43 protein-coding genes (1 of these 43 cut by a window edge) are annotated in these 51647 nt (G+C 45.1%); 21 read left to right on the top strand and 22 right to left on the bottom strand.

What is annotated here, in order from left to right:
- Window positions 1-120: 120 nt before the first annotated feature.
- From hemG to R7Z49_RS16620, 3 genes are read right to left on the bottom strand one after another with little or no spacing between them, the layout of a single operon-like run.
- On the bottom strand, window positions 121-648 hold the full coding sequence (hemG, locus tag R7Z49_RS16630; protein WP_005378894.1) for a menaquinone-dependent protoporphyrinogen IX dehydrogenase: 528 nt from the start codon (window positions 646-648) through the stop codon (window positions 121-123).
- Window positions 649-657: 9 nt separating this feature from the next.
- Complete coding sequence (locus tag R7Z49_RS16625; protein WP_005378893.1) at window positions 658-2115, bottom strand: TrkH family potassium uptake protein; 1458 nt, start codon at window positions 2113-2115, stop codon at window positions 658-660.
- 46 nt (window positions 2116-2161) lie between these two features.
- Window positions 2162-2785, bottom strand: a complete 624-nt coding sequence (locus tag R7Z49_RS16620) for a YigZ family protein (RefSeq protein WP_025768945.1) — start codon at window positions 2783-2785, stop codon at window positions 2162-2164.
- Between the two features lie 261 nt (window positions 2786-3046).
- Here R7Z49_RS16620 and fadB point away from each other — a divergent pair, with 261 nt between their 5' ends.
- The 3 genes from fadB to R7Z49_RS16605 all read left to right on the top strand — a co-directional run bounded on the left by fadB (window position 3047) and on the right by R7Z49_RS16605 (window position 7641).
- Window positions 3047-5218, top strand: coding sequence for a fatty acid oxidation complex subunit alpha FadB (fadB, locus tag R7Z49_RS16615; RefSeq protein WP_054579435.1), 2172 nt, complete (start codon window positions 3047-3049; stop codon window positions 5216-5218).
- A 14-nt stretch (window positions 5219-5232) separates the two neighbouring features.
- Window positions 5233-6408, top strand: coding sequence for an acetyl-CoA C-acyltransferase FadA (gene fadA, locus R7Z49_RS16610; protein WP_006743176.1), 1176 nt, complete (start codon window positions 5233-5235; stop codon window positions 6406-6408).
- A 252-nt stretch (window positions 6409-6660) separates the two neighbouring features.
- Window positions 6661-7641: an MDR family oxidoreductase gene (locus tag R7Z49_RS16605; RefSeq protein ID WP_005378882.1), complete on the top strand. Its 981-nt coding sequence runs from the start codon at window positions 6661-6663 to the stop codon at window positions 7639-7641.
- 52 nt (window positions 7642-7693) lie between these two features.
- Here the strand turns inward: R7Z49_RS16605 and R7Z49_RS16600 are convergent, their stop codons facing one another.
- Both R7Z49_RS16600 and R7Z49_RS16595 read right to left on the bottom strand, forming a co-directional pair.
- Window positions 7694-8638, bottom strand: coding sequence for a LysR family transcriptional regulator (locus R7Z49_RS16600; RefSeq protein ID WP_318111837.1), 945 nt, complete (start codon window positions 8636-8638; stop codon window positions 7694-7696).
- 167 nt (window positions 8639-8805) lie between these two features.
- Window positions 8806-8988: a hypothetical protein gene (locus R7Z49_RS16595; RefSeq protein WP_005378880.1), complete on the bottom strand. Its 183-nt coding sequence runs from the start codon at window positions 8986-8988 to the stop codon at window positions 8806-8808.
- Between the two features lie 133 nt (window positions 8989-9121).
- Here R7Z49_RS16595 and tusA point away from each other — a divergent pair, with 133 nt between their 5' ends.
- A complete protein-coding gene (gene tusA / locus R7Z49_RS16590) occupies window positions 9122-9370 on the top strand; it encodes a sulfurtransferase TusA (protein WP_005378879.1) in 249 nt (82 codons plus the stop codon).
- Window positions 9371-9414: 44 nt separating this feature from the next.
- Here tusA and R7Z49_RS16585 read toward each other — a convergent pair whose 3' ends face one another.
- Together R7Z49_RS16585 and R7Z49_RS16580 are read right to left on the bottom strand one after the other, a co-directional pair.
- On the bottom strand, window positions 9415-9675 hold the full coding sequence (locus R7Z49_RS16585; protein ID WP_005378878.1) for a hypothetical protein: 261 nt from the start codon (window positions 9673-9675) through the stop codon (window positions 9415-9417).
- A gap of 160 nt (window positions 9676-9835) precedes the next feature.
- A complete protein-coding gene (locus R7Z49_RS16580; protein ID WP_005378877.1) occupies window positions 9836-10390 on the bottom strand; it encodes a TMEM165/GDT1 family protein in 555 nt (184 codons plus the stop codon).
- 484 nt (window positions 10391-10874) lie between these two features.
- Here R7Z49_RS16580 and glyQ point away from each other — a divergent pair, with 484 nt between their 5' ends.
- The 4 genes from glyQ (at window position 10875) to R7Z49_RS16560 (ending at window position 17657) form a co-directional block, all read left to right on the top strand.
- Window positions 10875-11792 (top strand): glycine--tRNA ligase subunit alpha, encoded by a 918-nt coding sequence (gene glyQ, locus R7Z49_RS16575; protein ID WP_318111836.1) that lies wholly within the window; start codon window positions 10875-10877, stop codon window positions 11790-11792.
- 13 nt (window positions 11793-11805) lie between these two features.
- Window positions 11806-13872 (top strand): glycine--tRNA ligase subunit beta, encoded by a 2067-nt coding sequence (glyS, locus tag R7Z49_RS16570; RefSeq protein ID WP_085570055.1) that lies wholly within the window; start codon window positions 11806-11808, stop codon window positions 13870-13872.
- A 217-nt stretch (window positions 13873-14089) separates the two neighbouring features.
- Window positions 14090-16174, top strand: a complete 2085-nt coding sequence (locus tag R7Z49_RS16565; protein WP_318111835.1) for an alpha-amylase — start codon at window positions 14090-14092, stop codon at window positions 16172-16174.
- Window positions 16175-16403: 229 nt separating this feature from the next.
- A complete protein-coding gene (locus R7Z49_RS16560) occupies window positions 16404-17657 on the top strand; it encodes a valine--pyruvate transaminase (protein ID WP_025768941.1) in 1254 nt (417 codons plus the stop codon).
- 127 nt (window positions 17658-17784) lie between these two features.
- Here R7Z49_RS16560 and R7Z49_RS16555 read toward each other — a convergent pair whose 3' ends face one another.
- The 6 genes from R7Z49_RS16555 to dnaA all read right to left on the bottom strand — a co-directional run bounded on the left by R7Z49_RS16555 (window position 17785) and on the right by dnaA (window position 25606).
- On the bottom strand, window positions 17785-18222 hold the full coding sequence (locus R7Z49_RS16555; RefSeq protein ID WP_005378857.1) for an Hsp20 family protein: 438 nt from the start codon (window positions 18220-18222) through the stop codon (window positions 17785-17787).
- 533 nt (window positions 18223-18755) lie between these two features.
- Entirely contained in the window at window positions 18756-19172 is a 417-nt protein-coding gene (locus tag R7Z49_RS16550; protein ID WP_025768940.1) for a GreA/GreB family elongation factor, read from the bottom strand.
- Between the two features lie 343 nt (window positions 19173-19515).
- Complete coding sequence (gene gyrB / locus R7Z49_RS16545) at window positions 19516-21933, bottom strand: DNA topoisomerase (ATP-hydrolyzing) subunit B (RefSeq protein ID WP_042523897.1); 2418 nt, start codon at window positions 21931-21933, stop codon at window positions 19516-19518.
- A gap of 13 nt (window positions 21934-21946) precedes the next feature.
- A complete protein-coding gene (gene recF, locus R7Z49_RS16540) occupies window positions 21947-23026 on the bottom strand; it encodes a DNA replication/repair protein RecF (RefSeq protein ID WP_005378839.1) in 1080 nt (359 codons plus the stop codon).
- 9 nt (window positions 23027-23035) lie between these two features.
- A complete protein-coding gene (gene dnaN / locus R7Z49_RS16535) occupies window positions 23036-24136 on the bottom strand; it encodes a DNA polymerase III subunit beta (RefSeq protein WP_005394106.1) in 1101 nt (366 codons plus the stop codon).
- 63 nt (window positions 24137-24199) lie between these two features.
- Window positions 24200-25606 carry a chromosomal replication initiator protein DnaA gene (gene dnaA, locus R7Z49_RS16530; RefSeq protein WP_005378835.1) on the bottom strand — a complete coding sequence of 469 codons (1407 nt, stop codon included), beginning with the start codon at window positions 25604-25606 and terminating at the stop codon, window positions 24200-24202.
- 412 nt (window positions 25607-26018) lie between these two features.
- Between dnaA and R7Z49_RS16525 the strand changes: the two genes are divergently transcribed.
- The 9 genes from R7Z49_RS16525 to R7Z49_RS16485 all read left to right on the top strand — a co-directional run bounded on the left by R7Z49_RS16525 (window position 26019) and on the right by R7Z49_RS16485 (window position 33720).
- On the top strand, window positions 26019-26765 hold the full coding sequence (locus tag R7Z49_RS16525) for an amino acid ABC transporter substrate-binding protein (RefSeq protein ID WP_005378831.1): 747 nt from the start codon (window positions 26019-26021) through the stop codon (window positions 26763-26765).
- A 114-nt stretch (window positions 26766-26879) separates the two neighbouring features.
- A complete protein-coding gene (locus R7Z49_RS16520; RefSeq protein WP_005378829.1) occupies window positions 26880-27551 on the top strand; it encodes an amino acid ABC transporter permease in 672 nt (223 codons plus the stop codon).
- Entirely contained in the window at window positions 27548-28285 is a 738-nt protein-coding gene (locus R7Z49_RS16515) for an amino acid ABC transporter ATP-binding protein (protein ID WP_054730019.1), read from the top strand. Before R7Z49_RS16520 ends, R7Z49_RS16515 begins: the two co-directional genes overlap by 4 nt.
- Before the next feature lie 242 nt (window positions 28286-28527).
- Window positions 28528-28662 carry a 50S ribosomal protein L34 gene (rpmH, locus tag R7Z49_RS16510; protein WP_005378825.1) on the top strand — a complete coding sequence of 45 codons (135 nt, stop codon included), beginning with the start codon at window positions 28528-28530 and terminating at the stop codon, window positions 28660-28662.
- 46 nt (window positions 28663-28708) lie between these two features.
- Window positions 28709-29032 carry a ribonuclease P protein component gene (gene rnpA, locus R7Z49_RS16505; protein WP_005394102.1) on the top strand — a complete coding sequence of 108 codons (324 nt, stop codon included), beginning with the start codon at window positions 28709-28711 and terminating at the stop codon, window positions 29030-29032.
- The gene (gene yidD / locus R7Z49_RS16500; protein WP_005378822.1) at window positions 28999-29256 is read left to right on the top strand and encodes a membrane protein insertion efficiency factor YidD; all 258 of its coding nucleotides are present in this window, start codon (window positions 28999-29001) and stop codon (window positions 29254-29256) included. The genes rnpA and yidD overlap by 34 nt, the downstream gene beginning before the upstream one ends.
- Window positions 29257-29258: 2 nt before the next feature.
- Window positions 29259-30881, top strand: a complete 1623-nt coding sequence (gene yidC / locus R7Z49_RS16495) for a membrane protein insertase YidC (RefSeq protein ID WP_005383834.1) — start codon at window positions 29259-29261, stop codon at window positions 30879-30881.
- Between the two features lie 130 nt (window positions 30882-31011).
- A complete protein-coding gene (gene mnmE / locus R7Z49_RS16490) occupies window positions 31012-32373 on the top strand; it encodes a tRNA uridine-5-carboxymethylaminomethyl(34) synthesis GTPase MnmE (RefSeq protein WP_005383836.1) in 1362 nt (453 codons plus the stop codon).
- A gap of 171 nt (window positions 32374-32544) precedes the next feature.
- Window positions 32545-33720 carry a site-specific integrase gene (locus tag R7Z49_RS16485; RefSeq protein WP_053308123.1) on the top strand — a complete coding sequence of 392 codons (1176 nt, stop codon included), beginning with the start codon at window positions 32545-32547 and terminating at the stop codon, window positions 33718-33720.
- Between the two features lie 22 nt (window positions 33721-33742).
- Here R7Z49_RS16485 and R7Z49_RS16480 read toward each other — a convergent pair whose 3' ends face one another.
- Genes R7Z49_RS16480 through R7Z49_RS16470 form a run of 3 tightly spaced genes read right to left on the bottom strand, consistent with a single transcriptional unit; the run spans window position 33743 to window position 36016 of the window.
- Window positions 33743-34078, bottom strand: coding sequence for a helix-turn-helix domain-containing protein (locus tag R7Z49_RS16480; RefSeq protein ID WP_053308122.1), 336 nt, complete (start codon window positions 34076-34078; stop codon window positions 33743-33745).
- Between the two features lie 60 nt (window positions 34079-34138).
- Window positions 34139-35812: a DUF927 domain-containing protein gene (locus R7Z49_RS16475; RefSeq protein ID WP_053308121.1), complete on the bottom strand. Its 1674-nt coding sequence runs from the start codon at window positions 35810-35812 to the stop codon at window positions 34139-34141.
- 12 nt (window positions 35813-35824) lie between these two features.
- Window positions 35825-36016, bottom strand: coding sequence for a helix-turn-helix transcriptional regulator (locus tag R7Z49_RS16470; protein ID WP_023584707.1), 192 nt, complete (start codon window positions 36014-36016; stop codon window positions 35825-35827).
- A 375-nt stretch (window positions 36017-36391) separates the two neighbouring features.
- Here R7Z49_RS16470 and R7Z49_RS16465 point away from each other — a divergent pair, with 375 nt between their 5' ends.
- Window positions 36392-38419, top strand: coding sequence for a DNA phosphorothioation-associated putative methyltransferase (locus R7Z49_RS16465; RefSeq protein WP_318111833.1), 2028 nt, complete (start codon window positions 36392-36394; stop codon window positions 38417-38419).
- On the opposite strand, the gene R7Z49_RS16460 is transcribed toward R7Z49_RS16465, so the two are convergent.
- From R7Z49_RS16460 to R7Z49_RS16435, 6 genes are read right to left on the bottom strand one after another with little or no spacing between them, the layout of a single operon-like run.
- A complete protein-coding gene (locus tag R7Z49_RS16460) occupies window positions 38406-39461 on the bottom strand; it encodes a cysteine desulfurase family protein (protein WP_318111832.1) in 1056 nt (351 codons plus the stop codon). The genes R7Z49_RS16465 and R7Z49_RS16460 overlap by 14 nt on opposite strands.
- A complete protein-coding gene (locus tag R7Z49_RS16455) occupies window positions 39454-39906 on the bottom strand; it encodes a hypothetical protein (RefSeq protein ID WP_053308118.1) in 453 nt (150 codons plus the stop codon). The genes R7Z49_RS16460 and R7Z49_RS16455 overlap by 8 nt, the downstream gene beginning before the upstream one ends.
- Complete coding sequence (locus R7Z49_RS16450; protein WP_053308117.1) at window positions 39899-41959, bottom strand: AAA family ATPase; 2061 nt, start codon at window positions 41957-41959, stop codon at window positions 39899-39901. The genes R7Z49_RS16455 and R7Z49_RS16450 overlap by 8 nt, the downstream gene beginning before the upstream one ends.
- Window positions 41934-42170: a CxC ATPase DNA modification system associated small protein gene (locus tag R7Z49_RS16445; RefSeq protein ID WP_053308116.1), complete on the bottom strand. Its 237-nt coding sequence runs from the start codon at window positions 42168-42170 to the stop codon at window positions 41934-41936. Before R7Z49_RS16445 ends, R7Z49_RS16450 begins: the two co-directional genes overlap by 26 nt.
- Window positions 42170-44323 (bottom strand): DEAD/DEAH box helicase family protein, encoded by a 2154-nt coding sequence (locus R7Z49_RS16440; RefSeq protein WP_053308115.1) that lies wholly within the window; start codon window positions 44321-44323, stop codon window positions 42170-42172. The genes R7Z49_RS16445 and R7Z49_RS16440 overlap by 1 nt, the downstream gene beginning before the upstream one ends.
- 2 nt (window positions 44324-44325) lie before the next feature.
- Window positions 44326-46659, bottom strand: coding sequence for a DUF262 domain-containing protein (locus tag R7Z49_RS16435; protein ID WP_053308114.1), 2334 nt, complete (start codon window positions 46657-46659; stop codon window positions 44326-44328).
- A 207-nt stretch (window positions 46660-46866) separates the two neighbouring features.
- Between R7Z49_RS16435 and R7Z49_RS16430 the strand changes: the two genes are divergently transcribed.
- The 3 genes in view from R7Z49_RS16430 to R7Z49_RS16420 are tightly spaced (at most 18 nt apart) and all read left to right on the top strand, a layout consistent with a single transcriptional unit that may run on beyond the window.
- Complete coding sequence (locus R7Z49_RS16430) at window positions 46867-47823, top strand: DUF4007 family protein (RefSeq protein WP_080996227.1); 957 nt, start codon at window positions 46867-46869, stop codon at window positions 47821-47823.
- Between the two features lie 2 nt (window positions 47824-47825).
- Window positions 47826-51176: a hypothetical protein gene (locus R7Z49_RS16425; RefSeq protein ID WP_053308113.1), complete on the top strand. Its 3351-nt coding sequence runs from the start codon at window positions 47826-47828 to the stop codon at window positions 51174-51176.
- 18 nt (window positions 51177-51194) lie between these two features.
- Window positions 51195-51647, top strand: partial view of a phosphoadenosine phosphosulfate reductase family protein gene (locus R7Z49_RS16420; protein WP_031850114.1) — the 5' portion only. The gene runs 447 nt beyond the window's last position; 453 of the gene's 900 nt are visible here — the first part of the coding sequence; the start codon lies at window positions 51195-51197; its stop codon lies off the right edge, out of view.

Here is a 51647-nt window from a genome sequence, read left to right as displayed (position 1 = left end):
TCAGCGAGGTGGCATTATAGAGATTGCGATCACATTGGCAAGCCCTTTTTCTCGTTTTTTTTGATTTTTTTATCGTTCGGATAAATTTGCATCAAAAGCGGTCAAAAGAGCACGTTATTTCTACAGTTCTCTAAATTTATCTGCGAAAAGAGCCACTTTTTCCCAATTGGTGTACTCCACCTCTTTGGTCGTATCGGTTTCGCCACCCGTCATCGACATAATGAACCTAATCATAGTTCTGTCGAACCAGCTATAACGTGGGTAATAAAGTGCACCAGCAAAAACACCGATTAGCGTTGGTTTCCAAGGCGACTTAATTAGGAACTTGCGAATGTAGGCACTACCTTCAGGTGTATCCTTTCCTTGGTCCTCTTTACGAGCGGTTAGGTTTACGCAGAAAAATGCCACTTTATTTTGCTCCAATTGATTGAGGTTTCGCTCAATAAACTGGTATAGCTTTTTATTAAGATGGCCATAGCGAATAGAGGCGCCTATCAATACTCTGTCGTATTGGCTGAAGTCAATCGTCTCGACATTATGTAAATCCACCAGCTCACAATCGAAGTCTGGAAGTTGTTCATCTATATAGTGGAGAATTTTTTTAGTCTGCCCTTCGCGGGAAGAGTATAGAAATAATGCTTTTGCCACGATTTCCCCTTAGCTACGCCAAAACGTCGGCGTAAGTAGAATAAGTAAGGTAAAGATTTCCAAACGACCAAACAGCATAGAAACTATTAATACCCATTTTGCTTTGTCGTTAACATCACCAAAGTGAAGCGCCACTTCTCCCAAGCCAGGACCGAGGTTGTTCAGAGTCGCAGCCACCGCCGAGAACGCACTGAGCTCATCCATTCCTGTTGCAATCAACCCCAACATACAAACCACAAATACCAATGCGTATGCGGAGAAGAAACCCCAAACCGCATCGACAACACGTTGCGGTAGGGCACTGCCACCTACTTTGATGGTGTAAACCGCGCGTGGATGGACTAAACGTTTTAGTTCACGCGCACCTTGTAAGGTAAGAAGCAGGATACGGATCACTTTCATGCCGCCGCCTGTTGAACCAGCACAACCACCTATAAAGGAAGAGAACAATAACAGCACAGGTAAGAAGAGCGGCCAATCCGCAAAACCTGTTGTCGTAAAGCCCGCTGTTGTGGATATTGATACGGTTTGGAACAGAGCCTGATCGAAAGCATCGTATGTCGATGTGTAAGAGTGATGTTTCAGTAATAATAGAAAGCAAATGATAAATAGCAGCACTTGAATGAACAAGAAGGCGCGAAACTCAGGATCTTTCCAGTAATACTTGGGATGTACGCCACCTGATGCAAATGCAGCAAAGTGCAGTGTGTAATTACATGCAGATATAAGCAGAAAAACCACCGTAATCAGGTTAATCGCGTAACTATCAAAGTATCCGATGCTGGCATCGTGGGTAGAGAAGCCACCAATGGCAATGGTGGAAAAGCTGTGACTGATGGCATCAAATGGCGTCATACCAGCTAACCAAAAAGCCGAAGCACAGGCGATAGTCAGGCTCAAATAGATGTACCAAAGCGCCTTAGCAGTTTCTGCTATGCGCGGCGTCACTTTAGTGTCCTTGACTGGACCAGGGATCTCGGCGCGGTAAAGCTGCATACCACCAATGCCAAGTACTGGCAAAATCGCCACCGCTAATACGATGATTCCCATACCGCCGAACCACTGCAGTAACTGTCGATAGAATAGAATCGCTTTAGGTAACTCATCCAAACCAACAATAACGGTCGCCCCGGTCGTCGTGAGAGCAGAAAACGATTCAAAAAACGCATCTGTCACTGAGACGTTCGGGTTGTCAGCAATGAGAAAGGGGATCGAGCCTGCACTGCCAAGTACTGTCCAGAATAAGACGACAATAAGAAAGCCATCTCGAGCTTTAAGCTCGTGCTTATACCTGCGGTTTGGGTACCAACAAACGGCCCCACAAAACAGCAGAACAAAAAATGTCGTGACAAAAGGCACACCAGCACCATCTCGATAGATCAGCGCAACGAGTGCTGGCGCAAGCATAGTGACACTAAAGAGTGCGAGCAGTAGCCCGACGATTCGAATAATTGAACGAAATTGCATGGATAAATTGACTAGCGAAGCTGTCCCTGTTGCTTCCTGTTTTTCATTATTGTCCGTCTAGCGGAGTGACAATTGCCTTTGCCCCGCTTTTATTAATGATTGCTTGGGTAAACGCGCTCACTTCTCGAAGCTCAATTTCCACCACTAATACGACCTGATCGCTGTATTCAGCCTCGACTTCTATCGCACCAAATTGCGGCATGATTGATTGTGCGATCGGCATAAACCCATAGTCTAACGTTAGTCTGAGCTTTGTGGTTATTTTTTTCTCAATAGTTTGAAGCAGCTTGAGCGCTTGTTGTACCCCACCCCCATACGCTTTAACCAAGCCGCCTGTACCTAACTTGATTCCACCAGAGTATCGCGTGACCACAGCCGTGATCTCCCCCACACCAGATCCAGACAGCTGAGCAAGGATCGGTTTACCTGCCGTCCCTGAAGGTTCTCCATCATCACTAAAGCCCCACTGCATCGAATCTTCTGGTCGACTAGCAACAAAGCCCCAACAGTTATGTCTAGCATCAGCGTGTTTAGCTTTGATTTGATCAACAAATGCTTTTGCAGCTTCGATACTTGGCGTGTGTGCCAAATAAGTAATGAAGACGCTCTTTTTAATTTCTTCTTCAAATTGAGCGGGCTCTGCTGGAATCAGATAAGGCTTGTCATTCATAGGATTATGGATTCAGGTTTATTTGCCTGAAGTCTATCACGAGTGTGATTTACCCGTCGCATAAGATCTGCCACAGCGCACAATGTTAAACACTTGTTTAAAAAATGTATTGAAATTAGACAATCCACGATCCAAACTAACTTTACTGGTCAAACCAGAACAAAAATAAAACGACTTCCTCGATACCTATTTGCCGAGGTACACGGCGTCGTTGAAATAGGTATACAGACAATCCACGATTGTATGTCATGGAGATAGACAATGATTTACCAAGCCGAAACCCTACAGGTAAAGGAAATACAAGATGGTATTGCAGAGCTAAGCTTCTGCTCTCCAAAATCCGTCAACAAACTCGACCTAGCGACATTGGAATCGCTAGATAAAGCTCTTGATGCGCTCATTGCCCATCAAGGCCTCAAGGGGTTGTTGCTCACTTCAGATAAAGACGCATTCATTGTAGGCGCAGACATTACCGAGTTTTTAGGTCTGTTTGCTAAAACGGATGCCGAGCTCGACCAATGGCTGCAATTTGCTAATAGCATCTTTAACAAATTAGAAGACTTACCCGTTCCGACCATCTCAGTGATCAAAGGCCACGCTCTTGGTGGCGGTTGTGAATGTGTGCTAGCAACAGACATGCGTATTGGTGACAAAACCACCAGCATCGGCCTACCAGAAACGAAACTGGGAATCATGCCTGGCTTTGGTGGTTGTGTACGCTTACCTCGCGTTATTGGCGCAGACAGCGCAATGGAAATCATCACCCAAGGTAAAGCATGCCGTGCGGATGAAGCATTGAAAATTGGCTTACTCGATGCAGTTGTAGAGACTGATGCTTTATACGAATCAGCACTACAAACTCTTAACTCTGCAATTAACGAGAAACTTGACTGGCAAGCACGCCGAGCACAGAAAACATCTCCGCTAACGCTGAGTAAGCTTGAATCAATGATGAGTTTCACCATGGCGAAGGGTCTGGTGGCACAAAAAGCAGGCCCTCACTACCCTGCCCCAATGACAGCCGTTATCACGATTGAAGAAGGTGCTCGCTTTGCACGTAATGAAGCGTTAGACATTGAACGTAAGCACTTCGTGAAATTGGCTAAATCGGAAGAAGCAAAATCACTCGTTGGCCTATTCCTTAATGATCAATACATCAAAGGCATTGCGAAAAAAGCAGCGAAGTCAGCAAGTAAAGACACGCAACGTGCAGCCGTGTTAGGTGCAGGTATCATGGGTGGCGGCATTGCTTACCAATCAGCGCTAAAAGGTGTGCCTGTCTTAATGAAAGACATCGCGCAAGCGTCGCTCGACCTAGGCATGACTGAAGCATCTAAGCTGCTGAATAAACGCTTATCTCGCGGTCGCATTGATGGCTTTAAGATGGCGGGTATTTTAGCGTCAATCACACCGAGCCTACATTACGCAGGTATTGAAAACTCTGATGTGATTGTTGAAGCTGTCGTTGAAAACCCGAAAGTAAAAGCAGCAGTTTTAAGTGAAGTTGAATCCCATGTCGGTGACGACACCGTTATCACCTCAAACACCTCGACGATTCCTATCAACCTATTGGCAAAATCACTAAAACGCCCAGAAAACTTCTGTGGTATGCACTTCTTCAACCCAGTGCATCGTATGCCTCTTGTTGAGATCATCCGTGGTGAGCATACCTCTGATGAAACCATCAATCGTGTTGTGGCGTATGCTGCGAAAATGGGCAAATCACCAATTGTCGTTAATGACTGCCCAGGGTTCTTCGTTAACCGCGTATTGTTCCCATACTTTGGCGGCTTCAGCATGCTACTTCGTGATGGTGCTGACTTTACGAAAATCGACAAAGTCATGGAGCGTAAATTTGGCTGGCCGATGGGACCGGCGTACTTGCTTGACGTAGTCGGCATTGATACCGCGCACCACGCACAAGCTGTGATGGCTGACGGTTTCCCTGAGCGTATGGGTAAACAAGGTCGTGATGCGATTGATGCACTGTTCGAAGCAGACAAATATGGTCAGAAAAATGGTAATGGCTTCTACAGCTACACCATAGATAAAAAAGGTAAGCCGAAGAAAACCTTCTCCGAAGCGATCTTACCGGTACTTGCTGACGTTTGTGCCGATAAGCAGGACTTTGACGATCAGACCATCATTCAACGTATGATGATTCCAATGATCAACGAAGTGGTGCTGTGCCTACAAGAAGGCATCATCGCGACTCCGCAGGAAGCAGATATGGCATTGGTTTATGGTCTTGGTTTCCCTCCATTCCGCGGTGGCGTATTCCGCTATCTAGACAGCGTGGGTATTGCTGAATACGTTGAAATGGCAAAACAACACGCCGAGCTAGGTGCGATGTACCAAGTACCGCAAATGCTGATTGATATGGCGGCGAAAGGTGAAAGCTTTTACGGTGCACAACAGCAAGGTTCTATCTAAGGAGGGATTCTAAAATGACTAATCAAACAAGAAATGTTGTCGTAGTCGATTGTCTACGTACTCCAATGGGTCGCTCTAAAGGTGGTGCTTTCCGTCATACACGAGCAGAAGATCTATCTGCGCGCCTAATGAAAGGCATTCTTGCGCGTAACCCACAAGTGAACCCAAGCGAGATTGAAGACATCTACTGGGGCTGTGTACAGCAAACACTAGAGCAAGGCTTTAACGTTGCACGTAATGCCGCGCTACTCGCGGGCCTGCCGATTGAAATTGGCGCCGTGACGGTGAACCGCTTGTGTGGTTCATCAATGCAAGCGCTTCACGACGGTACACGTGCCATCATGACTGGCGATGCTGAAATCTGCCTAATTGGTGGTGTTGAGCACATGGGGCATGTGCCAATGAACCACGGTGTAGACTTTCACCCAGGTATGTCAAAGAACGTAGCAAAAGCTGCGGGCATGATGGGCTTAACGGCTGAAATGCTGGGTAAATTACATGGCATTAGCCGTGAGCAACAAGACGAGTTTGCCGCTCGCTCACACGCTCGTGCGCACGCAGCAACCGTAGAGGGTCGTTTTAAAAACGAAATTCTACCAATTGAAGGCCACGCAGCAGACGGCACACTGTTCACTCTGGATTACGACGAAGTGATTCGCCCTGAAACATCCGTTGAAGGTCTATCTCAACTTCGCCCAGTGTTCGACCCAGCAAACGGTACAGTAACAGCCGGTACATCATCGGCTCTGTCCGATGGTGCATCAGCGATGTTGATCATGAGTGAAGAGAAAGCCAATGAGCTTGGTTTGAAGATTCGTGCACGTATTAAAGGCATGGCCATTGCGGGCTGCGATCCTTCTATTATGGGTTACGGTCCTGTACCTGCGACGAAAAAAGCGCTCAAGCGTGCTGGTCTTTCAATTGAAGACATGGATGTGGTTGAGCTAAACGAAGCATTTGCCGCGCAGTCTCTGCCGTGTGCTAAAGACTTAGGCCTGCTTGATGTTATGGATGAGAAAGTCAACCTTAACGGTGGTGCGATAGCATTGGGTCATCCACTAGGCTGTTCTGGTTCACGTATCTCAACAACGTTGATCAACCTAATGGAAGCGAAAGACGCGAAATATGGTCTGGCCACCATGTGTATCGGTTTGGGTCAGGGCATTGCGACAGTATTTGAACGACCATAACAGTTCAAGACGTTGTTGTAGTGATCGAGCCAACAATCATAAGCAAATGAACTAATAATAAAATTTTTAGTATTACACTTAAGGGCGACAATTGATGTCGCCCTTTTTGTTTTACATCAAACATGCATGAAGAGCATACATTAAATGCTCAAGTTTCATTTTATTCATAGACAAAGAAGACATACACTTAGACCAGTTGATATCTTGCTGCATGTGACCCAGAGTCATGCTACCGCACAATCGGAGAACCTTATGTTTAATGCTCTAGTTCTAAATCAAGAAGACAAACGTACTATCGCTAACATCGAGCAAATCGATGAAACACAACTGCCTGAAGGCGACGTTCTGATTGACGTTGATTACTCATCGTTAAACTACAAAGACGGTCTTGCGATCACAGGTAAAGGTAAAATCATCCGTAACTTCCCGATGGTGCCAGGTATTGACCTAGCAGGTACGGTAGTAAGCTCAGAAGACGACCGCTACCAAGCTGGTGACAAAGTTGTCCTTACTGGCTGGGGCGTGGGTGAAAACCACTGGGGTGGTATGTCTCAGCGTGCTCGTCTAAAAGCGGATTGGCTAGTACCACTACCAAAAGGTCTAGACAGCAAGAAAGCAATGATGGTTGGTACTGCTGGCTTCACTGGTATGCTGTGTGTTCAAGCACTGCTTGATGCAGGCATCAAACCTGAAAATGGCGAAATCCTAGTAACTGGCGCAAGTGGCGGTGTAGGCTCAGTCGCAGTAACGCTTCTAGCACAGCTTGGCTACAAAGTTGCTGCAGTGACAGGTCGTGTAGAAAAAAATGGCCCGCTACTTGAAAAACTAGGTGCTAGCCGCATCATCGACCGTACTGAATTTGAAGAACCAGCACGTCCACTTGAAAAGCAAGTATGGGCAGGTGCGGTTGATACTGTAGGCAGCAAAGTACTGGCTAAAGTATTGGCGCAAATGGATTACAACAGTGCAGTTGCAGCTTGTGGTCTTGCAGGTGGTTTTGATCTACCAACCACAGTGATGCCGTTCATCCTACGTAATGTTCGCCTACAAGGTGTGGACTCAGTAATGTGCCCAACAGAGAAACGTATCGCAGCATGGGAAAAGCTGGTCGAGCTACTACCAGACAGCTACTTCGAGCAAGCGTGTACTGAAGTTGCTCTTGCTGAAGCACCGAAATATGCAGAAGACATCACCAACGGTCAAGTAACGGGTCGTGTGGTTATCAAGCTATAAACACTGACTCAGTGTAAACAGACGAAGAGCCGGCATTGCTGGCTCTTTTTTGTTAGCAGTTCAGTCCCATATCTTCGATACGTTTAGCTATCAGACGGCTACACTCTTCACGCACAATCGTTCTTAACCATTCTTGAGCGGGAGAATGCTCGCAACGCGCATGCCAAATCATCGAGTATTCAAACGGCGTGAATTGGAATGGTAACGGTTTCACCACCAAGTCATAACGCTCGGCAACCAGATACGCCAAGTCCGCTGGCACTGTGATGATAATTGGCAAGGTATCCATGATCGCCAATGCGGCTTCTAAATGATAAGCCCGCAGAACCATTTTACGCTTAGGTTTCTCCATCAAAGCTTGTTCGATCAGTGCCTTAACACCATCACTGATGGCGATCATGGCATGTGGATGACTCAGATAATCATCCAAGCTCATTTCTTTATCCGCTAATGGATGCTGTTTTGAAAGCATACACAGCCCCCCCACTCGCCCCAACACTTCACTGCGTAGAGGCTCCACCGGGCCTGTCGGGCGACAAATCGCTAAGTCTGCACCTTCATAAGTGAGCTGATCTGATAAACGGTCGTGTTGCAGTGGTAAGAAGTTGAAAGACACGTTTGGTGCTTCTTGGTAAATTCTCGGCAAAGCGAACGGTAAGATCGTTTGCATGGCATAATCGGTGGTCACGATGTTGAAAGTCTGTACGCATTGCAATGGGTCAAACTCAACCGGAGATAACAACTGACGTAAAGACTCTAATGGTTCGCCCAATGAGCGATCGATCTCTAACGCTTTCTGAGTTGGGATCAAATGCTGTCCCTGACGAGTAAACAGCGGGTCTCCCAACAAGTCACGTAGACGACCAAGCACACGACTCATTGCCGATTGACTCAAGTTCAGACGTGTTGCCGCCTTACTGACACTGTTTTCTTCTATCAGTACTCGCAACGCAACCAGTAAATTTAAATCTCGGCGATAGATATCTTCCAGTTCCACGAATTAGCCACTTATTTTGTATGTGTTTGGGTAAATTGTACTCTTTAGGCAAAAAAAATCCCGCCTTTCAGCGGGGAAGCCCAAGAAAAATGGGGATAGTGTCGGAATGAAGTGTCGGTAAAAATAGGTGAGCGTTATTAAAAGCATTCTGATCCAAGCAAGAAGCGCTAATTTTCTTGCTCAGATGCGCCAGACCATCTGCGCATCTCGATCCAAATCCCAATAATAGTGGCAACCATGCCTACTAGAGGCGTCAAAGAGGTGTCAGCTGGCGTCCTGAGTACCAATGCACAAAACGAGATAAAACACAGCACTGAGTAAATCGTAAGTCTGTCTAACGCTGTTAACATTGCCTCTCCCCTGCCAGTTGTTACCAAATTGTTAATTTAAGGTAAAACAAAAAATTCGGTTTGCCAAGTGGTTATTGAATATTTTTTCAACGAAAGTAAAATTCAACGTTCAGTTAGTTACGAGAATCACACTATGAGCTTTAATCCTGAACTGGCAAACAAGACATTAGAGGCGGAAGGACTGCGCTGCCCAGAGCCAGTGATGATGGTCAGGAAGACAATTCGCAACATGCAAGATGGTGAGATTTTGCTGGTCAAAGCAGACGATCCATCCACAACTCGAGACATTCCGAGTTTCTGCCGCTTTATGGACCACCAATTAGTTGCGGCACAAACGGAGCAAGTTCCGTATCAGTACCTGATCAAGAAAGGATTGGAATAATCTGGTCGAACTAAAAACGGCAGCCAATATTGGCTGCCGTTTGTTTATTCGTCGTATTCGAGTGTGCGAACTTCTGATTGGAGCTTGTTAAGTTGTTTCTTCATTGCCCGCATCTCTTCATGCATAGGAATGATGTGAGCGACACGAATCCACGCTTCTACTGTCAATCCAGTAAGAACGAACGATCCTGCTACAATCGGTAACCACATATCAGTTAGCACCATCGCTAGTAAACACAGCGCTAAACCAAAAGTGAATAAATAACTCTGACTCTTCGGGGACATCCCCATGTAACGTGTAAGCATAAACTTGCCCTCTCGCTATCATTCACACCATTAAACTACCATGACAAGTATGACACTTATATGTCATCCGTCACGCAACGGAACGATTTAGAGTCAGAGTTTGAACTCGCGCAGCACGCTACTAATGATTGATAACTCACATCATTTCACGTGCAAAAAATCAGAACAGTGCAGCCCCTATTGCCAGAGCAATAAACAAAAATGCGGTGATTTTACGGATCAGCCCTAAAGGCATCTTGTCGGCCGACAATTTACCAATCAGGACCACAGGTACATTCGCCAGCAGCATACCGATTGTGGTACCGATAATCACCAAACTTAACGCATCCGCGTATTGCGCCCCTAAGATGGAAGTGGCGATCTGAGTTTTATCGCCTATCTCCGCAACGAAGAACGCGATAAAGCTGGCAATAAATGGGCCTCGATTAGAAATCTGTTCGTCATCATCCAGTTTGTCCGGGATCAGAACCCAAGCCGCCATCGCGACAAAACTGACCACCAGCACCCACTTTAAAATCTCAGGTGATAGATAGTCTGCGACAACCACACCTAACCATGCAGCCAAAGCGTGGTTGGCAATAGTTGCCAAAAAGATTGCTGCAATAATTGGGATTGGTTTTCGGTAACGACTTGCGAGTAATAGAGATAGCAATTGGGTCTTATCGCCAATTTCTGCTAACGCTACAGTAGTAATTGAAATAGCTAAAACGCTCACGACATGCTCATTGGGGCAGGGATTATTATTTTTAACCGAAGACAAACCTCACGCCCCTACCCCGGTTCGTGATGATTTGTCTAAGGTCTTGCTAAACTTGAAAGGCTTCAAGTCTCGAACGCCATGGTGATTTTGCACCAATTATGTTGACGGACGAACCAGATGAAACAGAAACTTCATCAGGTAAGCTACTCCCCAAAGACAGGCGCAATTCTAGCCACCTTTGTTGCGCTTCTCAAGAGCCAAAGCAGGCAAAAACTCCCTTTTAGGAAAAATACAGCAGATAACGCGGTAAAAATTCATTAAAGGAGAAAATCGCCCACGAATTAATCAAGATTAGCTCTACTCCCATGCTCAATATCTGGTTATACTAGATTGTTAATTTATTCAACCGTAATTACTCTTTATCGCCGTTGTTAGAGTTGAAAAACTCGGCATAGATGACGAATTAACGAGTAACAAGAGAATCGCGCGAACCTGACTTATGCAAAAATACGATATCAAAACCTTCCAGGGAATGATCCTCGCGCTGCAGGATTATTGGGCTCAAAATGGTTGTACCATTGTTCAACCGCTAGATATGGAAGTGGGTGCGGGTACCTCTCACCCAATGACCTGTCTACGAGCGCTTGGCCCAGAGCCAATGTCGACAGCTTACGTACAACCTTCACGTCGTCCTACTGATGGCCGTTACGGTGAAAACCCTAACCGTCTTCAGCACTACTACCAATTCCAAGTAGCGCTAAAACCATCGCCTGACAATATTCAAGAGTTGTACCTTGGCTCCCTTGAAGTTCTTGGTCTTGACCCTCTTGTACACGACATCCGTTTCGTAGAAGACAACTGGGAAAACCCAACACTAGGCGCATGGGGTCTGGGCTGGGAAGTTTGGCTAAACGGCATGGAAGTGACTCAGTTTACTTACTTCCAGCAAGTTGGTGGTCTTGAGTGTAAGCCAGTAACTGGTGAGATCACTTACGGTATCGAACGTCTAGCAATGTACATCCAAGAAGTAGACTCTGTTTACGACCTAGTTTGGAACATCGCGCCAGACGGCAGCAAAGTGACTTACGGTGACATCTTCCACCAAAACGAAGTAGAGCAATCAACTTACAACTTCGAGCACGCAGACGTTGATTTCCTATTTGGTTTCTTCGAACAGTGTGAGAAAGAGTGTAAAGAGCTGCTTGAGCTTGAAAAGCCACTGCCACTACCTGCTTACGAGCGCATTCTAAAAGCTGGTCACGCATTCAACCTACTAGACGCGCGTAAAGCGATCTCAGTAACTGAACGCCAACGTTACATCCTACGCATCCGCAACCTGACGAAAGCAGTTGCAGAAGCATACTACGCATCGCGTGAAGCTCTTGGCTTCCCAATGTGTAAGAAAGAACAAGCGTAAGGGGTAGAGTAACATGGCAAAAGAATTTCTAATCGAGCTAGGCACAGAAGAGCTACCACCAACGCAACTTCGCACTCTAGCTGAAGCATTCGCAGCAAACTTCGAAGCAGAACTAAAAGGCGCTGAGCTTGCTCATGAAGGCGTTAAATGGTTCGCGGCACCTCGTCGTCTTGCACTTAAAGTAGCAGCACTAGCAGACAGCCAGTCTGACAAAGTTGTTGAAAAGCGTGGTCCGGCGGTTTCTGCAGCGTTTGACGCGGAAGGCAACCCAACAAAAGCGGCTCAAGGCTGGGCACGCGGTTGTGGCATCACGGTTGACCAAGCAGAGCGCATGGTAACAGACAAAGGTGAATGGCTACTGTTCAAACAAGAAGTGAAAGGTCAGCCAACGTCTGAGATCGTGGTTGAACTTGCAGCGAAAGCACTAGCAAACCTACCTATCGCAAAACCAATGCGCTGGGGTAACAAAACGACTCAATTTATCCGTCCAGTTAAGACGCTAACCATGCTAATGGGCAGCGAGCTAATCGAAGGCGAGATCCTTGGTGTTGCTTCAGACCGCACTATCCGTGGTCACCGCTTCATGGGTGAGCAAGAGTTTACTATCGATTCTGCTGAGCAATACCCTGCGATCCTAGAAGAGCGCGGTAAAGTAATGGCAGATTACGAAGCGCGTAAAGCAATCATCCTAGCTGACGCACAAAAAGCGGCAGCAGCAGTTGGCGGTATCGCTGACCTAGAAGATGACCTAGTAGAAGAAGTAACGTCTCTGGTTGAATGGCCAGTAGTACTAACAGCGAAGTTCGAAGAAGAGTTCCTAAAAGTGCCTTCTGAAGCGTTGGTTTACACCATGAAAGGTGACCAGAAGTACTTCCCTGTTTATGACGAAAACAAGAAGCTACTACCTAACTTCATCTTCGTATCGAACATCGAATCAAAAGAGCCTCGTTACGTAATCGAAGGTAACGAGAAAGTAGTTCGCCCTCGTCTTGCTGACGCAGAGTTCTTCTTCAACACAGACCGTAAGCGTCCGCTTATCGACCGTCTGCCTGAACTAGAGCAAGCGATCTTCCAAAAGCAACTGGGTACGATCAAAGACAAAACAGACCGCATCACAGAGCTTGCTGGCTACATTGCTGAGCAAATCGGTGCTGACGTTGAGAAATCAAAGCGTGCTGGTCTACTAGCAAAATGTGACCTAATGACCTCAATGGTATTCGAATTCACGGATACTCAAGGTGTTATGGGTATGCACTATGCTCGCCACGACGGTGAAGCAGAAGAAGTTGCAGTAGCACTGAACGAGCAATACATGCCTCGTTTCGCAGGTGATGAACTGCCATCAAACGGTGTTTCAACTGCAGTTGCAATGGCAGACAAGCTAGACACTATCGTAGGTATCTTCGGTATTGGTCAAGCGCCTAAAGGCAGCGATCCATTCGCACTACGCCGCGCATCTCTAGGTGTACTACGTATCATCGTTGAATACGGCTACAACCTAGATCTTGTTGACCTAGTAGCGAAAGCGAAGTCACTGTTCGGCGACCGCCTAACCAACGACAACGTTGAACAAGACGTTATCGAGTTTATGCTTGGTCGTTTCCGTGCTTGGTACCAAGACGAAGGCTTCAGTGTAGACATCATTCAAGCAGTTCTAGCTCGTCGTCCGACGAAACCAGCAGACTTCGACCAACGAGTTAAAGCGGTTTCTCACTTCCGTGAACTAGAAGCAGCAGAGTCTCTAGCAGCAGCGAACAAACGTGTAGGTAATATCCTAGCGAAATTCGACGGCGAACTAGCAGCAGACATCGACCTAGCACTTCTACAAGAAGACGCAGAGAAAGCACTAGCAGAAAGCGTTGAAGTAATGACGGAAGCGCTAGAGCCAGCATTTGCTACAGGTAACTACCAAGAAGCCCTAAGCAAGCTAGCTGACCTACGTGAACCAGTTGATGCATTCTTTGATAACGTAATGGTAATGGCAGACGACGAAGCACTTAAGAAGAACCGTCTGACACTACTGAACAACCTGCGTAACCTGTTCCTACAGATCGCAGACATTTCTTTGCTTCAAAAGTAATTCATTACTCTTCGAAGTGATTAAGAAATAACTAAAAGGGAAGCAGATGCTTCCCTTTTTTGTTGCCTTCAAACCGATGAAGGTGACGCTTATTATTCATTTTGTGAACAAGACTAAAATTTGTAGGGTGAGACGCGTTTAACTTGTTGGTGTAGAGCTCGGATTGTAGAGGCACAGTTTTGCTATAACTGGACTGTTTATTCGGGGGAAGGACACAATGAAAAAAACAATTCTCGCACTCTCTATCGGTCTACTGAGCGCCTGCAGCCAGATACCAGAAAATGCCATCGTATTAAACGTTGGTGATGACACTGCTGTTTTTGAGGAAAACTCACAAGGCTTACTTGTCGCTGAGCAAAAACTCGAAAAAGGCAGCTACACCTTTACCATTGCCGACAGTAATCAAAGCTGTGGCAGTAGCTTTGCCCTAGCAGAAGAAGATCGCATCAAATTCAATCGTCCATTAAAAATGGATAACTGCGCCACTGACGCACAAATGCCGCTGCGCATCTTCAAAGCCAATACCTATCAATTTACGCTCAATCCAACCACCAATGAGCTGACGGTAAAAATCAAACCAAAACAGAGTCAGGACATCACCTACTCTTGCCCTGTCGCAACTGACACGCCAAAAACCATCAACGTTGCCCAAACCTTTAATGATGGCACTGTCGTTCGTGATGCCTTAACCGGACAAGAAACCACTGTCGCCAATGGCAGCGTCACCATGCAGCCGGGTCCTATGAGCCAAGGTCTATTGCTGCTAGAAGAAGTTGAACAGCAAGCCGACAAACCGTTCAGTTGGGACAATGCGACGGTGTACTTCGTCATGACCGACCGCTTCTACAATGGCAACCCAGACAACGACAACAGCTACGGTCGCAGCAAAGACGGAAAATATGAGATTGGTACCTTCCACGGTGGTGACTTAGCAGGTCTGACGAAAAAACTCGATTACATCGAATCACTTGGTGTGAATGCTATCTGGATAACCTCACCACTGGAACAAATCCACGGCTGGGTTGGTGGCGGCGATAAAGGCGACTTTAAGCACTACGGCTACCACGGCTACTACCATCAAGATTGGACCAAGCTTGATGCCAACATGGGTACCGAAGATGAACTCAGAACCTTCGTCGATACCGCCCACAAGAAAGGTATCCGCGTGATTTGGGATGTGGTCATGAACCACACAGGTTATGCGACATTAGCGGACATGCAGGAATTCGGATTTGGTCAGCTTTACCTTGATGACCAAGAAGCCAAAGAAGTCCTTGGTGAAAAATGGACCGACTGGCAGCCAAAATCAGGACAAAGCTGGCATAGCTTCAACGACTACATCAAATACGGTGATAGCGAAGCGTGGGATAAATGGTGGGGCAAAGATTGGATCCGCACCGACATTGGCGACTACGATGCTCCGGGCTACAACGATATCACCATGTCTTTGAACTACCTACCGGATCTCAAAACCGAATCGACTCAGAAAACCGGATTACCAAACTTCTTCCGCAATAAAGACACCAATGCGCAAGATGAGCTGCAAACCCCACGTGAACATCTGATTACCTGGTTATCCGATTGGGTGCGCGACTACGGCATTGATGGCTTCCGTGTCGACACCGCTAAACACGTTGAAATGGAAGCGTGGGCAGAGTTGAAAGCCAGCACCACCCAAGCGCTTGCTCAGTGGAAGCAAAACAACCCAGACAAAGCCTTGGATGACCTACCTTTCTGGATGACGGGTGAAGTGTGGGCACACAGCGTAGTGAAGAGCCCGTATTTCGATAACGGCTTTGATTCCATCATCAACTTCGAGTTCCAATCTGATGTGGCACCAAAAGCGCTGAAGTGTTTCGCTCAACTTGATAATGATTACCGCCATTATGCAGAGCGCATCAATAACGATCCTGAGTTCAACGTGTTGAGCTACTTGTCTTCACACGATACACAGCTGTTTTGGTCAGCGCGCAGCCGCAGCTTTGATGACCAAGCACGTGCCGCGAATGCACTGATGCTGGCTCCGGGTGCAGTACAGATCTATTACGGTGATGAGATAGCTCGTGATTTTGGCATTACTGGTTCAGATGCTCACCAAGGCACACGCTCAGATATGCCATGGGATAAGATTCATGGCGAACGTGAAGATCTACTGCAACATTGGCAAAAGTTGGGGGAATTCCGTAAACGCCACCCAGCGGTTGCTCAAGGTAAGCACATCACTCGCAACCAAGAAGGTTACTACGCGTTCGAACGCCAATACCAAGACGACAAGGTGCTGATTGTTTACACCGGTGAGTAAATCACACTCTCTCCACCAGCAAGGGAAGCATAAGCTTCCCTTTTTTATTGTTCTTTTTGCCCTTTTGTCTCGTTCCTCTGGTCTGATGACGCACTTTTTTCTTTTTCGGCTTAATTCACACTTTGCGTTAATTACACATTGAGGTAAGGTCAAGGATTACTCGATAAGCCGATAAAACATCGGCATAAACATACACAAAGCAATCACAATGAATTAGGTATAAGTCAGCATGCAGTTCTCAAAGTTTGGTGAAAAATTTAATCAGTATTCAGGTATTACGCAGTTAATGGACGATTTGAATGATGGTCTGCGCACACCAGGTGCCATCATGCTCGGTGGAGGTAATCCTGCCGCCATTCCTGCCATGCTCGATTACTTTCACCAAGCCAGTGAGGAAATGCTCGCCAGTGGGGAGCTCGTCGCCGCCCTCGCCAACTACGATGGCCCGCAGGGTAAAGACGCGTTCGTCAAAGCGCTAGCTCAGTTATTCCGTGAAACTTACGGCTGGGATATTTCCGAAAAGAACATCAGCCTAACTAACGGCAGCCAAAGTGGCTTTTTCTACTTGTTCAACTTGTTGGCAGGTAAACAGCCAGACGGTTCGCACAAGAAAGTGCTACTGCCTATCGCGCCTGAATACATCGGTTATGGTGATGCTGGCATTGATGAAGATATCTTTATCTCTTACCACCCAGAAATCGAGCTGTTAGATAACGGCCTGTTTAAATACCACGTCGATTTTGAGCAGCTAACCGTCGACGACTCTGTTGCGGCAATCTGCGCGTCTCGCCCAACTAACCCAACGGGTAATGTACTGACAGATGAAGAAGTACGTAAGCTGGACAAGCTAGCACGTGAGAACAACATCCCGCTGATCATCGATAACGCCTACGGTCTACCTTTCCCGAACATCATCTTTGAAGATGTCGAACCGTTCTGGAATGAAAACACCATCCTATGCATGAGCCTATCTAAACTTGGCTTGCCGGGCGTGCGTTGTGGCATTGTGATTGCGAGTGAAGAAATCACGCAAGCATTAACCAATATGAACGGCATCATCAGCCTAGCGCCGGGCAGTGTTGGTCCAGCGCTGGCAAACCATATAATTGGCAAAGGCGATCTTCTTAAACTGAGTTCAGAGGTGATTAAGCCGTTCTACAAGCAAAAATCACAACGTGCGGTTGAACTGCTCCAACAAGCAATTACCGATGAGCGATTCCGCATCCACAAGCCGGAAGGCGCTATCTTCTTGTGGTTATGGTTTGATGAACTGCCAATCACAACAATGGAACTGTACCAACGCTTGAAAGCGCGTGGCGTATTGATTGTCCCTGGTGAATATTTCTTTATTGGTCAGCAAGACGAGTGGGATCACGCGCACCAATGCCTGCGTATGAACTACGTTCAAGATGATGAGATGATGCAAAAAGGCATTGCGATTATCGCTGAAGAAGTGGAAAAGGCTTACCGCGAAGGTAAATAGACGGATTGAACTCAGCCGTTCTTCTCTTTGAAATTACGGCTTTGAAATAGCGGTTTTGAAAGCACCCAAACTAAAAAGAGCGCCCATATGGCGCTCTTTCTCATTCTATAACCGGGTGGTTAACTGATTAGTTGTTCTCAATCAGGTTGTTGCCACCGATAGCAATCTTACGTGGTTGCATGGCTTCAGGGATTTCACGAACTAAATCGATATGAAGCAGACCGTTTTCCATTGATGCACCCACGACTTTTACGTAATCCGCTAGCTGGAATTTACGTTCAAAATCACGTTCTGCAATACCTTGGTAAACGTAGTTTTTGCCTTCTTCTGCTTTACGTTCGCCCTTCACAATCAACATGTTTTCGTTTTGAGTCAGATCGAGCTGTTCTTCAGCAAAGCCAGCAACGGCCATAGTAATACGGTAGTTGTGCTCGTCTTTTTGCTCAATGTTGTATGGAGGGTAACCGCCAGAAGTATTTTTCGCTGTATTAGCTTCCATCAGGTTTAGCAGACGATCAAAGCCAATTGCATTACGGTATAGTGGTGAGAAATCTACATTACGCATAAATCTATCCTCTTAATTAAGCAATAGTCTTAGTTCAGATGAGTTCCATCCTACTGGCGTGTTTATGCAAAAACCAACGCCGAACTAAGAGATTCTTATCATTCCACTGGCCTTGGTTTGGCTCGGAGACATGATATTGAATCTAAAGGTTTAAGTTGTGTGCTAAAACGCCATATCCTCTTCTGAGCGATCTCGTTTTAGCGATTTCAGAGGGCTGGTCTTCTAGTCTCTAGCAAGCCAGTCACCCTCTTCACAACTAGATATAAGGTCGTCAAAAATGACTTTCAAGGGAAAAAATAAAAAATTTTTAAAGCATCCACTATCCCCTTGAACAGCTTAGTTCCTCATCACTTCGCGATCAGTGATAAAAAGCCCGCCGTTCTGGAGGGCTCAATCTACACTTTACTTGCGGGAGGATTTACGCGCTTTTACAACGCCCTTTTCTGCCGCCTTTTCCTGCTTTAGTTTGCGCTTTTCTTTTAGACTCAACTGCGGTTGTTTCTTTTCTTTCTTACTCATGACTTCACCTCTATTTATTGGCACAACAGACAACCACACAGCATTTTCTGAGCTGGTGGCTGCGATTGATGAACAATTTCAGTAATCACAAAGCAGCGTCGCTGATTAAAAATTTCCACTTCGAGCGCATCATTTTTAGCTCGACCTAATAGTCGAGACCCCAAATAAGAATCGACCGCGAGCATACCTGTCATGGGTTGCCCCTTGCGCGAGCTGACCAATGTCATGCGATATTGATAGGCGCGTTCAACATCCACTAAGCGAACCGTGTCCCCAACCGCAATACGAGCTCGGTTACGGCAATGGGCTTGTTGCTCGCAGGTTTCAAATAGCGATAACAACCTTAGTGGTGATTGATAGGTTAAAAAGCGACTGGTTAACCACCAAGTTCGCAGCGCCAAGCAGTACGCTGAGAACCAGCGTTCAAACATGATTATTTCCTTCTTAATGCCTTGTCTTACAAATAAATTCAGTGCATTGAACCGGAAGTGCATCACTTCCGGCTTAGTTCAGGAAAGTCATCACCATTTTCTTAGTCTCCTTAATCATCAGCTCTTCAGCACTATAGCGAGCAGAAAAAAGAAAGCAAAAGCGCTCAAGCGAACAAAATGGCGAGAAAAAAAGAAAACAGATATAAAATGGCAGGCTTGATCGGGTTGTTGGCATTTAGTACCAGAAAAACATCCGCTTTAGCAGAAAGTGGCGATTTTAGCTGGTGGTACAACAAAAAAAGCAGCGATTTCTCGCTGCTTTTTACTATCACGAAAAGTGTCGTTATACGTCTAGGTTCGCTACTTTCAGTGCGTTCTCTTCGATGAAGTTACGACGAGGCTCTACTTGGTCACCCATTAGCGTAGTGAACAGTTGATCTGCGCCTACCGCATCTTCAATCGTTACCTGCATCATACGACGAGTTTCTGGGTCCATGGTGGTTTCCCAAAGTTGGTCTGGGTTCATCTCACCTAGACCTTTGTAGCGCTGACGGCTTAAGCCACGCATTGACTCTTTCACTAACCAGTCAAGCGCTTCTGCAAAGTTTGCCACTGGCATGGTACGCTCACCACGTTTGATGTACGCGCCTTCTTCCAGAAGTCCATCAAGTGCTTCTGATAGATCAGCCAACTTGCGGTACTCTTTCGAGTTTAGGAAGTCGATGCTAATTGCATGTTCGTGCGTCACGCCGTGAGTACGAACCACAATCTTAGGCAAGTTTAAGCCTAGCTCTTCGTGCTGCTCAACTTCGTAGCTGTACTGGCTTGCACCCACTTCTTTCGCATTCAGCTGTTCAATAAGCTGCTTCGTCCAAGCTTCCACAACTGATGCGTCATGGCATTGCTCTGGCGTTAGGCGAGGAGTGTAAATCAACTCGTTTACCAAAGCACTTGGGTAACGACGGCTCATACGTTCCGCCAGTTTAATACCCGCATTGTACTGTTGAACAAGCTTCTCTAGTGCTTCACCTGCCAATGCTGGTGCTTCTGCGTTTACGTGTAGCGATGCGTTGTCCAGAGCCAATGATACTTGGTATTGGTTCATCGCTTCTTCATCTTTGATGTACTGCTCTTGTTTGCCTTTTTTCACTTTGTATAGTGGTGGCTGAGCGATGTACACATAGCCACGCTCGATAAGCTCTGGCATTTGACGGTAGAAGAAGGTCAACAGTAGCGTACGGATGTGCGAACCATCGACATCGGCATCGGTCATGATGATGATGTTGTGGTAACGAAGCTTGTCCGGGTTGTACTCGTCACGACCGATACCACAACCAAGTGCAGTGATCAGCGTTGCTACTTCTTGCGAAGACAGCATCTTGTCGAAACGCGCTTTTTCTACGTTAAGAATCTTACCTTTTAGCGGTAGGATTGCTTGGTTCTTACGGTTACGGCCTTGTTTTGCGGAGCCGCCTGCCGAATCACCCTCCACTATGTATAGTTCAGAGAGTGCCGGATCTTTTTCCTGACAGTCTGCAAGTTTACCTGGAAGGCCAGCTAGGTCTAGTGCACCTTTACGGCGCGTCATTTCACGAGCTTTACGCGCTGCTTCACGAGCACGTGCTGCATCGATGATTTTCGAACAAACCATCTTCGCTTCTGTCGGGTTCTCAATCAGAAACTCAGACAGTTTTTCACCCATTGCAGACTCAACAGCTGATTTCACTTCAGAAGAAACCAGTTTGTCTTTTGTTTGGCTTGAGAACTTAGGATCAGGCACTTTCACCGAAACAACCGCAGTTAGACCTTCACGCGCATCGTCGCCTGAAGTCGCTGTTTTCGCTTTCTTCGAGAAACCTTCTTTATCCATAAAGCTGTTCAATGTACGTGTTAGCGCAGCACGGAAACCAGCAAGGTGAGTACCACCATCACGCTGTGGGATATTGTTGGTAAAGCAGAAGATGTTCTCTTGGAAACCATCGTTCCATTGCATCGCCACTTCAACTGAAATGCCGTCTTCACGCTCAGAGTTAAAGTGGAAGATTTTTTCGATGATTGGCGTTTTGTTGGTGTTTAGGTGATCAACGAACGCTTGAATACCACCTTCATACATGAAGTGATCATGTTTGTCCGCTTCACGTTCATCAACCAATTTGATCGACACACCAGAGTTCAGGAATGACAGTTCACGCAGGCGTTTCGCCAGAATGTCATAGTGGAACTCAGTGTTAGAGAACGTTTCGGCACTTGGCCAGAAACGAATTTGTGTACCGGTTTTATCCGTATCACCCACAACAGCTAGTGGCGCTTGAGGCTCACCATGGCGGTAGGTTTGCGTATGGATATGGCCACCACGATGAATCGTTAGCTCAACTTTCTCTGATAGTGCGTTTACTACTGAAACACCTACCCCGTGAAGACCACCCGATACTTTGTATGAGTTATCGTCGAACTTACCACCCGCGTGAAGAACCGTCATGATTACTTCTGCTGCAGAGACATTTTCCTCTGAGTGGATTTCTGTTGGAATGCCACGACCATCATCGCTAACGGAAACCGAGTTATCCTCATGAATTGTCACAACGATGTCTTTACAGTGACCTGCCAACGCTTCATCAATTGAGTTATCCACCACCTCGAAAACCATGTGGTGAAGGCCGGTGCCGTCGTCCGTATCGCCGATGTACATTCCTGGACGCTTACGTACCGCATCCAGACCCTTCAGTACCTTAATACTCGATGAATCGTAATTTTCAGACATGAGTTTCTCTCTTCTAGTTTGACTCTATCCTGCCATGTTCCACATGAAACAATTTACCGTTATCGTCCAACATATCGGCGATTTGGCTTTCAGTGATAGAGCTTACAAATACTTGTGCGCCCGTCTCTTTTAAGCAGTCAGCAAGACGCTTGCGACGTTGGCTATCTAATTCCGACGCGAAGTCATCAATTAGGTAAATGCATTGTTTACCGGCCATCTCTGTCAGGTGTTGCCCTTGCGCTACACGCAATGCACACACCATGAGTTTTAATTGACCGCGTGACAGAACATCTTCAACGGGCGTTCCGTTCACTTTAATGCGCAAATCAGCTTTGTTTGGGCCACTAAAGGTGTATCCCAATGCCTGATCACGCTCAAAATTCTTTTCTAGTATCTCGTGGTATGGAGTGTCTTTATCCCAGCCACGATAATACTTCAATTGGATCTCAAATTCTGGCAAAAATGTCTGACAGATAGTTTCTGCGACAGTTTTCATCTGCTCGATGTAACTTGCTCGCCATTGGCTGATGTTTTCAGCCAATCCTGCCATTTCCTGATCCCAATAACTGAGCTCACGATAACTATTGGCGGTTTTCAACAACGCGTTGCGCTGCTTGTTCAGGCGCTTGAACCTTCCCCATGCTTGATAAAAAGCGGGCTCGGTATGAAACACGCCCCAATCAATAAACGCACGACGATGTTTAGGGCCATCTGTCAGTAAATCAAACCCTTCTGGGTGTATCAACTGCAGAGGCAGAACTTGTGCCAACTGCGCTAATTTTTGTCCAGATTGACCGCCTATTTTAACCTCTGTTGAGCCATCACGCTGCTTATTAATGCCGATAGGTAGCTCAAATTGATCCGAGTTCAAAAAACGACCATGAACAAACAGTTCGTCACACTCATTTTGTATCACTCGTCCGGTGAGAGAGCTCTTGAATGAGCGGCCATGCCCGAGCAGATAAACCGCTTCTAAGACACTGGTTTTACCGCTGCCGTTCGGCCCGATAAGAAAGTTAAAGCCTGCTGATAACTCAATATCACAGGCTTTAATGTTTCGAAACTGCTGAATGATGAGACGAGAAAGAGGCATTCAGTTGGCTTATAGACGAATTGGCATCACCACGTACATGGCACTGTCATCGTCGGCATTTTCAATCAACGCGCTAGCGTTAGCATCCGACATCGACACACGTACATTTTCACAACGCAACGTGTTCAGAACATCAAGCACATAGCTTACGTTAAAGCCGATTTCGATGGCGTCACCTTCAAAGGTTACATCAAGCATCTCTTCCGCTTCTTCTTGTTCTGGGTTATTCGCGGTTATGCGCATTTCAGTATCAGCCAGATTCACACGCACGCCACGGAATTTTTCGTTGGAAAGAATAGCAGCACGAGAGAAGGCTTGGCGCAACTCGTCACAACTTGCTATTAGTGTCTTATTGGTGCTCTGAGGCAATACACGGCGGTAGTCAGGGAAACGACCATCAACCAACTTAGAGGTAAAAGTAAAGTTATTCACCTCAGCACGAACATTGGAGCTACCGATCTGAAGTACTACGGGCTGCTCTGGCGCATCCATCAACTTTACTAATTCTTGCACACCTTTGCGTGGCACGATGATTTGCTTCTGCGCAAAGTCCGCACCTAGCTGAGTTTGCGATACCGCCATACGGTGGCCGTCCGTCGCTACGCTGCGTAGCGTGGTGCCGTCAATTTCAAACAACATGCCGTTGAGGTAGTAACGAACGTCTTGATTCGCCATCGAGAACTGAGTTTTGTCGATCAGCGTACGTAAATCAGCTTGGCTCAGTGATACTTCCACTTCACTTTGCCAGTCTTCAATATTAGGGAAATCGTTTGCAGGAAGCGTTGCCAACGAGAAACGGCTGCGACCAGAGCGAACTTGTACGCGATCACCTTCTAATACAAATGTGATGATCGCATCGTCCGGTAAACCACGACAGATATCGAGAAACTTACGCGAAGGAACGGTAATGCTGCCCGCTTCAAAATCACCTTCTAGCGTCACTTTGCTTACTAACTCTACTTCAAGATCGGTTGCCGTCATCGACAATACGTTCTCTTCTACTTTAAGAAGTAGGTTACCCAGGATTGGCAGAGTTGGTCGGCCACCTAAAGCGCCCGAAACCTGCTGTAGCGGTTTGATTAAATGACTACGTTCAATGGTAAATTTCATGCTTGGCTCTTTACGCTGTCAGCTCAATAAATGATTTGCTTAGAATACCGTTATTCTAACCGATTACGAAGACAGGGTGCGAATCAAGTTAGAGTAATCTTCTTTAATGTCGTGGCTCTCTTCACGCAGCTGCTCAATCTTGCGACACGCATGAAGTACGGTCGTATGATCGCGGCCCCCAAACGCATCGCCAATTTCAGGCAAGCTATGGTTGGTTAGTTCTTTTGCTAACGCCATGGCCAGCTGACGAGGACGCGCTACAGAACGAGAACGACGCTTAGACAGCAAGTCCGCCACTTTAATCTTGTAGTATTCCGCCACGGTCTTTTGAATGTTATCGATCGTCACCAGCTTCTCTTGTAGAGCAAGCAGATCGCGCAGCGCTTCACGAACAAAATCAATCGTAATTGGACGACCAGTAAAGTTCGCGTTCGCGATAACACGGTTCAGTGCACCTTCGAGCTCACGAACGTTCGAACGCAGACGCTTGGCAATGAAGAATGCCACTTCATCAGCAAGGTGGATTTGGTGATCTTCGGCTTTTTTCATCAAGATCGCCACACGCGTTTCAAGCTCAGGTGGCTCGATCGCAACAGTAAGACCCCAACCAAAGCGAGATTTAAGACGATCTTCAACGCCATTAATTTCTTTAGGATAACGGTCAGACGTTAGAATGATCTGCTGATTACCTTCCAATAGTGCGTTGAAGGTATGGAAGAATTCTTCTTGTGAACGTTCTTTATTAGCAAAGAATTGGATGTCATCGATAAGGAGCGCATCCACGCTGCGGTAGTAGCGTTTGAATTCTTCAATCGCATTGTTTTGCAGCGCTTTCACCATGTCTTGCACAAAACGTTCTGAGTGCATGTAGACCACTTTTGCGTTCGGGTTGTTATCCACAATCGCGTTACCCACCGCATGCAATAAGTGGGTTTTACCCAAACCCGTGCCGCCGTATAGGAATAGTGGGTTGTAAGCTGCACCTGGGTTATCCGATACCTGACGCGCCGCAGCCAAACCCAGTTGGTTCGACTTACCTTCAACAAAGTTATCGAACTTGTGTTTTGGGTTCATGTTTGAGCGGTGATTGATAGCCGCAATCGCTTGAGCGTCGTCATCCCAGGTTTTGTGTACTGGCTTACGCGCCTGTAATTGCGCAGGAGCAGATGACTCGGCAGCCACATCTGCAGGCGTACGTGTCGGCGCTGGTTTTGGTGCAGAGACAGGTCGGCTCCCCACTTCAAAACGTAAGTTAGGAATATCGCCACCGCAGTATTCCTGCAGTAAGCGAGTAATATTGTTCAGATACTTATCACGCACCCAGTCCAACACAAAGCGGTTTGGCGCGAATAGAGTGAGAGTATTGTCATTGAGCTCCGCTTGTAGCGGACGAACCCACATGCTGAATTCTGTAGCTGGTAGCTCTTCTTGAAGCTGCTGCAAACATTGCAGCCAAAGCGAAGATGACACGGTGCCCCCACTGAGTAATTGAATTATCGGAAAAGACTGGCAATTTTACCTGTTGATAACCAAGATCGCCAGCGATTGATCGACGATCCAGTGAATAAGATCCAAGTTATTCACAATTATTTCTGCAAACTTGATGAGATCAACACACCTTGCCCCAAATTTGCCCACACAACGATCCACAATTGGGCAAAATTCACAAGATCGAGCGATTGGTGATAAGTCTGTGTATTATTTTATTCCCAATGCTGATTTTGTCGATCATTTCGCTAGGTTCAGTTCGCATTTTCGTCACATTTAACATTCTTCTTCTATTATCTAATAACTCACAGGTCTAGGTTATTGCTCTTGGTTATTTATTTAATTGAGCTAACTAACAGTAGTATTTCCAACCATAAAATTATGGAGATGTATTATGAAAAACTGGATTAAGGTTGCCGTTGCAGCCATTGCACTGTCGGCAGCAACCGTACAAGCCGCTACTGAAGTCAAAGTTGGTATGTCAGGTCGCTACTTCCCGTTTACTTTTGTAAAGCAAGACAAGCTACAAGGCTTTGAAGTCGACATGTGGGATGAAATCGGTAAACGTAACGATTACAAAATCGAATACGTAACAGCCAACTTCTCTGGTTTATTTGGTCTTTTAGAAACTGGTCGTATCGATACGATCTCCAACCAAATCACCATGACTGACGAGCGTAAAGCTAAATACCTATTTGCTGACCCTTACGTTGTAGATGGCGCACAAATTACCGTGCGTAAAGGCAACGACAGCATCAAAGGTGTTGACGATCTTGCGGGCAAGACCGTTGCGGTGAACCTAGGCTCTAACTTTGAGCAACTGCTGCGTCAATACGACAAAGACGGCAAGATCAACATTAAAACGTACGACACAGGTATCGAACATGACGTGGCGCTCGGTCGTGCAGACGCGTTTGTAATGGATCGTCTTTCTGCGTTAGAGCTGATTAAGAAAACTGGCCTTCCTCTGGAATTGGCAGGCGAACCGTTTGAGACCATTCAAAACGCATGGCCTTTCGTTGACAACGAGAAAGGTCGTAAGCTGCAAGAAGAAGTAAACAAAGCACTGGCTGAGATGCGCGCAGATGGTACAGTAGAGAAAATTTCCGTGAAGTGGTTTGGCGCTGACATCACGAAATAAGAACTCTTTGTACTTTAGGCCGCAAAGTGGTATCACTCTCGGACTAAAATAAACTTACGTAAAGGTGGAACTTGTTTTCCACCTTTTCTTTTCTCTAGCCTTTAGGTAAGCCGTATGGGATTTGACTTTAATTACATGTTGGAACTGCTGCCGATATTGCTGAAATATCTTGGCACAACCATGGAAATGGCGACATGGGGATTGGTGTTTTCGCTGATTTTATCCGTCATTTTAGCCAATATTCGCGTATTTAAACTGCCAGTTCTGGATCAATTAAGCCAACTGTACATCAGCTTCTTCCGTGGCACCCCACTGTTGGTTCAGCTTTTCCTGCTCTATTACGGCTTACCGCAAATTTTTCCATTGATGGTCGGTATCGACGCCTTTTCAGCAGCGGTTATCGGTTTAACGCTGCACTTTGCCGCTTATATGGCGGAAAGTATTCGTGCCGCCATTATTGGCATTGATCGCAGCCAAATGGAAGCGAGCTTATCGGTCGGTATGACGACATCCCAAGCAATGCGCCGAGTGATTTTACCTCAAGCAACGCGTGTCGCACTGCCTTCATTGATGAACTATTTCATCGATATGATCAAGTCAACGTCTCTTGCTTTCACGCTTGGTGTGGCCGAAATCATGGCGAAAGCACAGATGGAAGCCTCATCAAGTTTCCGTTTCTTTGAAGCTTTCCTTGCGGTTGCTCTTATTTACTGGGGCGTGGTGGTGATTCTGACTCGCGTACAAATCTGGGCAGAAGCAAAACTGAATAAGGCGTACGTACGATGATTAAGTTAGAAAATATTCACAAACGTTTTGGTGAGACTGAAGTGCTGAAAGGCATCGACCTCGATATTAAGCAAGGTGAGATCATCGTGATTATCGGCTCAAGTGGTACGGGTAAATCAACCTTGCTGCGTACGGTGAACTTTCTAGAACAAGCAGATGAAGGTCGTATCACGATAGATGACATCTCCGTTGATACTCAAAAACACACTAAAGCCGAAGTATTAGCGCTGCGTCGTCGAACTGGCTTTGTGTTCCAAAACTATGCCCTGTTTGCCCACATGAATGCGCGCCAGAACATTGCCGAAGGTCTAGTGACCGTTCGAGGTTGGAAAAAAGCCGATGCTCTCAAACGAGCGCAACAAATTCTGGATGACATCGGCCTTGGGGATAAAGGCGATAGTTATCCAGCGTCATTATCTGGCGGCCAACAACAACGTGTGGGTATCGGCCGAGCGATGGCGCTGCAACCAGAACTGCTGTTGTTTGACGAACCAACTTCTGCGCTGGATCCTGAATGGGTCGGTGAAGTTCTCTCATTAATGAAGAAGTTAGCTAATCAGCATCAAACCATGCTGGTGGTGACGCACGAGATGCAATTCGCGAAAGAAGTCGCTGATAGAGTGATCTTCATGGCGGAAGGCAATATCGTTGAGCAAGGTTCTCCACAGGATATCTTCGATAATCCACAAGATCCTCGTTTGAAAAAATTCCTTAACCAAGTAGGAATAGAGTAACGATCAAGCATCAGGATCGATTGATCCTTGAGATTTTACTCACACTACGTATAATCGCCCGGCCGGAATTTCGTACTCATTGAGTCATTGACACATTATGTGAGTGTGATTACAATTCCGCCTCTTTGTTGAGAGGCGTCGGTTGTCCTTCTCTATATAAAGAGCTTCTTTATATAAGAAAGCAAATACCCACGCCGGGTTTAACAAGAACCTAAAACTACTGATCAGTAAAGGTAATTATCATGAAACGCACTTTTCAACCTACAGTTCTAAAGCGCAAGCGTACTCACGGCTTCCGTGCTCGCATGGCAACTAAGAACGGTCGTAAAGTTATCAACGCACGTCGTGCAAAAGGCCGTGCGCGCCTATCAAAATAATCGCTAGTTTATTTTGAACACGTACGCGTTTAATCGGGAGTTACGTTTGTTAACTCCCGAGCATTATCAAAACGTCTTCCAGCAAGCTCATCGAGCTGGCTCGCCTCATTTCACCATCATTGCTCGCAATAACAAACTTTCTCACCCACGATTAGGTTTAGCGGTTCCCAAAAAGCAAATCAAAACGGCTGTCGGTCGTAACCGATTTAAGCGTTTGGCTCGTGAAAGCTTTCGTAACAATCAACATCAGCTTCCAAACAAAGATTTTGTTGTGATTGCGAAGAAAAGCGCGCAAGATTTAAGCAATGAGGAAATTTTTAAGTTGTTTGATAAGCTATGGCAACGCCTGTCTCGCCCTTCACGTGGATAGCCATTGGGCTCGTTTATCTGTATCGCTGGTTTATCAGCCCTTTGATTGGTCCTCGTTGCCGGTTCACACCAACCTGTTCCACTTACGCGCTAGAAGCTTTGAGAGCTCACGGTTTTGTAAAAGGATGTTGGTTATCAGGCAAACGTCTATTAAAATGCCACCCTTTGAATGAAGGGGGGTATGACCCCGTTCCACCAGTCCAAAAACAAGACAGAGATAACTAACGATGGATTCTCAACGTAATATCCTGCTCATCGGTTTGGCCCTGGTTTCTTTTTTGCTGTTTCAACAATGGCAAGTTGCAAAGAATCCAGAACCTCAAGCAGTTGAACAGGCTCAATCAAGCAGCACTCTACCTGCACCATCTTTTGCTGATGAACTTGACCCAGTTCCCGGTCAACAGCAAGCTTCTGCAAAAACTATCACAGTAACGACTGATGTTTTAACTCTGTCGATCGACACCGTTGGTGGCGATGTGGTACATGCCAACCTTAACGAATACTCTGCTGAGTTAGATTCATCAGATTCCTTTGTTCTGCTTAAAGACGCTCAAGGTCACCAATTTATCGCTCAAAGCGGTCTAGTGGGTCCTCAAGGTATCGACTTGAGCAGCACAAATCGCCCTCACTACAACGTAAGTGCAGACAGCTTCACAATGGCTGACGGTCAAGATGAACTTCGCGTTCCGATGACATTCACTGCAAACGGCATCGAATACACCAAAACTTACATCTTTAAACGCGGCAGCTACGCGCTTAATGTTGAATACGATGTAGTGAACAACTCAGGCAACAACGCAACATTTGGTATGTACGCTCACCTACGTCAAAACCTAATGGACGATGGTGGTAGCATCACAATGCCTACTTACCGTGGTGGCGCATACTCAACAGAAGATACGCGTTACAAGAAGTACAGCTTTGATGATATGCAGGATCGCAACCTGTCTCTTAACCTAGCCGATGGCCAAGGTTGGGCAGCAATGATTCAGCACTACTTTGCCGCAGCTTGGATCCCACGTAACGAACCAGGTACTAACCTATACACTCGTGTAATTGGCAACCTCGGCGACATCGGCGTTCGTATGCCGAACAAAACTATCGCAACAGGCGATCAGGCTAAGTTTGAAGCAACACTTTGGGTTGGTCCAAAACTGCAAGATGAAATGGCAGAAGTGGCACCTAACCTAGACCTAGTAGTGGACTACGGCTGGTTATGGTTCATTGCGAAGCCTCTTCATATGTTGCTTTCATTCATCCAGAGCTTTGTTGGCAACTGGGGTGTGGCAATCATCTGTCTGACCTTCATCGTTCGTGGTGCAATGTACCCACTAACAAAAGCGCAATACACGTCTATGGCGAAAATGCGCATGCTACAGCCTAAGCTGCAAGCAATGCGTGAGCGTATCGGTGATGACCGTCAGCGCATGAGCCAAGAAATGATGGAACTGTACAAGAAAGAGAAAGTGAACCCACTAGGTGGCTGTTTACCTCTTATCCTACAGATGCCTATCTTCATCGCGCTTTACTGGGCACTAATGGAATCGGTTGAGCTACGTCACTCTCCATTCTTCGGTTGGATTCATGACCTTTCAGCGCAGGACCCTTACTACATCCTGCCTCTACTGATGGGTGCGTCAATGTTCCTAATCCAGAAGATGAGCCCGACAACAGTAACGGATCCAATGCAGCAGAAGATCATGACCTTTATGCCGGTTATGTTTACCTTCTTCTTCTTGTTCTTCCCATCAGGTCTCGTTCTGTACTGGTTGGTGTCAAACATCGTAACGCTTATCCAGCAAACTCTGATCTACAAAGGATTAGAGAAAAAAGGCTTACACAGCAAGTAACCTTTTAGGAAATGATTGAGAAAGGCGGCCAAAAGGTCGCCTTTTTGTTTTTGGCTGATTACAATTCAGCTAATTAATTGTGATGGCTCCCTAGGTATCTTCCCTATAGCCCAGCTCAAAAGGCAAAATTATGACTACAGATACGATTGTCGCTCAAGCGACCGCGCCTGGTCGTGGCGGTGTCGGTATTATTCGAGTTTCTGGCCCTAAAGCCAACCAAGTGGCGTTAGAAGTCACTGGCAAAACACTAAAGCCCCGCTACGCAGAGTACCTGCCGTTTAAGTCAGAAGATGGCACTGTGCTTGATCAGGGCATCGCACTGTACTTCCCTAACCCGCACTCATTTACCGGTGAAGACGTACTTGAGCTGCAAGGCCATGGCGGCCCTGTCGTGATGGATATGCTGATAAAACGCATTCTAGGTATAGATGGTATTCGAGCTGCTCGCCCTGGTGAGTTCTCTGAACGCGCATTTCTGAACGATAAACTCGACCTCGCTCAAGCCGAAGCGATTGCAGACCTCATTGATGCCAGTTCTGAAGAAGCAGCAAAATCGGCGCTGCAATCCTTACAGGGCGCATTTTCAGGCCGTATTAATACCTTAGTTGAGTCGCTGATTCATTTGCGTATCTATGTTGAAGCAGCCATCGACTTCCCTGAAGAAGAGATCGACTTTTTGGCCGACGGTAAAGTGGCTGGTGACCTACAAGCCATCATCGACAACCTAGATGCGGTGCGCAAAGAAGCTAACCAAGGCGCTATTATGCGTGAAGGGATGAAAGTCGTGATTGCGGGTCGTCCAAATGCGGGCAAATCAAGCCTGCTGAACGCACTATCGGGTAAAGAGTCTGCAATCGTAACCGACATCGCAGGAACCACGCGTGATGTACTGCGTGAGCACATCCATATTGATGGCATGCCACTACACATCATTGATACAGCAGGTTTGCGTGATGCTTCCGATGAAGTAGAGAAAATCGGTATCGAACGCGCGTGGGATGAAATAGCCCAAGCAGACCGCGTGTTGTTCATGGTGGATGGCACGACAACCGATGCCACCGATCCGAAAGATATCTGGCCAGATTTTGTGGATCGCCTACCAGACAACATTGGTATAACTGTGATCCGTAATAAAGCGGATCAAACGGGTGAAGATATGGGGATCTGCCACGTCAATAACCCTACCCTTATCCGTTTGTCAGCGAAGACTGGTGCAGGGGTTGAAGCTCTGCGCGATCATCTCAAGGAGTGTATGGGCTTCTCTGGCAACAGTGAAGGTGGGTTTATGGCTCGTCGTCGTCATCTCGATGCATTAGAACGTGCCGCACAGCACCTTCAAATAGGCCAGGAGCAGCTTGAAGGCTATATGGCTGGTGAAATATTGGCTGAAGAGCTACGCATCACCCAACAACATCTCAATGAGATTACCGGTGAGTTCAGTTCTGACGACTTACTGGGACGAATCTTCTCTTCATTCTGTATCGGGAAGTAAAGTGGGCAAATAACGGAAAACAACAGCAAGCAACGGTAGATAATACACTGATTTTATTAGATCGTCATTTGCCGTTTGTTTCCATCCGTTGCCGTTAATTGCCAAATCTAGTCCCCAGTTGGTCCCCAATGACATGATAAATGCCGTATTGGGGACCAATTGGGGACAAACATGAAAATTTTCATTGAAAAACGGACACTTAAAGCAGATGGAACGCGAACATTGCGTCTCATTTATGACCACGGTTATACCAGTAAATCAAACGGATCTCGTCAGAGAAAACGTGAATACGAAGTGCTAGATCTGTTTATCTATGACAAACCCAAAACACCAGCTCAGCGAAAACATAACAAAGAGCACCTTCTCCTAGCCGAAACTATTAAGAGTAAACGACTGGTTGAGTGGCAATCTCAGAAGCATGGTTTTGAGGATCGAACCAAGCGCTCAGCTAGCTTCATTGATTACTTTCAACGGCAAATTGACATAAAAGAACAAACCACCTCAACCTCCAACCATTCGATCTGGCTTTCAGCTCGTAAGCATCTGCTGCTCTACTGCGGAAATCATGATCTTAGTTTTGATGAGCTGGATAAAGACTGGTTAGACGGGTTTAAGTATTACCTAACCAATGAAGCGAAAACCAAAAGTGATACACCGCTATCTCGCAACACACAAAGCTCCTACTTCAATAAAGTTCGAGCGGCGATCAACGAAGCACATCGAGAAGGTATTATTCGCGATAACCCGCTTTCACAAGTGACCAGTATCAAAGCGAAAACGACTAAGCGGGTTTATTTAACACTGGATGAGGTCAACGCGTTAGCTCACACAGAATGTCGCTACCCAGTCCTTAAACGTGCGTTTTTGTTCTCATGTGCAACGGGGATGCGTTGGTGCGATATCCATCGACTTACTTGGTCAGAAATAGAGACATTCAATAATCACAAACGAATTATCTTCGACCAGGTCAAACTCTCTCACGGCGATGCTAAGAGCCTTCAGTATTTAGACATACCAAAGTCAGCAGAATCACTTTTGGGTAGCCCCAAAGCCTCTCACGAGCGCGTATTCAAGGGATTAAAATACTCTTCTTATATAAATGTAGAACTGCTTAGATGGGCTCTGGCTGCTGGAATAAGTAAGCACGTTACATTCCATGCAGGTCGTCATACCTTTGCTGTAATTCAGCTTAGCCGAGGAATCGATATATACGCAGTATCGAAGCTGCTCGGTCATAGCGAACTTAAGACAACAGAGATCTACGCTGACATCATTGAACAACGCAGGATGGAAGCCATGCTGACATTCCCTGATATTTTTGCTTCTGGAAAGGATTCAGCGGCCTGATGAGGCCGCTGCGATAACGGTATTACTTACGAGAAGTGGTGGCGATATAGTTTGCTGCCCTTTTTTCTATCTCATGGCGAGATGAAACACGCTGCTCCTCAACCCAACTAATGATGGCTTGGCGCTCAAATCGGAGGTGTTTGCCAAGCTTAAAGTAAGGGATCTCTGCCGAGCTCGTTAGCTTATAAAGCTGGTTGGTTGATAAACCCAGCAAGGCTGCACATTCATCAACGGTTAGAATGTCCTTTCCAAGGAGCTCCACCTTTTGTTGCTGCAAACGCTGCTCCAGAACAGCGCGCTCAACACGATCTATTTTGGCGAGAATGGATTGAAGAAGAACTTGCTCGTTGGTTGTCATCTTATCCCCTCCTCACCCATTGGAATGTCTCTGGGAAGAGTGGGAAAACTGGGAAGTACACTATTCATCAATACCCATCTCCTTCAACTCAGAGAGGATCTTTTCCGGCCAGAAGGCGAAAAAACGATGATCAAACTCAGTACCGTTTCTCTTCTCGATAATCCGAAGTGTTCCTCTACGATCTTCATTGGTTTCAAACCACCCTTTGTGAATCAAAGGGCTCAATTGACTCTTGTATTGACGCCGCAGTCGTAGCTGCTTAACAAACTCTTGTTTGTGGATAAGCCACTGGACGTCATCACCATCCTGCCGCCAATAACCAAACTTTGAAGATCTGCTCGTACAGAATTCAGGAAGCTTATTTTCCCAATGGCTAATGGCTTGTTTCAAAGCACTTAACACCTCATACGTTTCTTGATTATGCTGGTGCCCTCTGTGAGATAACCAGCGGCTAAAAACGCTATATACGGAATACAGCGACTCTTCTTCAGACCATGGCACTAACTGGTTTCGTGATGCAACAGACAACGCAACACCAACCAGGACAAAGCGCTTCAAGACCCGATGAACCTGGCCGGAATAATTGCTTTTAGACCAATGCTGCCTCAGCGTTTCGATTTCACGCTGTAAAACGACTTCCAGATCGGGCTTATCTGAAATAAGCGTCATCCAAGCCGTGAACAAAGTGCCAAAGTACTTTTGAGTCTGCTTTTCTAAGTGCTCGGCAAACTGAGATGGTGAGGAAAAGCGGTGTAGATCCGCAAAACAGCCAAAGCGCTCTTCGGCAGGAATTTCGATTACTCGAATGAGCTGACCTGCTTTCACTTGATAACCTGAGGACTCCATCAGCTCTGTCAGGCCAATCTCTCCATTACTCAAGGTCAACGTCCGCCAGTTGGCAATATTCGCCAAGCCGCCTGTCTCCGTTGCTCGCAACTTCCCACATCCGTTGACGATTTGATAAGCCGCAGAACTGGCTTCTTCCGCAGAGCACAACCCTAGCTCATCTAACACAAGCAGCATGTCATGATGTTCCGATGCAACCGCCTCAATACCGTTAGCGGTTGTTTTCCAAGACTTGATATAAGACTTATCAGCATAAACAGACGCCGCAACAAACGATGTGACAGATTTCCCCGACGAAGACGGCCCCATGATATGGAATGCCGCACTTTCCATCCCTACTGGCTTGAGAAGCGGTGCGGCCAACGCAACTCCAATAGAAAATATGAGCAAGGGGTTACCGACCAACAATGAACCGACTTCACTTTGCCATTCCGCTAAGCTGCCTTCTGCCAAACAGAGTGAATCAGCCATACCACCAGAAAAGTAGTAAGACTCATCTGACCGTCCGAAACTTTTCTCCGGAGTAACGAACACCTTGTCATGCCAACCTGTTCTTGTGACACAAAAGGCCGTTTCCGCCGCTCTGAGCTCTTCCCGCAAATAGCGCTGGACCACACTCCATGCAGTTTGCTCAGGCTCCAGCCAAAAACCGGTATCGAACAATTCATCTCTTAACTGATAGTTAGTACCTCCCATGATCTTTCTGGCTGGCACTATCATTCTGATCATCTGCCTGTCCATATTGATGATTTCAATACAAGCACTGAACCCTGACTTCCGATCAGGTGAACGCGTTCTAGCAAGAACCTTGACCGAAGAGCTCAACGAACGCCAGCCTCGCTCACGGCAAAAATGCTGTAGTTGATCATGGTGATGACGAAACTTCATATGACCTCCCTATCACAGGCTCAACAGCCACTTCTGCACATCTTCAAGGCGAAATCTCACACTTCGAGCGCCAGGTGATAGTGTGACTGGTGTAGGAAAGGAACCGTTTTTTACATAGCGGCGAATCGTCGCTTGGGATAGTTGCGTTAGTTTGCAAACTTCTTGATAGCTTAATAGCTGATTTGATTGTTTTTGTTCGGTCATAACTACTCCTGACAGTTAATGGATCATCAAGACATAGTTTGCAGGGTGAGCAACACAAAGGCGCGCGGTGCTCAGGCCCAAAATGGGCAGATTTAGCAGAAAATATACCTATAAAATTTTTATTTAGGGTTACAGAAGCAGATAATGGTGCGGTAATGTGATTAGGCATTGCTTCATCGCTATTCTTCAAGCCACAAAGCGCTATGCGTTAAGCTATTCACCATAGTTAACACATAGTGACTAGAGGCTCACTTTCGCATGTGAAAGTGGAGTTTTTTATAACTAATGTCAAACATATCTGATTAGTTGGGCAAACCCGTTAGCGATAAAGCTAAAATATCTATTGGCTCTACAAACTGGAATCACGACTAAAAGATGGATTTTCAACTATTTAAGCAACTTGTCAATCAGGTTCATATAGGGAAGCAACTTCCCGACGCGGTATACCTGCATAGAGATGCAATAAGCGAGCTTCCAGACGCACTAAAAAAGTTCGTACCGGCGGTTGCTCAAGCGGTCAACTTACCGGACAACCAATGGAACCTCATTAAGCTGTTTAAAAAGGAATTCCGTTTATCGTTGTTGAACTACCCGACCTTTTATACCGACTCCTACCCAGCGTTAGAGCAGAGCCTGAATGTAGATCTGAGCAAACTTAGTCATAAAGTGACTTGCTATCGCTCTTCAGAAAATCCACCGATCCTGCATCGAAAAGAGACGATGATTCTACCAGGCAGCGACCATTTTGAGCTCTTCACCGCGCTAACTAAAGAAGGGGAGATGGCGGGCCTATACGAGAACACCCGCACTATTGGCTTCAAACAGTCGTGGTTAAATTTGATCCAAAAAAAGGGATACCAGTTAGTCGATGGGAGGCTACTGAAAGCCGAACCGGATGCATTGAGTGATACTCAACAAGAGCCTGGGATAGATCGCCACAAAACCGCTATTGTACGCCATGAGCTATCAAGCCCAATGAAGACATTGGCGAAGCAAGGTTACCTAGATGGACGGTTTTCTATTTTCGATTACGGATGTGGTCGAGGGGATGACCTGAGAGAGCTTGAAGCACACGGGCTTGATGCGTTGGGCTGGGACCCGGTTTTCTCGCCTGATAACGATAAAGTCAATTCGGACATTGTGAACTTGGGGTTTGTCCTAAATGTTATCGAAGACCAAGATGAACGTCTTGAAGCACTATTGAGCGCTTGGGAGCTCGCCAACAAAATTCTGGTCGTCTCTGTCATGCTGGCTAATGATTCGTACATTGCGCAGTTTCAGCCCTATAAAGATGGGGTGATTACGACAAGAAATACATTCCAAAAATACTACGCACAATCAGAATTCAAAGGGTACCTAGAACGTTCTTTGCAAGAAGACGCGATTGCCGTTGCACCGGGCATCTTCTACATATTCAAAGATAAGCTAGAAGAACAACGTTACCTCCAAAGTAAGTACCAGCGGCACCATACTTGGCATCAACTGACATCGCCTCAGCCTATAGAGAGTAAAGATAAAGCCAAGTTGGTCATTAGCCAAAACAGCACTCTGTTTGATGATTTTTGGAACGTCTGTCTGGAACTTGCCCGGGTACCGGCGAATGACGAATTTAACCGTTCTGAAGAAGTGAGAAGTCTAATTGGTTCGCATAAAAAAGTGTTTGGTTTACTTCAGGAAATGTTCGATACCCGGGAATTTGCCAATGCAGAGAAATCCCGAAAAGAGGACCTACTTGTCTATTTCTCTATGGGGTTATTTGACAAGCGGAAACCCTACACACAACAGCCTGAAAGCCTAAAGCGTGATATTAAAGCCTTGTTTGATGATTATCGTACGGCCAATAATCTCGCGACCGATCTGCTTTTTGCGATCGCAGATACGGAGCTTATTGGAGAGCAGTGTGTCAAAGCTCACCATCAATTACCAGCAAGCATCCTCAACGAAGGACACTCTCTAATTTTCCACAAGAGCTATATAGAAAAGTTACCGCTTCTTTTACGCGTTTATGTTGGTGCAGCATTGCAGATGTACGGTGAGCTCGATGACGCCATTGACTTGATCAAAATACATATCAACTCTGGAAAGCTTACCTTGACTCAATACGATGATTTCGAAAAATCAGTCCCGTATTTAGTCGAAAGAACAAAAATAAAGATGGCAGATCAAGATATCGATTTTTTTGACTATGTAGATGAACAGCGCCGCCCACCCTTACTCAATAAACACTTGTTGCTTGATAAACAGAGTGAGCAGTATGAAAAGCAAAAGAGCTTCGATCTTCGACTATCAAAGCTCTTAGGGACAACGCCAACAATTGAAGTCATTTTGCACCGACAAATGTACGAAGAGCGCTTGCTTCAAGCAGGAAAAACTGTCTCTGGCTTTAGGCTCAACTCTCGCTGAGCTGGTATGGTGGAAGGCTGATGCGATAAGTGCGTCGTGCAATATCTTCGGGCATACCTATCGCAGTCAGGACATGTGAAGCCACATTTGAGAGCGCATTACACGCAGAACCTTGAGAAATCAGCCAAGGGTACTCGCTCGTAAAGCGCTTCACTTCTTCATCAGAGTGGAATGTAACACTCCACGTCGACGGTACTACGGACGGTCCGCCGTTCCTTGTAAAATCAAACTGCGCCATGACATCGAGAAATTGCTTTTCAAAAGAGCCTGATTTGTTTGGATACGATTCTACCGCCGCTGCGAGCCCGACTATCAACGGAGTAGGGGAGGTGCCGCCTCGTAACCCTGCTTCTTGGCCGCCGCCGTGGATCAGTGGGACGAGCTCAGAGTCTCTAGCATCTCGTACGTAAAGAGCGCCTATGCCTTTCGGGCCGTAGATTTTGTGGCCTGATAACGAGAGCATGTCGATATCCATATCGTCTACGTCGATAGCACACTTGCAAAAGCTCTGTGCTGCGTCAGTGTGAAAGGGGATATTGTGCTCAAAAGCTATAGTACCAAACTCTTCAATGGGTTGAATAGTCCCAAGCTCATTGTTGACGTGATGGATAGAAATCAGAATTGTGTTACTTCGTATTTTTTCTTCGAGAGACGACGACGATATGCGGCCATTCTTATCTGGCGCTAGATAAGTCACTTCGAAACCGATTGACTCGAGAAAAGCACAAGTATTGAGAATACACTTGTGCTCAATCTCTGAAGTAATGATGTGGCCTTTGCTCTCTAGATGTTTGAATGCGACCCCTTTCAGAGCAAGGTTGTTCGCTTCGCTCGCTCCACTGGTAAAAATAATCTCGCTCGGGAGCGCACCTATCTTCTCAGCAATAGACTCTCTTGCTTCTTGGATTGCCTGAGCGCTGGCCCGCCCCGCTTGGTGAGCCGATGAGGCGTTCGCAAACTTTTCGTTCTGCCAAGGTTTCATGGCATCTAAAACACGCTGAGACACTGGTGTAGAAGCGGCGTAGTCATAGTAATTATCCATTTTCAACCAAGTACTCTAATGTCTGGTTAAATAAAATATTAGTCACTAACGATTCACCAATATTATTCATAATCCAACTATCAATGTGCTTCAAACCACTATTGCAATATCCTTCAAAAATACCAATAGCATCTCTTAAGTTCTCATTTTTGAGTATATCCAGAGACGGTTCTTTAGCTAGCGCAATAAGATATATATAAGCGTCATGACCTGTCGTTGCATAGGTATCGAGCAGAATTGGAGTTGTGTTTACTTTAGACCCAAGTGGTTGAAAGTCATCTAATTGATAACCAACTAATGCCGCAAAAACCATCAGTTCTTTTACTGTACTAAAGACTCGAGTATCACTTTTCGCCCCTTTTGTTGAGCAAAACCGCTCTTCCAACGCTTCAAAGCGAACATCCCGGCGTACCGATAACTTACGCCAATCAATTATTTCAGCCATGAACAGGGATCTCCTCAATGGTTACCTTATCAAAATCACTACCAAAGCGTACAACATCATAGTCATTACCTTTTACAGTAAGTTTTGTAGGATACTGCCCTTTAAACTCTTCTTCAGTCAACACTGTATGCTGAACGAGGTTATATTCCTTACCAATTTTATGACGAATTCCCTTGTCAGTATGTGCTTCTGTCCACTGAGCCTGAGAGAACATAAAGATTGATTGCTCTACTTTGTTCGCAATGTAACTGACAAGCTCTCGACCATTATCAGGACCAATAAACGCTAGAATGGAGTCTGCAATAAAAGGAGCCACAGTACCTGGAGTAAGCAAGTGCTGCTTGTTATTCGCACGATCTTTCGAGAATTCAATCAACGCAACAATAAACGAAATAGATAACATCGCTTGATAACCATTACCCGCAGCCACTCGCTTACCTTCTCTATCCACGATAGCCCATGTAAAGCTTCCTCCCTTGACGCTAGTATCTTTTTTAACTGTATAACCATTAAAAGCAACTTGGCTAAATAAAGATTGCATCTTGTTCAAGAGGATCTGGTCAACACCTTGCTGCGAAGAGCTAATAGCCTCCTCATATAACTCTATTATCTTGTCTGTTGCGAGAATCAAGTTACGAACTTTATGAGCTTTAGGTTGAGTTGCTGACAGGCTAGTTACTCTGCGATCAATATCTTTAATATCAATCTCTTTTTTACGAACGCTCTGCTCCATTTGTAGGATCTGACGGTTTAGTTGATCGCACCTTGATTTAGCTAAATCTTTACCACGTTCGATAACCTTAATGTCATCAATGTCAGAATCAACAATAGTATGACTTAAGTCCTTTATACTATTTTCAAGCTCCTGTATGACGTCTTCGCGGTCATCAATATCCGCTAATAACTTTTCCATACTAACTTTCGGCAATTGCTGGTTACAAAGCGTGTCTTGTAGCTTGACAGCTAATTCCCAGCGACGCTTAAGCTCAGGATCGACGGCGTGTTTACCAAGCTCTTCTAAAAGCCGAGCTGCCGAACTATCCTCTCCAACGTGCGTACCACAGATACATTCGTTATTATCCATAATTTCACGTAGCAGTTGCTTATCCACCGTATAACGAAGTGACTTATTTAGTTCTGCTGTATTAATGCTTGAAAGGTCTATCGAGGCAAGTTTTTTGCCAAATGTAGATAATGCCCAATCAGGTGTGTTGGTTATTTTCTCTGTTAATAGTTGCTTATATTGTCGTTGGTAATCATTCAACAATCTTTCTTGTTTTTCGCGCAATTTAATTTTTTCTTCAATAGATGTCTTATCAAAGCGAGTAAGTTTAGATAGCTGAATCTCATACTCTTTTTCTGCACTTTCTAACTCTCTTTGCTTCTGTGCAAGCAGAGTATTCTCTCGGTCTAAGTTTGAAATTAAAGTATCTTTGTTTGATAACAATATTTCTATTTCATTATTTGTATCATACTGCTTTAATTCTCTTTGATAACTTGTCTTTACTGCACTTAAGTGTTTTAAAGTTGTTTGCGCAACCGTTAAACCCAACACTTTATCAATAGCATCTTTGATGTGAGAGAAATCATTTTGACTACTTAAAGTACCAGTACCTTCACCTTGATAGAAAAAATACTGAGACATCTCTTTTGGTAAGACCGTATTTATTAGCGTATTCGGGTTATCCTCAGCTTTTTCCGCATAGCAGCCATTTTCAATTTCGTACACATGCAAGTTACTACTAGTACTATTTTTCACTCTAACTCTTCGAACTTCAAATAAGCGATTCTGGTGTTCGAGTTGCACAGAAACACTAAAGGTATTTTTACCTTGTTCCGCAGCATGTTTGTTCAGAAGGTTTTTAGAATCGAGTAAGTTTTCAGTGGTTTCTTCATAAAGACACCAGCGAAGAGCATTTAGCAACGCTGTTTTCCCACCATTATTTTCACCATGAATTAGCGTAACTCCGCGCTCTGGATCTACAGCAAAGTCGATAGATTGCTTACCATAGAATTGACGGAAGTTATTAATCTCTAGTTTTATTAGTTTCATTTACGATATCTTCTGCATTGACGTCAATTATGTCTTTGATCTTTTGAATGTGACGAGATTGCACTAAGTCTCCATAGTACAGCTCCTTCTCAAACTGCATTATCTGGAGTGCGGCTTTATGAACCGCTGACTTATTTGAATAATCCTGATGAGCAATCTGTGTATCCTTATCAACTTCTTTTAATAAAGCTTTAAATGCATTAAGGTCCATCAATAGATTCCTAATTCAATGATTCTTTTATCAATTTCTTTCGAGTTAATAGCTGTTAATTTAAAGTCTTCTACTCTTTCCAACTCCGCCCGACGTAGATTCTGACTAAAGTTATTTACTACACCTGGTAACGGGAGAACAACAAAGTCCACAATCAAGGCTTCATGCTTACCTGCTGCTTTTCGAAGAACACGGCCTCTTCTCTGGACATATTGTCTTGGATTGCGCGTACTAGCTAAGATAAACGCGCTTTGACACACCGGAACATCGATACCTTCATCCAATACTTTCATGGCCACTAAAGCATCAATCCTTTGCTCTTTGAAGCTATTCATAATCCTACTTCGCTCTGACGCTGTCTCTTGAGAAGTGAATTTGGAAACCTTACAGCCATATTCATGTAGACAATTGGTGACCTTAGTTATATAGGGCGTACTATCTCCTGGTGCTGAACCTTCTCCCACATAGATTAAAGAGTGTATTAATGATAGCTCTGGATGTTTTTTCAAATAGGAGATTAATGCTGGCAGTTTACCTGAGCTAGTTGCTAGAATCCTTGCTCTTGCTCCACACATATTAGTTAACATCGACTGCTCATCAATGGATAACCTTGTAGACTTTGCCCTCAAAATTAACTTTTGAATTTTAGCTGAATACTCTTCGTACTGCTGTTGCTCTTCTTCATTAAGATACACAGGAACAAGCTCATAACGGTAGGGGGCGAGTATACCGTCCTTAATAGCATCACTTAGCGAGTACTCACTAATGATACCTTTAAAGTATGAAAGTAAATTCTGTCTGATTGTATCAGGGAATGGCGCTCCTTCGATCTCATCATCATCGGTGCGAAAGGGGGTGGCCGATAACCCTATTCGATAACGCGCTGGAGGCAAGGCATCAAAATAGTTTTGACTACCGAGATGATGGCATTCATCACCAATTAACAAAATATCTTCAGGTGATACTTTAGCGATTTTTGACTGAAACAATTCCGATGAGAGGGTCTTGTTGACGACAATAACACAGATAAAATCTAAAGTTCCGGTTCGAAAACGCAGAAGTTTTTTATCCAATGCAGAAGTCCACTTATCAGAGCCATCGTAACATTGAACGGGAGCAATGTTGAAAGGCGCTAATTCTTTTACCCATTGATTGGCTAGTTCAATGTACGGGACGCTAATTATTGCAAAAGTTGCATCACCATTCTTGTGACGCTCTTCATACAACTCTACCAGTGCAGATATGGATGTGAATGTCTTACCTGAGCCAGTGGCCAATTTGAACAAGCCATTAAAGTCTGCTTTACGCCAACTATTTATAGCCTCGATTTGATGAGGAAATAACTCAAATGCTCTCCCCTTAACCATCAATGGCTTACGTGGGGTCTTAGCTTCAATATTTAACTTAGCTAACTTCTGTTCCGACTTAGGGAAACTATAGGAGAAGAAAGGCTTAGTAGTTTTGGCTCGATAAGAGACTGGAAACAGCTCCCTACTTAATGCGTCAAGGTCAACACCAGATTGAATTTTTTGATAAGCCTCTGAATCAATAGAAACAACTTTTGCTCGCTTCTTGGTATCACTCCACAGCGCATTAAAATTATCCACTTCAACTTTGCCATAATCAGCAAAAGATTCACGCCAACTGAAAAAAAGTGAAACTTCCTCAGAGTTATATTTAGACAATCCAGCCAGGGTTTCATTTGCTGATCCACTGAATACAACAATTTCATCCTGCTGATAAAAGATCCCTATTTTTTTGTGGAACATGCCTTGATGAGTGAAGGCAAACTTAATCTCAAGTAGCCCTTTCGCCACCATATATGTCAATAGCTTCAGATTCATTTCGTCACTACTAAGCAATAAGTCAGCTAATTGAAGAGACTTTGTTTTACAAGGATTTGATACTCCCTCCATCACTGCCTCATACTCATTGTCAGACAATGGGTCACCAATGATAAGGCGCATCTTACCTTCAGAATGAATAAACTGCTCCAGTCCTTGTGCTGCTGAAACTAGAACATCAGCTGAAAAATAACCTACAGCTCTATCATAGCGATTTGCACAAGAGAGCAAGGGAATATGTACACACTCCAGTATACTTTCTTCATCGGTGTCATACTTAGCTTGAAGTCCAAGAGCTGAAAACTGCATGATTACTCCCAATCAAGCCATTGAGTAAGATTTCGCCATGCGTTAGTCAGCAGTAATACACCTCGTTCATCAATATGTTGCTTCGTCCATTCATCCGCAAACGTAATATCTGCAAATTTTTTTTCTAGCATTAATATTGAAGCATTACGCTTAGATTCATTAGAAATTTGGCTCTCTGCCAATAAGATATCATCAATATTGTCGATCGAATCATTGGATAAAGATTGGAGTAGATGTTGTTTGAGATTGTACCAAGACGGTGGATTCGTGCTGGAAACCCCATTGCGAGCATCAATTAATACGTTACCGATCTTGTTGTACTCTTCTGGGTTAGCAATTTCATCATCACCCCACCCTTCAGTAGAACCACCGTTAAATACCTTCTTAATAGCGTCTTTACCAGAAAGTAGCTCCCACATTATAGTGGTCAGAAAGTCAGTACTCGGTTTATTTGAAATCTCATGATGGATACCGTTAAGCTCGATGCCATGCATACCAGCTAAGAGCAACATTTTAATACTCTTCGGCTTGGTTAGAATCTGTTGTTTAGAACAGATATCAAGCCACTTTTCATCAACATCCTCTTTCGGAGAGCCTTTTGAACTGATCTTTGCTTCTAGCTCTTCCCGAAAAAAACGCTTAATAATATCGGCATTAAATCGATCAGACGTCAGAGGCCCGCTACCCAATTGATACCCTTTTTGGTCTAGACTCACACCGCGTTCATGTAACTTTTTATAAACAGCATCAATTCCATCAGCTCCACCACTCATCGCACGCCAAAGTACGCTAAATGCAGTTACAGCCTTAAGCACTTTTGCAAAGTCGGAATACTCTGTACCGGTTACTCCAAACTTTTCATCAGCTAATATAAATTGTACCAATAGGCTTTGAACAATGTCATGTTTCATATCTACGAGGTAACGTAAACATAGATTTGAAATATCCTGCTCGTTAGACTCTACTAGATTTCCGACACTAGGTACCGCAGCCTGCCAATGATCGAATAGGAAATCAGCAGTTGTTGCAAGTTGGGTTAAATACTCGTCTTTAAAATGACAGTTTTCATAGCTTTTCAGCATTGCATCACGTTGATCTCTTAAGCTCGTAACTTTTACTTTTCCTTGATATGCGCGAACAAAGGCAAGTATCAAAGCTTTAGTTTTAAGGTTTTTTTCTTTACTTTTGATGATGCCTTCAAAGCGCTCCGTGATGGAGTTGAGAATATCCATTGACGCTTCAATTTCTTCTTCGGGTGTCCCATTTTTTCGCTGGGCTCCGATGTGTTCAATTACCTTAGGAACAAACGTTTCAATAGCAGTAAGAGGTTCCCCTGTTGTATTCAAAGCCTCAAACATATCGAATGCATAAGATTCATTATTAACTTCAACATAAGTAAGGCAAACGCGGTGAAGCAAAAACTTTGCAAACGCAGCTATGTAAATAACTTCTGCGACTTTAGCGTGCGAATCAGATGCCCTTGCTAAATCCTTATCAATAGGAAAGTCTAAACATATATCTAACGTTTCAATATCGACCAACTCGCTGATGTTGATTTTCTCTTCTGTTTCGCCCTCTGGAGACTTAAATTGAAAGCCCTTTTGTACGCAGTCAAGCTGCTTTCTTATCTCCTCGACGTTTTTCACTACACGTTTAGCAGAGGTACTCATCAATGACAGGTTTAAAGGCTCAAACACCGAGCTATCGCGTTGTTCAACGATATGACGCTGATAAGCTGACAATAATTCAGATATAGGGCTCTCATATTGAGCCTTCTTCTCACTTCGGCCCCAACAATCGACCTGTGAACGAATAATTTTAGGAAGGTATTTATATACTTCGTGTTCCGCTGTCGTCTCTACAACCGTATTTGAGGTATCAATTTCCAGCTGAGAGACTACCTGCCGTAATTCATCGAGAACATCTTTGATTTCTTCATCTTGTTCCAAATGTATCGCTTTCTTCAAACTCGGTAAAAGCATTCTCAATCTTTCATTCAGACAAAGAATAATAAGAATCAGAGTAGAAAGGCGCTGTTGACCATCAATGATAAGTTTGATGTGAGTAGGTTTATCCCTTTTGACTAAGGGATAAATAGTCAGAGCAGAACTATCGTCCACACTCAAGATAGACCCAAGGAAAATAATCGCATCAGGCGACTCTAGAAGGTTTCTAAATACATTCTCACAATCAGAAAACAAATCTCTAATGTGGCTCTCTTCCCATGAGTATGGTCTCTGATAAGCAGGCATATAAAAGCCCGTATTTTTGCGTTCACAGATGACATCAAAAACTGATTGAGGCTCTGCTTTAAAAATGTCTAGAGACTTTTGCATAGATGCTTTTCCTAGGTAACTGATATACTGAACAAATATGCTACTTATAGCACTAAAACTAAGTAAATTCTATGGTTCTAGTATTGTACACTTACCATTCGGTTGCATATAAAGATCACGTATTATATCTATTCGATACTATAACCTTCTGATACAATAATTTCTCCGCTTGGATAAAATCTCCAATTCAGCAGCAAGGTAAGTACATTGAACATCGAATCTACGACACTGAAATTCTCCGGACATCAAACTTTCCCTATCCGTTACGGGTGGATTTACAAGATTATTCAAGAAGTTGTAAAAGGTGAATCCCTTTCTAGTAAGTCGAACATCGAACAACAGATGCAATCGATGGGCATGGGGAAAAATATGGTGCTGTCTGTTCGACACTGGATCCGTGCGCTGAACTTGGTGGTTTGTATCGATAGCAAAGAACAGATTTTTCAACTGACACCGCTTGCAGAGCAGCTGTTTACGGACAAAAACGGTCATACCGCGTATGATGAATACCTCGATAAAATAGGCACAACTTGGCTCCTGCATTGGTTGCTACAATCGATTGAACCTACTAAAGCTGAGCTTAACGCTTCTAGATTTTTATTTAATTATTTCAATGGAATAAAAGTAAAGAAAGACTCCTTAGCGACTGAAATCAAAGACGCACTGGCGAATCACGAAAAAGAACTCACAGAAGCAACACTGAATAAAGACATTGATTGTCTTTTACAAATGTATGCACACAAATCGTTGCAGGCCAACAAAGTCAACGAAGACAGCTTTGCCTCTCCGTTTACGGAACTCGGTCTATTAAAACAAGAAGACGCTAAAAGCTACATTGCGGAGCTTAATCGACGTCCATCTTTGCCCGTCGAAATTTTTACCTTTGCACTGATTGATTACATGCAGAAAAAACATAAGGGTAGCAAGGTCAACACCTTATCTTTTGACGCATTGTTAAATGACGTAGGATCCCCAGGCCGGGTATTCCGTCTATCTTCCGCAGGGCTGAGTGATAAACTGGATCAAGTAGAAACACTCACTGACGGCAAAATTGCTTGGACCGATACTCAAGGCTTAAGACAAGTGCAGCACTCTTTTAACAGCATCGATAACATAGACCCAAGCCAGTACCTTAAACACTACTACCAATCAGAGGAAAAATAAGCGTGACTCTCAGTAAACAATACTCTATCGCTACACGCCACCAACGTTCTACCCGTATCGATAGTGACTTGAGCGCCGATTTCTTTCCTGGCTTGGTTTACCACGGAACAGCACAAGCTTCCTTAGAGACGCTCTTTCGCCAATACGGCCAAACCGGACAAAGCGCTTACACATTAACAGGCGCTTACGGTTCAGGTAAATCAACGGTGGCGCTGCTCATGGCTGGTCTATTGCATTCTGACTCGGATATCCGAAGTGCTGCTATCAACACCATAAATGCAGAGTCAAAATCGCTATTAGAAGAGAGCGCACCATACCAAAAAGGGTGGTTACAAATACGTGCAGTCGGCGGCGTCAGTGGCCCTGTCGAATCTTTTTGGAATGCAACACTGAGAGCGCTTGAGGAGCACCCTAATACACACAACGCAAAGGTGCTAAACAAGTACCGTAAAGCCAGTGTTGAAAGTGATAGTGAACTGATTAGCTCTTGGAAAGCCCTCTTTGATGATGTCGCGCCTCATGTTGATGGCGTACTGATCATTGCCGATGAGATGGGGAAAAGCTTAGAGTTTATCAACCGAAACGGTGGTGATTTACACTTATTTCAAGACATTGCTGAAGAGCTCTCTCGCATTGATACTCCGGTCATTTTCTTAGGCTTGCTACATCAAGCATTCAGTGAGTATGCAAAAGAGCGCGGTACTAAGCTACAGGATGAATGGGCCAAAATTCAAGGCCGCTTCAGCGATATTCTGTACAATGTATCGACCGATGAAACGGTCGCGCTGATCAGTAACTCGATCAAAACAACGTCACCACACCGTAGTGGTGATGAGCTCGTCCAACGCGTACTCTCAGCACTTGAAGACAAACAGCAGCGTAAAGAGTTACTACTCACGCGCCTAGAGCAATGTGTCCCACTTCACCCATTAACGGCATTGTTACTAGGGCCTATAGCTAAGAGGCGCTTTAGTCAAAACGAACGCAGTACATTCGGCTTCTTGAATTCGCACGAGCAATTCAGCTTTCAACTTTTTTTACAACAAACAAGTGACCAAAACGCTCGATACGATCTTAGCAATCTATGGGATTATCTTGAAGCTAACATGGAACACGCCATATTGGGTTCACCCGATGGACATGGGTGGGCAACCGCGGCGGACGCGCTAAGAAAAGCTTTCAAACAAGATTTTTCTCCACGATGCATTGCATTACTTAAAGCGATATCTTTAATTACTCTGTTTGGTAAATCTGCCAACCTCACGGCAACGGAGAGCGTACTCCTTACAGCAACAGAGATCATCGATAAAAAGCAGCTAAAAGAATGCTTACAACAGCTCAAAGAAGCCTCATGCATCGTCTTTAGAAAGCACTTATCATCTTGGGTCGTGTTTGAAGGTTCAGATCTCGATATTGCAGGCTTAGTGGAAGAGAAAATAGAACAACTGCATAACAGCCACGAAGCTGTTGAGCGCATTAACTTTAGTTCCCAAGTAATTGCAAAAGGCCACTATCACGAATTTGGTACATTGAGATGGGCGGCTCAAACCGTAGCGATGCAACTCAATTATATCGATATGCCGACCCTTATTGGATCTCGAAGTGGCGAGTTTGCGAACTTCTTGTTATTGCTCAAAGAAGAGCCAGAAGATCGTCTACTTGAACTGACACGCAATGATAAATCATTAATGATCGCATGTGCACCTAACGCGAATGAAATAATAAATTTAGCCAATGAAAAGTACGTCCTGGAGCTCATCAAAAGTGACAAGAGCACTGGTGCAGCGCTGACGCACGACAAGGTTGCTCGAGAAGAACATAGAGCACGCTTGTTTAACGCTCAGTCGGCTTTAGATGCGGCATTGACTACCGCCTTCAATAACGCGCGATGGATACACAATGGCGAGATCTACGGTAAGGAAACGATGAGTGAAATCGCCACATTTGCCGCTGACAGAATATTCCATAAAACCCCGAGAATTCTTAACGAGCTGGTTAACCGTAACAAACTCTCTGGTACGGCGGTTTCCGCTTTGAAAAAACTGCTTGAAGCGATGCTTGACGAAGAAGATCGAGAGGATTTAGGCATTGAGGGGTTCCCACCAGAGAAATCCATGTATATCAGCTGCTTAAAAAATACTAACATTCACTCAGCTGAAGGGGAAAAGGGGCAGCATTGGTTTAGAGATCACCTAGACAAAAATTTAAATGCTGTGTTCGCCGCTGCGGAAAAACGCCTAAAAGATCGCAAGGGCAACGAGGTCGATTTATCTGAAATCGCGGAGCTTTGGGCAAATGCGCCTTTTGGTTTAACAAAGGGTGTCATCCCGATCTTTTTGCTAGCGTTCTTGAAATCGATGGGTGAACAAATCGCCTTTTACGAGAAAGATATGTCTGGTGAATTTGCCTTTATTGCAGAACCAGATAGTGACTATGTCCATAAACTGATTAAGAACCCGGGCGATCTCGCCGTCAAATACATCGTATTGGCGAAGGATGAGAAAGAATGGTTGCAGCATCTCGCAATTTTCGCGGCGTCTGAAACAAACCGTGATGTATCCAATAACATCCTTTCTGTCGCGAAGCCTTTAGTAACGACTATGCACAACCTTCCGCACTGGGTAAAAAACGCTCACCATATTGTCCCAGACAACGATGAGCGCAACAAAACCTACTTGAGGATCCGGGATCTATTTTTACAGGCAAATGACCCTCATACACTACTCATCAAAGACTTGCGTAAAGAACTAATTGCCTTTGGCGCTGATGAGTTTACGAGTCAAATAGATCTGTTAGAAGACTGCTTTAAAACGTTAAGACAGAAGCACGAGCAGATGCTTGCTGCCATTAAAACCAAGGTGAAAACCATTTTCCCAGAAAGCGGTGAAGAGCTTGCTGATATGTGCCAGTACGTCGAGCAAAACTCCGGCGACTTACGTTTAAAGGCATTCGCACGCGAACTCGCGAAAAGTGACACTGGATTATTACAATGGCTGGAAAGCATGATTCAGATTGTCATCGGACGCGGAAAACAAAACTGGAACGAAGGCATCCTTCAGACTGCATCAAACAAAATCAGTGATTATGCCCAAGATTTTTTGAGTGTAGTTAAGTCCCAACGTAATGGCGGCGATGCGGCCGCCCAGTCAGGTAAAACAAAACTGGTCTCCCTCGTTTTAGAAGGGGATGATGGCAAACTGACATCGTTTAAACGAGAAATCAGGGCAATAGAAACAGAAGAGTTGAAAAATACCATGAGCACGATCGAACACCAGCTCTCAGAACTCGATGATTTCCATAAAATCAATCTATTACAACAACTACTAAGAAAATCGCTCGAAGCGCAAAGTTAACGCACGTAGGTATTATTCATGAGTGATCAACGCAAGGTGAAACATGTCCTTGGCTTGTCAGGAGGCAAGGACAGTGCTGCTCTCGCAGTGTACATGGCTAGAAACTATCCTGAACTCGATATCGAGTATTTTTTTACTGATACAGGCAAAGAACTACCCGAAGTGTATGAATACCTAGAACAACTTGAAATTGTACTGGGTAAGCCAATTTTGCACATCAATGACAAGAAAGGTTTCGATTATTGGTTAGAGCAACACAATAATTTTCTACCAGCTGGTCAACAACGGTGGTGTACGATCCGCATGAAGCTCGAACCCTTTGAAAAATGGATTCGACCTTTTCTTAATGATGGTTATGAAGTCATCTCTTATGTCGGTATTCGCGCAGATGAACCTTGGCGAGACGGTTACCGCCCTAATGAAAATCAAAAATACCTCACTATTAAAATGCCATTTGCAGAAGACGGCATC

Source organism: Vibrio sp. 1562 (assembly GCF_033340155.1).
GTDB classification, from domain to species: domain Bacteria; phylum Pseudomonadota; class Gammaproteobacteria; order Enterobacterales; family Vibrionaceae; genus Vibrio; species Vibrio alginolyticus.
This window is presented reverse-complemented; position numbering and strand designations above follow the sequence as displayed.

Excerpts from the sequence above, each read along its gene's own strand:
- R7Z49_RS16625 (WP_005378893.1), bottom strand. The coding sequence starts at position 2,115 with ATGCAATTTCGTTCAATTATTCGAATCGTCGGGCTACTGCTCGCACTC.
- R7Z49_RS16620 (WP_025768945.1), bottom strand. The coding sequence starts at position 2,785 with ATGAATGACAAGCCTTATCTGATTCCAGCAGAGCCCGCTCAATTTGAA.
- fadB (WP_054579435.1), top strand. The coding sequence starts at position 3,047 with ATGATTTACCAAGCCGAAACCCTACAGGTAAAGGAAATACAAGATGGT.
- fadA (WP_006743176.1), top strand. The coding sequence starts at position 5,233 with ATGACTAATCAAACAAGAAATGTTGTCGTAGTCGATTGTCTACGTACT.
- R7Z49_RS16605 (WP_005378882.1), top strand. The coding sequence starts at position 6,661 with ATGTTTAATGCTCTAGTTCTAAATCAAGAAGACAAACGTACTATCGCT.
- R7Z49_RS16595 (WP_005378880.1), bottom strand. The coding sequence starts at position 8,988 with ATGTTAACAGCGTTAGACAGACTTACGATTTACTCAGTGCTGTGTTTT.
- tusA (WP_005378879.1), top strand. The coding sequence starts at position 9,122 with ATGAGCTTTAATCCTGAACTGGCAAACAAGACATTAGAGGCGGAAGGA.
- R7Z49_RS16585 (WP_005378878.1), bottom strand. The coding sequence starts at position 9,675 with ATGCTTACACGTTACATGGGGATGTCCCCGAAGAGTCAGAGTTATTTA.
- glyQ (WP_318111836.1), top strand. The coding sequence starts at position 10,875 with ATGCAAAAATACGATATCAAAACCTTCCAGGGAATGATCCTCGCGCTG.
- glyS (WP_085570055.1), top strand. The coding sequence starts at position 11,806 with ATGGCAAAAGAATTTCTAATCGAGCTAGGCACAGAAGAGCTACCACCA.
- R7Z49_RS16565 (WP_318111835.1), top strand. The coding sequence starts at position 14,090 with ATGAAAAAAACAATTCTCGCACTCTCTATCGGTCTACTGAGCGCCTGC.
- R7Z49_RS16560 (WP_025768941.1), top strand. The coding sequence starts at position 16,404 with ATGCAGTTCTCAAAGTTTGGTGAAAAATTTAATCAGTATTCAGGTATT.
- R7Z49_RS16555 (WP_005378857.1), bottom strand. The coding sequence starts at position 18,222 with ATGCGTAATGTAGATTTCTCACCACTATACCGTAATGCAATTGGCTTT.
- R7Z49_RS16550 (WP_025768940.1), bottom strand. The coding sequence starts at position 19,172 with ATGTTTGAACGCTGGTTCTCAGCGTACTGCTTGGCGCTGCGAACTTGG.
- gyrB (WP_042523897.1), bottom strand. The coding sequence starts at position 21,933 with ATGTCTGAAAATTACGATTCATCGAGTATTAAGGTACTGAAGGGTCTG.
- recF (WP_005378839.1), bottom strand. The coding sequence starts at position 23,026 with ATGCCTCTTTCTCGTCTCATCATTCAGCAGTTTCGAAACATTAAAGCC.
- dnaN (WP_005394106.1), bottom strand. The coding sequence starts at position 24,136 with ATGAAATTTACCATTGAACGTAGTCATTTAATCAAACCGCTACAGCAG.
- R7Z49_RS16525 (WP_005378831.1), top strand. The coding sequence starts at position 26,019 with ATGAAAAACTGGATTAAGGTTGCCGTTGCAGCCATTGCACTGTCGGCA.
- R7Z49_RS16520 (WP_005378829.1), top strand. The coding sequence starts at position 26,880 with ATGGGATTTGACTTTAATTACATGTTGGAACTGCTGCCGATATTGCTG.
- R7Z49_RS16515 (WP_054730019.1), top strand. The coding sequence starts at position 27,548 with ATGATTAAGTTAGAAAATATTCACAAACGTTTTGGTGAGACTGAAGTG.
- rpmH (WP_005378825.1), top strand. The coding sequence starts at position 28,528 with ATGAAACGCACTTTTCAACCTACAGTTCTAAAGCGCAAGCGTACTCAC.
- yidD (WP_005378822.1), top strand. The coding sequence starts at position 28,999 with ATGGCAACGCCTGTCTCGCCCTTCACGTGGATAGCCATTGGGCTCGTT.
- yidC (WP_005383834.1), top strand. The coding sequence starts at position 29,259 with ATGGATTCTCAACGTAATATCCTGCTCATCGGTTTGGCCCTGGTTTCT.
- mnmE (WP_005383836.1), top strand. The coding sequence starts at position 31,012 with ATGACTACAGATACGATTGTCGCTCAAGCGACCGCGCCTGGTCGTGGC.
- R7Z49_RS16485 (WP_053308123.1), top strand. The coding sequence starts at position 32,545 with ATGAAAATTTTCATTGAAAAACGGACACTTAAAGCAGATGGAACGCGA.
- R7Z49_RS16480 (WP_053308122.1), bottom strand. The coding sequence starts at position 34,078 with ATGACAACCAACGAGCAAGTTCTTCTTCAATCCATTCTCGCCAAAATA.
- R7Z49_RS16475 (WP_053308121.1), bottom strand. The coding sequence starts at position 35,812 with ATGAAGTTTCGTCATCACCATGATCAACTACAGCATTTTTGCCGTGAG.
- R7Z49_RS16470 (WP_023584707.1), bottom strand. The coding sequence starts at position 36,016 with ATGACCGAACAAAAACAATCAAATCAGCTATTAAGCTATCAAGAAGTT.
- R7Z49_RS16465 (WP_318111833.1), top strand. The coding sequence starts at position 36,392 with ATGGATTTTCAACTATTTAAGCAACTTGTCAATCAGGTTCATATAGGG.
- R7Z49_RS16460 (WP_318111832.1), bottom strand. The coding sequence starts at position 39,461 with ATGGATAATTACTATGACTACGCCGCTTCTACACCAGTGTCTCAGCGT.
- R7Z49_RS16455 (WP_053308118.1), bottom strand. The coding sequence starts at position 39,906 with ATGGCTGAAATAATTGATTGGCGTAAGTTATCGGTACGCCGGGATGTT.
- R7Z49_RS16450 (WP_053308117.1), bottom strand. The coding sequence starts at position 41,959 with ATGAAACTAATAAAACTAGAGATTAATAACTTCCGTCAATTCTATGGT.
- R7Z49_RS16445 (WP_053308116.1), bottom strand. The coding sequence starts at position 42,170 with ATGGACCTTAATGCATTTAAAGCTTTATTAAAAGAAGTTGATAAGGAT.
- R7Z49_RS16440 (WP_053308115.1), bottom strand. The coding sequence starts at position 44,323 with ATGCAGTTTTCAGCTCTTGGACTTCAAGCTAAGTATGACACCGATGAA.
- R7Z49_RS16435 (WP_053308114.1), bottom strand. The coding sequence starts at position 46,659 with ATGCAAAAGTCTCTAGACATTTTTAAAGCAGAGCCTCAATCAGTTTTT.